The organism is Streptomyces sp. NPDC093600, assembly GCF_044764755.1.
Lineage (GTDB): Bacteria > Actinomycetota > Actinomycetes > Streptomycetales > Streptomycetaceae > Streptomyces.
Map to the genome: position 1 here is coordinate 401,400 of NZ_JBIWIU010000003.1, position 55,143 is coordinate 456,542.

Genomic DNA, 55,143 nt, shown 5'->3' on the forward strand with positions numbered 1-55,143 from the left:
GTCGGTAACGGTGCGGCGGTGGCGGACGCGGCGCCGAAGGTCAGCGCGCCGACCGCGGCGAGTCCGAGGGCGAGGGTGGTGGGTGTGCGGCTCATGGCTGTGCTCCTTGGGGATCGGAGAGTGGTGCGTGGGAGGGGGTGTCGTGCGGTGCGGACGAAGCGGATCGCCCGGTCGCGTCGGATTCCGTGGTCTCCTCGGCGGGAGTGCCGGGCCTGGGGGCGCCCGGCTGCCACGCGAACATGAGGCCGCCGCCGAGGATGCCCAGCAAGGTACCGACGAGGAATCCGCCGAGGTTGGACAGGACGAGCGCGAAGGCGGCGATGAGGGTGGTGACGATCCCGGCGAGGGTGCGGTAGTGCGGGGCGAACCAGACGGAGACGCCGAGCACGACCATCACGAGGCCCATCAGGACGGACGGGACACCCGCGACGCCCTGCGCCAGCATGACCTTCAGGGGGGCGAGCGGCAGGGCGCAGATCTCGGCCCCGGCGAGGGCGGTGACGAGCCCGCCCCAGAACGGCCGGCTGCGGCGCCACCGCCGGAACCGGGTCCGGTGGCGGGTCAGAAGCATTCCTTCTTGCCCTTGCTGACCTTCATGTTCAGACCGGAGAGCTTGAAGGTGCCGGCGTTGGTGGCCCACGCCGTCTGCCGCAGATCGGTGATCCTGATGGTGTCGGCCTGCTGGGAGAACAGGTCCTGCATGCCCTGTGCCCCTTCCGGACCCTTGTCCAGGGTGGAGGCGTCGCGGCCGATCTCGATGTTCGTGAACTCCGCGTTGCCCGAGAGCTGGGTGGCGTCGACGAAGAGGTTGGTCGCCTCTACCGGCGCCTTCTGCCCGGCGGTGAGGTTGAGCGAGATGTCGCCGATCACCGGCAGCGAGGTGACCACCGACTGGCAGAGGCTCTTGAGCTCGGCCTCCTTGATGGCGGTGACCGCCACCGGGATGAGTTCGTCACGGGCGTTGACGTCCACGCTGCCGTACTGGGCGAAGCCCTTGCCGGTCAGGCTGGTCGCGGAGACCTTGAACTGCTGGCCCGAGACGGCGAAGGAGGCGGCGAGCGCTCCTTGGGCGAGGGCGATGCCGAGGCCCGCGGTGAGAGCGATGCCCGGGACCGCCAGGACGGCGAAACGCCGCCATCTCACCTGCCCGGCGCCCGAGTCGCCGGAATTGTCTAAGCCATGTGAGCCACGTTGCATGACAGGACCCCCTTGAATGGGTGGGGTGGTGGGGAGTGTGATCCGGTCGGAGCCGGAGTGATCGGGCGCGATCGGTGCGATCTTGTGCCGTCCGGGTCGCGCGAGATCGTTACTCGCCGGTATGACCGTGGAGTTGAATGTAAGAGTGCCAATGGCGGTTGGCAAGGTTGCGCGGACTCTGCCTTTCGGCCAAGTCCTACTGCTCCGTACGCAGCAGCGCGGCGACCTCCGCCTCCACCCTCCGGGCCATCGCGCGCGCGAATTCAGCGGCCACGACCTCCGCCGCCACCGGGCGCAGCGCCGACGCGGCCTCCGCGATGTGATCCAACTGCGTGGCCGAATGTCGCTCCAGGCCCTCCGGGCCGATCACATGCCGCCGGAAGAGGGCGACGAACCGGTCCGCGAGCGCCGCCGCCTGCTGCTGGACGAAGTCCCCGGCCTCCAGGATCTCCCCGAGCGGCAACCCCTGCCGCACCAGCGTCAGCGTGGCCTCCAGCAGCCGGCGACTGGGGAAGGTGACGGTGTCCCCGTCGACCCGTACGTACTCCAGGGCGGCGGCCCGCCGGGTGTCCTGGGGCGTCGCCGCCGGACCGAACAGCTCACGCAGCTCCGCCAGACTCATCGTGACGGGCTCCTCCCGCGCCCAGTCACGACCCATCTCCCGCTCCAGGCCCAGGAGTTGACCGATCCCGCCGCCCTGCTCCCAGGCGGCCAGGAGCTCGGCGATGCCGTTCACCGTGTAGCCGCGGCCGAGCAGGTCGTCGATCAGGCGCAGCCGGGCGAGGTGCTGGTCGGAGTACCAGGCGATCCGGCCTTCCCGGCGGGGTGGAGGCAGCAGCCCCCGCTCCTGGTAGTAGCGAAGGTTGCGGACCTTCACACCGGCCGCCCGGGCCACTTCCTCCTGGCGGTACCGCATGCCACCCGCCGCGACCGTGTCACCCGCTGCCTCGCTGCTCACGGCTCCGAGCTTAGGGGGTGCCCCTGCCGGACCGTTCCGGTTGACGCCACCGGAATTCGAACGCGGAGCACCCTGTGCGGGCCGGCCCCTGTCGCGGGGCGCCCTGGGAAAGTTCGAAATCTCGTGCGTGTAGGGCGGTAAACGCGGGGCACATGATGCTGCGGAGGTAGATAACTATGGTTCCCCTGCTACTCGTTCTTCTGCTGGCCCTGCTCCTGTTCGGTGCCGGTTTCGCCGTGAAGGCACTGTGGTGGATAGCGGTGATCGTGCTGGTCGTATGGCTGATCGGCTTCGTCGCCCGCCCGAAGGGCAGTACCGGCCGCTGGTACCGCTGGTAGCGGCACCGCTCCGCGCGGAAAGTTCCGTGCGGCCCGTCACCACCGCGGTGACGGGCCGCACGGCATTTCCCGGCGGCGGAAAAGCGGCGACGGTTTTCGGTGAATCCTGAAACCGGGCAATTCCGGTGAAGAGATCCGGCCTGCGTCGAATTCCTTGACGCTTTACGAGACCGTGCCGAAGTCCGGTTTTGGTGAAGAGGGGTGACCGGGCGTCAGTTCTGCGATCATGAGTGCGAGGAGGGTCGTCGAGCCCTCCGCCGTATTCGGCCGACGCAGTCGGCCGGCAGAACCGAACAGGACTCGTCCTCCGTGACCTTCACCGCCCCATGGCGACGCCTGGCCGCCGCGCCCGCGCTCGCCGCCGCGCTGCTGGGTACCGTCCTCATCCCCACCGCGTCGGCCGCCCCTCCCACCCCCGCCGTCTACGGCGAGCTGGTGGTCAACGGCGCGTTCACCACCGGAATCGACTCGTGGTGGGCCAGCGCCGACGCATCCGCCCGCGCCACCCCCGAAGGGCAGCTGCGCACCACCGTCGCCGCCCGGAGCGGCAACGCCTGGGACACCATGGCCGGGCAGGGCGGGATCACCCTCCGCAAGGGGGCGACGTACACGCTCTCCTTCGACGCCATGGCCTCCCGCGCGACGCAGATCGCCACTTCCGTGCAGCTCGGGGACGCGCCCTACACCGGCACCCTCTCCCGGACCATCGGGGTCGGCACCGCCTTCCAGCACTTCAGCTGGACCTTCACCTCCGAACTGGACACGGCCGCCGGGCAGGTCACCTTCCTGCTCGGCAACCAGAGCGCGCTGACCGACATCACCCTCGACAACGTCTCGCTGACCACGTCCACCGCGCGCGAGGGCTTCTACACCGACCCGCACAACAACGCCTACACCTGGGCGGACGCCCACCCCGGCGACCCCCGTGCCGCCAGGATCAGGTCCTCCATCGGTGACCACGCCGCCGTGAAGTGGTTCGGCGGATGGGACGCGGACGGCGACCCCGCGACCGGTATCCGCGACGAGGTGAGCGCCTACGTCGGCGGGGCCGCCGCGAAGGGCCAGATCCCCGTCCTGGTCACGTACAACATCCCCGGCCGCGACTGCGGCGGCCCCTCCTCCGGCGGGGCGGGCAGCCCCGAGGCGTACAAGAAGTGGATCGCGGACGTCGCCCTCGGCCTCGCCGGGCGTCCGGCGATCGTCGTGCTGGAACCCGACGCGGTGCCGATGGCCGCGAACGAGGCGTGCATGAACGGCGGCCTCGAACAGCGCCTCGACGCCCTCTGGTTCGCGAACCAGCGTCTGCAGGAACAGGGCCCCTTCGTCCAGACGTATGTGGACGCGGGCAACTTCACCTGGACCCTCGGCCCCGAGGGCACCGGCGCTCAGGGGATCGGCCTGAAGAAGATGGCCGAGCTGCTCAACCGGGCCGGGGTCTCCATGGCCCGCGGCTTCTCCGTCAACGTCTCCAACTTCGACTCCACGAGCGTGTCGAACGACTACGGCCGCCGCCTCGCGGCACAGCTCCAGGCCGACTTCGGCGTCACCAGCGGCTGGGTCGTGGACACCTCCCGCAACGGCAACGGCGGCTACGTCACCCCCGGCGACCCCGCCAGCGGGCACGTCGGTTTCTGCAACCCGCCCCAGCGCAAGCTCGGCGTCCCGTCCCAGGCCGGTACGGGCGGCGCCGACTACCTGCTGTGGATCAAGCACCCGGGTGACTCGGACGGCGACTCGGCGGAGTGCCCGGCCGGTTCCCCCGCGGCCGGGGTCTTCTCCCCGGCCCTGGCCGACGCGTTGATCGACGGCAGCTGAACTCCCCGCCCGGGTGGCGTCAGCCGAGGCAGGCCCGCCAGGCCGTCGCCAGGCCGTCCAGCCACCCGGGCGGCAGCTCCGCCCCGTCCCAGGCCGCGCGCAGGGCGTCCGCCGCGGAATCGAGGCGTTCGAGCACGGCGATGCTGGTGGGGGAGTGGGCCAGCGAGTGGCGGCCGTGGACGGCGATACCGCTGCCCGGGCCGTACTCCGCGTACAGGCGGGTCAGACTCTCCCCGTGCGCCTCGGCGAACGCGTCCAGCCGGCCCGGATATCCCGCCCTCTCCCGCGCGCTCATCGTGCTGAGGACCGCTGTCAGGACCTCGTCCGCCATCTCGGGATCGAGGTCCGACGGCTGGGTGAAGGTGAGGTACAGCGCCGTCACCGCGACGTTCGTCCGCTCCACGTCCACCCGGCCGACCGGAGCGTGCGCGGCGCGGCCGTCGGGCGGCAGGCGGTGAGCGGGCACCGTCGGGCCGGTGGCCCGCCGCAGGGCCCGCTCGGCGAGGTGGCGGAGCTCGTCTCTGACGGCCTGCGCGCCGTCCTGCCGGCCGCTGTCGTAGAGCTCCCCCTTACCCGTGGGAGCCTCGCCCTCCGCTGCGCCGACCTCACCCTGCGCGTGCGCGAGGGCGCCCGCTTCGACGAGCGCGATCAGGACATCCGCCTCGGCCGCGGACACACCGGCGCGGCCGAGGAGCTCGTGGAGGGTCTTCTTGGCGTTGATGACGCTGGCGGAGTTCAGGCCGTTCTCCGGGTCGGACAGGTTCATGGTCACCAGCTTGCCGCGTTTTCCTCCCGCTGTGCGGGCCACACACGGATCACGTACTTACGGGCGCGGTTCGACGGGAGCCCGTTAGACGCCCCCGACGGGCGGGTAACGGAGCATACTGCGACGTATAGGACGCAGTCGGAAGTAAATGCAGCAGAGGAGCCGAGGATCGTGACGGACGTTTCGAGCCAGGGTCCCGCACCCGGCGACGACCGGAAGGTACTCACCAACCGGCAGGGCCACCCTGTCTACGACAACCAGAACCAGCGCACCGTCGGGTCCCGGGGGCCGGCGACGCTGGAGAACTACCAGTTCCTGGAGAAGATCAGCCACTTCGACCGGGAGCGCATCCCCGAGCGCGTCGTGCACGCCCGCGGGGTCACCGCCTACGGCTACTTCGAGGCGTACGGTTCCTGGGGCGACGAGCCGATCAGCCGCTACACCCGCGCCAAGCTCTTCCAGGAGCGCGGCAAGCGCACCGATCTCGCCGTCCGGTTCTCCACCGTGATCGGCGGCCGCGACTCCTCGGAGGCGGCGCGCGACCCGCGCGGATTCGCGGTGAAGTTCTACACCGAGGACGGCAACTGGGACCTCGTCGGGAACAACCTGGGCGTCTTCTTCATCCGGGACGCGATCAAGTTCCCCGACGTGATCCACTCCCTCAAACCGGACCCCGTCACCTTCGAGCAGCAACCGCGGCGGATCTTCGACTTCATGTCGCAGACCCCCGAGTCCATGCACATGCTGATGAACCTGTTCAGCCCGCGCGGCATCCCCGCCGACTACCGGCACATGCAGGGCTTCGGCGTGAACACGTACAAGTGGGTCAACGCCGAGGGCCGCACCGTCCTGGTCAAGTACCACTGGATGCCCAAGCAGGGTGTGCGCAGCATGACGGAGGAGGACGCCGCCAACGTCCAGGCGCAGGGCCTCGGCCACGCCACCAAGGACCTGTACGAGGCGGTGCGGCGCGGCGACTACCCGGAGTGGGAGCTGCTGGTCCAGATGATGGAGGACCACGACCACCCGGAGCTGGACTTCGACCCGCTGGACGACACCAAGACCTGGCCCGAGCAGGACTTCCCGCCCAAGCCGGTCGGCAAGATGGTGCTCAACCGGATGCCGGAGAACTTCTTCGCCGAGAACGAGCAGATCTCCTTCGGCACCGGCGTGCTCGTCGACGGCCTGGACTTCTCCGACGACAAGATGCTGGTCGGCCGGACCTTCTCGTACAGCGACACCCAGCGCTACCGGGTCGGCCCGAACTACCTCCAGCTGCCGGTCAACCACGCCAAGAACGCCGACGTGCGCACCAACCAGCGCGACGGGTTCATGACGTACCACGTGGACGGCGCGGGCGAGAACCCGGACGTGAACTACGAACCGTCGATCCGGGGCGGCCTGCGCGAGGGCCAGTACCCCACCCACGACGAACAGGGTCCGGAGATCCGCGGCAGGCTCACCCGTAAGCGGATCGAGCGGACGAACGACTACATGCAGGCCGGGCAGCGCTATCTGCTGATGGAGCAGTGGGAGCGGGACGACCTGGTGCACAACTTCGTCAACCTGCTGAAGCAGTGCGACCGGCCGGTGCAGGAGCGGATGGTGTGGCACTTCCTCCTGGTCGAGAACGACCTGGGTCTTCGCGTCGGCGAGGGCATCGGCATCACCCCGCAGGACGTGGCGCACCTGGAGCCGCTCGCGAGCCAGGACCTCACCGACGAGGACCGCAAGCGCCTGGCCAACCTCGGGGAGAACCCGCCCCGGGACGTCGAGGGGCTGACGATGACGCACTGCGTGCCCAATGAGCGGCACGTCGTCACCCGCTGAGACGTACGCCGCACGCACGGCACGCGTGACGGGGGCCCGCCGCCCGGCGGGCCCCCGTCCCTGCGTTCGGGCCTACCTGCCCGGTCGACCCCGCGCGGCACCGGCGTCGTGTGCCCCGGACGAGATCCGCGGCCGCTGCGGGGCATCGGGCGCCGGAGACGTGGAACACGAGCGGAAGGCAGCCACAGCCGACTCGAGGAGGCCACCGTGTCGCACACCCCGGATTCGCTCTACGCCCGCATCGGGGAGGAGGTGGCCGCCCGCGCGGACCGGCTCTGGGACGTCGGCCTCGCCCTGCACCGCGAACCGGAGACGGCCTACCAGGAGCACGGCGCGGCCGGTCTGCTGGCGGACGAACTCGAGCGGGAGGGGTTCCGGGTGGAGCGCGGCGTGGCCGGGATGCCGACCGCCTTCGTCGCCCGGACGGGCCGGGCGGCCACGGCCGGTGACGGACCCTGTGTGGCCCTGCTGATGGAGTACGACGCACTCCCGCTGCTCGGGCACGCCTGCGGCCACAATCTGATCGCGTCGGCAGGCCTCGGCGCGGCCACCGCCCTGCGCGCCGCGCTCGGCGAGGTCGACGGGACCCTGCTGGCCGTCGGCACTCCGGCGGAGGAGCGGGGAGGCGGCAAGGTCACGGAGGTGAAGGCGGGCCTGTTCGACGGGGTGGACGCGGCGCTGATGTTCCATCCCGGCGTCTACGACTGGTCATGGGCGCCGCTGACGGCCAGTGCCCAGGTCCGTGTCGGGTTCCACGGGCGCGCCGCGCACCCCACCGGCAGCCCCACGGAGGGGATCGACGCGCTGGGCGCGCTGATCCAGCTCTTCAACACGCTCGGTGTACTGGACCGGCGGCTGCCCGGCGGATCGCACATCCAGGGCATCGTGACGGACGGCGGCCGGGCCACGAACATCGTCCCCGAGTACGCGGAGGGCCTGTTCGGACTGCGCGGCGGGACCACCTCGGCCCTGGAGAGGCTGGTGGAGGAGTTGCGCTCCTGCGCGCAGGGCGTGGCGCTGGCCACCCGTACGCGGGTGGAGGTGACCGACGTGGGCGGCCGGTACGAGCACTTCCGCGACAACGACGTGCTGTCCGGGCTGTTCGCCCACCACATGGACCGGGCGGGCATCCGCCTCTCGGAACCCGAGCCGGGCGTGTACCTGGGGTCGTCCGACATCGGCAACGTCAGCACGCGGGTGCCCGCGATCCATCCCTTCGTCGCCATCATGGGGCCGGAGGGATCGGACCACACGCCCGCGTTCGCGGAGGCGGCGGCCGGGCCTCGCGGGCGGCGGGTGATGCTGGCCGCGGCGGAGGCGCTGGCCTGCACGGCGGCCGACGTCCTGCTGCGCGAAGACGTTCCGGAGCGGGCCTGGGACCGGTTCCGGCAGAAGGCCGCCGCGGGGCTGTGACGGGTCCGACAGCGGACGGCCCCCGGGCGTCGGCGGGCCGGGGGCGGCGGCCCGGGAGCCGCCCGGTGCCTGAGGTCAGTCCTCGACCGTCACGCGTACCGTCTTGACCTCGGTGTCGGCGGCATCCGGTACCACCATGCCCGCGTCGACGCCGCTCCGCAGATAGCGCAGCACCTCGGCGTTGAGCTTCTCGCCGGGCAGCGCGGCCGGGATGCCCGGCGGGTACGGCGTGAGCATCTCGGCGCTGACGCGGCCGACAGCCTGCTCCCACGGCACCTGCTCGACCCGCCCGAAGAAGGCGTCACGCGGCAGCATGACCTGTTCCAGGCGGAGGTCGGCCGGGTCGGGGACCTCCACCCGGGGCGCGGGCCGCAGGTCGCCGGCGTGGGCGGCGACATCGCGCAGCGCGGCGATCAGGGCGTTGGCGCTGCGGGTGTCGTCGGCGTGGGTGAGCTGGGCGCTGGTGCGGCGGTGGTCGGAGAGGTGCAGGTTGATCCGGTGGTGCTCGCGGATCCAGTCGGCGATCCGGTACCCGGTGGTCCCGAGGCCGGTGACGTCGACGATCACCTGGAGGGGGTCGAGGTCGGCGGAGCGGCCGGGCCCGCAGAAGTCGTCGCGACCGTGGACGTGCATGCCGTCGATCTCGGCGATCCGCGCGCGTACGTCCTTGGCCAGGGCGAGCGCGTCGTCGTAGAGGGCGTGGCCGTGCTGGACCATCTGGCGGCGCCACCCGTCGAGGGCCGCGTAGACGAGGACGGAAGGACTGGTGGTGCCCAGCAGGTCCTCACGGTTCTTCAGCACCTCGGGTTCGATCAGGTCGCCCTGGAGGTGGAAGACCGAGCCCTGCTCCAGCCCGGAGCCCATCTTGTGAACGGAGGTGACGCACACGTCCGCGCCCGCGTCCATCGCCCAGGTGGGCAGCTCCGGGTGGAACGGGAGGTGAGCGCCCCAGGCCTCGTCGACGATCAGGGGCACGCCGTGCTCATGGCATGTCCGGGCGATGGCGGGCAGGTCGGAGCAGGTGCCGTACGGCGTCGGCGTCGTGACCAGGGCGCCCCGCGCGTCGGGGTGCTCGGCGAAGGCGGCGCGGAAGGCGTCGGCGGACGGCGGGTGGGCGAGATGCCGCTCCGGGTCCCACTGGGGGTCCACCCAGATGGGTACGATCCCGGCGAGCACGAGGCCCGAGACCACCGACTTGTGGGCGTCGCGCCCCACGAGCAGCTTCTCGTGCGGTCCGGCCACGGACAGCATGGCCGCCTTGATCGACAGGGAGCTGCCACAGGTCGAGAAGAAGGTGTGCTCCGCTCCGACGGCGTCGGCCATCAGCTCCTGGGCCCTGGCGATGACGCCCCGGGAGGAGGTCCGGTCGTCCAGGCCGCTGGTGGCGAGCACGTCGGACTGGAACACGGCGTCACCGAGGATCGCGCGTACGCGAGGGTCGGCGCCGCGTCCCTGCTTGTGGCCGGGCGGGGTGAAAGGTGTCTGGTTCTCCACGTGGTACGCGGCCAGTGCGTCGAGTACGGGTGCCTGTGCATGGTCCATGGGACTCCGGATGCCCCCCGAAACGGGACAAAAACTCCGCCTGCCGGGGGGTGCGGCAATGGCGCCGTGGGGGCGCGTGGTGGGGGCGTGCGGTTCGGCGGAGGCATGCGCCGCGATCAACGGGGAACCCGCCGAAGCGGAGCGGGCCGCCTCGCACCGTGGACCGAGCGGCGGACAGACGCCCGCTCCCCGTCTTCGAGGAGTTGTGGTGACCGATTCATATGAGGTCGAGGAGGAGTACGAGGGCCCGGGCGGGCCGGGGGCGGGTGCGGCACGGCGGGGAGGTGCGGCATGTGCGGCCTGAGCGGTGAGATCCGCTTCGACGACCGGCGGCCCGACGTGGCAGCCGTGGAGCGCATGACCGACCGCCTCGCGGCCCGAGGGCCCGACGGCCGGGGCATCTGGTCGCAGGGCGCCGTGGCGCTCGGCCACCGGCGTCTGAAGATCATCGACCTGTCGGAGCGCGGCGCGCAGCCGATGACCGACACCGACGCCCGGCTGACGGGCGTGTTCAACGGCTGCGTGTACAACTACCAGGCGCTGCGGGACGAGCTGCGGGCCCTGGGGCACCGGTTCTTCTCCACCTCGGACACCGAGGTGGTCATGAAGGCGTACGCGGAGTGGGGCACCGACTGCGTCGACCACTTCAAGGGCATGTTCGCGTTCGTCATCGTCGAGAACGACACCGGCCGCGTGGTGCTGGCCCGCGACCGGCTCGGGATCAAGCCGCTGTACCTGGCCCACGGGCCGGGCCGGCTCCGGTTCGCCTCCACGCTGCCCGCCCTGCTCGCCGGTGGCGGCGTGGACACCTCGCTGGACCCCGTCGCGCTGCACCAGTACCTGAGCTGGCACGCCACGGTGGCCGCGCCCCGGACCGTGCTCAACGGCGTGCGCAAGCTGCCGCCCGCCACCGTGCGCGTGGTGGAGCCGGACGGCTCCCACCACGACCGGTGCTACTGGCAGCCGTCGTACACCCGCCGCGCCGAGCACGCGGGCATGGACGCGGCCGACTGGCGCGACGCGGTGCTGGACGCGCTGCGGACGGCGGTACGGCGCCGGATGGTCGCCGACGTGCCGGTCGGCGTGCTGCTCTCCGGCGGGCTCGACTCGTCCCTGATCGTGGGGCTGCTGGCCGAGGCGGGCCAGAAGGACCTGGCGACGTTCAGCGTCGGATTCGAGTCGGAGGCCGGCGAGGAGGGCGACGAGTTCGCGTACTCGGACCTCATCGCCCGGCGCTACGACACCGACCACCACCAGCTGATGGTGCCCTCGGACCGGGTGTCGACCGCACTCGACGGAGCGGTCCAGGCCATGAGCGAGCCGATGATCAGCCACGACGTGGTCGCCTTCCACCTGCTGTCCGAGCTGGTCTCCAAGGAGGTCAGCGTCGTGCAGAGCGGCCAGGGCGCCGACGAGGTGTTCGCCGGCTACCGCTGGTACCCGGACCTGGCCGCCGTCGAGCGCGAGCGGGAGCCGGAGACGTACGCCGAGGTGTACTTCGACCGGCCGCACTCCGACTTCGCGCGGATCCTCCAGCCGCACCTGCTCACCGGCCACGACGAGTCCGGCAGGTTCGTACGCGAACACATGGCCGCGCCCGGGGCGGAGACCGCGCTCGACGCGGCGCTGCGGCTCGACACGCACGTCATGCTCGTCGACGACCCGGTCAAGCGCGTGGACAACATGACGATGGACTGGGGCCTTGAGGCCCGGGTGCCCTTCCTCGACCACGAGCTGGTCGAGCTTGCCGCCGCCTGCCCGCCGGAGCTGAAGCTGGCGCAGGGCGGCAAGGGCGTACTGAAGGACGCGGGCCGCACGATCCTGCCCCGCGAGGTGGTCGACCGGCCCAAGGGCTACTTCCCGGTGCCGGCGATCCGCCACATGGCGGGGCCGGTCCTCGAACGGGTCCGCCAGGCCTTGGCCGCACCCGAGGCCCGGGCGCGGGGCGTCTTCCGCGACGAGTACCTCGCGGAGCTCCTGGCAGCCCCTGACCGTCACCGGACGAAGCGGGGAGCGAACGCCCTGTGGCACGTAGCGTTGCTGGAGATATGGCTGCAGACACACGGGATCAACTGACCGAAGCCCCTCGGGGGGCCATGCCGGGAGTCGTGCCGGAGCCGCCGCAAGGAGCGCCTTCGGCGGCGCCCGTGCAGGTGCCGCTCGCCGACTCGGCCGGTCCGTGGGACACCCCCCAGCCGCTGATCTCCCACGGCTGCTGGTACCCGTCCGGGGACCCCACGGGCGAGCACGTGGCATTCATCTGCGACCGTACGGGCGTCCCGCAGCTGTGGACCGGAGAGGTGAACGGCCCGGAGATCCACCTGCTCGACGCCGACCCCGATCCGGTCACGGAAGTGGCCTGGTCCCCGGACGGACGCTGGATCGCCTACACGGTGGCCCCCGGAGGCGGCGAGCACACCCGGGTGCTGTGCGTACGCCCGGACGGTACCGGCCGCCGCATCGTGGCGGGTGCGGACGCCGACAGCTCGGCGTACCTGGGCTGCTGGACGCGCGACGGCTCGGCCCTGGCCGTCACGGTGGCGGAGCCGCCGCCGGCCCGCCTGTGGCACGGCGAGGCGGGCGGCTCCGGAGGCTCCGTCGGCCCCGACGGGGCGGGGCGGAGCGAGCTGAGTGGGCCGGACGGGTGGGGAGAGATCGGTGGGACGGACGGGCTGAGCGGGTCGGACGGGCTGGGTGGGTCGGACGGGCTGGGTGGGGCGCCGGACCGGCTCAGCGCGTATCTGGTCGACCCCGACGGGGTCCGGTCGCCCGTACTCCTCGCCACCGAATCCGGGGCCGCGACCCTGCGCGTCTGCGACATCAGCGAGGACGAGCGGTTCGCGCTGGTCCGCAGAGGGCCGCGCGGCCGGCGGGAGGCGGTGGTCGTGCGCACCGCCGACCTCGGCACCGGCTCCGTCCTGCGGGTCGCCGACGGCGATCCGTGGATCGGCCGCTTCGGCCCGGACGGCCGCACGCTGTGGCTGCGGAGCGACCACGAACGGCAGTTCGCCGCCCTGCTCGCGGCCGCTCTGGACGAGGACGGCACGCGCCTCGGCCTCTCCGTCGTGGCCGAGCGGGAGGACAGCGACCTGGAGCTCCTCGCCTTCGCCGACCACGGCCGCACCGCCGCCCTCGCCTGGAACGTGCGGGGCGCCGTCGAACTGCAGACCCTCGGCCTCCCGACGGCCGGGCAGGTGCCCAGCGGGGCCGCGACCGGCACCACACCGCCCCGGAACGTACCGCTGCCGCACGAGGTGGTCACGCGGATCACACGCTCAGGGCCGGACGGGATGGTGCTGGCAGTCTCCGGTTCCCAGCGCCGCCCCGGAGTGTGGTGGGTGCCCCCGGACGCGCCCTCGGCCCGCACGCCGTGGTCGTCGCGGGACGAGGACGCCGTACCGCCGGGCAGGCCGCCCGTACGGCCGGTTCCGCTGCGGCCGGTCGCCCGCGACGGGCTTCCGCTGGGCGGCTGGTACTACCGGGCGCCGGGCCGCGCCACCGGCCGGCCGGCGCCGTGCGTGATCCACCTGCACGGTGGGCCGGAGGAGCAGGAACGGCCCGTGTTCGACCCGCTGTACCACGAGCTGCTGGGCAGGGGCCTCGACGTCTTCGCCCCCGACGTACGCGGCTCGTCCGGCTGGGGACGGTCGTTCGTGGACGCCGACCTCGGTACGGGGCGGTTCGCCGCGATCGAGGATGTCGCGGCCTGTGCGGCGCACGCGGTCCTGACCGGCCGCGCGGACCCCACCCGGCTCGCGGTGATGGGCCGTTCGTACGGCGGCTATCTGACCCTGGCCAGCCTCGTATGGCATCCGGAGCTGTTCCGCACGGGTATCGCGGTGTGCGGGATGTCCGACCTCACGACGTTCTTCGAGGGGACCGAGCCGTGGATCGCGGAGTCGGCGGCCCACAAGTACGGCCATCCGGTGCGCGACCGGGAGCTGCTCCGTGCGCTGTCGCCCATGAGCCGTATCGACGAGCTGCGCGTGCCGCTGCTCGCCGTCCACGGCGAGCACGACACCAACGTCCCGCCGGGCGAGTCCGAGCAGGTGGTGCGTGCCGCGCGGGAGCGGGGGCTGACGGCCGAGCTGCTGATGCTCCGGGACGAGGGCCACGACTTCCGGCGGGCGGACAACCGGCGGCTGTTCCGCCGTTCCGCCGCCGACTGGATGGAGCGCCATCTGAGCGGCTGAGCGGAGGGGGCGGCCTCGTGCACGGGTGTCGGTGTGCCGCCTCAGGCGCCGGCGCGGCGCGGAGAGGCCGCTTCGTTCGCGCGTCGACGGGACGGCGGTTGTCCGCTTCGTTCGCGCGTCGACGGACCGGCGGTTGTCCGATTCATCCCCTTGTCCCGGGGTACTGGCACGGCATGATCACCATTGGGGTCGAGGAAGAGTACATGCTGCTCGATCCGGACACCTTCCTGCCGGTACCGCTCGCGGAACAGGTACGGGAGGCGGCCGGTCTCGGGCCGATCGTCGAAGAGGCCGAGGTCCAGTCGGAGCTTCTGCAGGCGCAGGTGGAGGTGGCCACGCCCATCTGCACCGACCTGGAGGAGGTCGGCGGCCATCTGCTGCGCCTCCGGCACGCGGTCGGCGCGGCGGCGGAGAAGAACGGCTGCCGGCTCGCGGCCTGCGGGACGCCTCCCTATCGGCAGGAGGCGCCCGTCCCGGTGACACGCCAGGCCCGCTATCTGGCGATGCGTTCCCAGGCCCCGCAGCTCGTGGCGGAGCAGCTGGTCAACGGCATGCATGTGCACGCCGCGGTGCCGGACCGGGCGATGGGCGTCGCGGTCCTGAGCCGTATCCGGGTCTGGCTGCCCGTCCTGGTCGCCATGTCCGCGAACTCACCCCTCTGGGACGGCAACGACACCGGCTTCGCGAGCTGGCGCACGGTGATCTTCGGCCGCTGGCCGGTCAGCGGCCCGCCGCCCTCCTTCAGCTCGCTCGCCGACCACGAGAGCCGTGTCCGCTCGCTCCTGGACAGCGGCGTCATCACCGACACCGGTCAGCTGTACTGGCAGGCCCGCCTCTCCGACCGGTACCCCACGGTCGAGGTCCGCTGCCCGGACGTCCAGCTCCGGGCCGACACGGCGGTCATGCTCGCCGGGATCGTCCGGGCGCTGGTCGCGACGGCGATACGTGAGGAGAAGGCGGGAGCCCCGCTGCCGCACTGCCCGCCGGAACTGCTGCAGGCGTCGAACTGGCACGCCGCACGGCACGGGTTGAGCGGCCTGCTGGTGGACCCGGCAGGCCGGGCACGCCGCGCCGGTGACGTGCTGTGCATGCTGCTCGACCATGTCACGCCGGCCCTCGACGAGGCCGGCGACACCCGTGAGGTGACCTCGCTGGCCCACCGCCTGCTCCAGGAGGGCACCCCGGCGGACCGGCAGCGCCAGGCACTGGCCGAGGGCGGCATGGCGGCTCTCGTGGGGCTGATCACCGAGGAGACGGTCGCTCCCTGACGCTCCGTCCCCCGCCCTTGCCATGCCCGTTGCCGAGCAAATAACATACAGACATGTTTGTATGTGAGTGCTCATGACGGCGGCCGGTGACGCGAAGGCAACCCGCCGCACGCAGGCGGACAGGCGGGCTCGCACCAGGAACGCCCTGCTGGAGGCGGCGGCCCGGGGACTGTCCACGTACGGGTACGCCAATCTGGCGCTGGAGCGGGTGGCCGGCGACGCCGGCTACACGCGCGGCGCCCTCTACCACCAGTTCGCCGACAAGGAGGATCTGGCGCTCGCGGTCGTGCGCTGGGTCGAGGAGACCTGGCAGGCCGAAGTGGGCCGCCCGGCCGCCGCGGAGGCCGAGGCCGTCGAGGCGCTCCTGGCCATCGCGCGCGGCCACGCCGTCTACTGCCGGCGTGACATCGCCCAGGTCCTGCTGACGCTGCGGGTGGAGTTCGCCGGGCAGGACCATCCGGTCGGCCGGGCGATCGCCGAGATCGTCGACCGGCTCACCGCCGACTGCGCCGCACTGATCGCCGCCGCGCGCGCGAGCGGCGCGATCCCTCCCGGACCGCCGCCCGCCACGACGGCGGCCGTCTTCCTCGGCGTCGTCGAAGCGGTCGGCATCGAGCTGGCCGGACAGACCCCCTACGACATCCAGCTCACGGAACGGGCGGTGCGGGGCGTACTCGGCCTGCCGCCCGCCGCGCCCTCACCGGCGCGTCCCGACGAGGAAACCCACGCATGAAGCTCCCCGACACCGCACACACCTCGCGCCCGTGGCGCATCCACCAGATAGCCCCCGATTTCCGGCTCGAGGACGTGTGGGCGTTGCCGACACCGGGCGGCCCGGACGATCTCCCCCGCCTGGTGGCGAGCATGGTGGGGGACGGAGCGAACAGTTTTCCCGAGGGCGCCCCGCCCGTCGTGCGCTTCCTCTGGAACGCCAGGCAGAGGATCGGCGCCTTGCTCGGCCTCGACGGCGCCGACAGCGGCGTCGGCACCAGGGTGAGCTCGCTCAGGGACCGCCTGCCCACCGACCTGCGGGAGGGCCCCCGAGGCCCCGACTTCACGGACGTCCCCCTCACCTCCCTGTACCTGCTGCAGGACGAGTGGGCGGCGGAGATGGCCAACCGTACGGTCCACACGATCATGCACATCGGCTGGGTCCCGGACGGGTCCGGCGGCTACCACGGCCAGATGGCGGTCCTGATCAAGACCAACGGACGGTTGGGCGCGGCGTACATGGCGGCGATCAAGCCCTTCCGTCACTGGCTCGTGTATCCGGCGTTCCTCCGGAGCGTCCAGCGCGACTACGCGGCGAGCGCCGAATCGGTGTGAGGCCCCCCACGTCCTGATCAGTACACCTGGCCGCCGCCGAAGCTGTTCGTACGGACGCTCTCCCAGGGCCCTGTCCGGCGGTGGGTGATGTCGTGGGGCGGAGCGGGGCGTGAGCGGCGGCGGGTGGGTTGTTCGCCGCGGGTCTCCGAGACGAGGAGGTCCACGCCGGCCAGCAGGTCCTCCCGCGCGGCCGTCTCCCGCAGGCGATGGGCCGCGCTGCCCGCGCTCACCGTCTGCCGGGCGAGTTCCTGGACCAGGTCCCAGTCGCCGTACGCCTCCAGCATGGGACGCGTGTGTCGCAGCAGGGTCTGTACGACCTGGGCCGCGGGGGCCGGGCGGCGGGTCTCGGGGTCGATCAGCTCCGCCTCGAGCCCCGAGCGGGCGGCGCGCCAGGTCGCCGCACGCAACCATTCGTGCCTGCCGTCGCATCCCGTACGGCCGCCGGTCGCCGCCAACCGGGCGCAGGCCTCCGTCACCAGCGCGCGGAACAGTCCGGCGATCATCACCACCGTCTCGACGCGGGGGCAGGCGTCGCAGACGCGGAGCTCAAGGGTCTGCTGGTGGGCGGAGGGCCGTACGTCGTAATAGATCATTCCCGCGTCGCTGATCACCCCCGACCCGATGAGTCCCGCCACGGTGCCGTCATAGTCCTCGGCGCCCGCGAAACAACCGGCCGGACCGGCCGTGGGCCAGCGCTGCCACACCATCGTCCGCCAGCTCGCGTAACCCGTGTCGGCACCCAGCCAGAACGGGGAACTGGCCGACAGCGCCAGCAGGGGCGGCAGCCACGGCCCCACCGCGCACATGGCGCGTACGGCGGTCTCGTGGTCGGGGATGTCCACATGCACCTGCGCCCCGCATATCAGCTGCTCGTCGGCGACCCGGCGGTACTCGCGGGCCATCTTCTCGTACCGCGGCGCGGGTGTGATGCGGACGGACTCGACCCGGCCGAGCGGTGCGGCGCCGGCGGCCACGACGGCCAGGCCCTGACGCGACGCGGCCGCGTCGAGACGCTGTCGGGAGCGGCACAGGTCGGCGTGGAGCCCCCGCAGGGAGGTGTGGACCTCGCTATTGGTCTCGACCATCGACTGGGACAGCTCGTGCGTGTACGTCCCGCGGGGCAGCCCCGCGAGCAGCGCGTCGGCGCGGGGTACGAGTGATCCGCTTTCCACGTCGATCACATGGAACTCTTCCTCAACCCCCATGCGAACGGTCACGACCACTCTCCAGGGACGGGGTCGACCGTCGTCGGGTCGACTGTATGTGCGGCAGATGCCCCGAACTGGTGCTTTTAGGCCCCTTATCCTCACCCGTCCGTCGCGCCTCAGGGCCCAAGAAAGCCCGCGCTTGCAACTAACGCGCGTGTGCAAGTATTGTTGACGCTAGCAAAGCGCCTACGCAAACATTTTTGGAAGGTACTCCTCATGCCGCTCGCGCTTCTCGCCCTCGCGATGGGGGCCTTCGGAATCGGTACGACAGAATTCGTGATCATGGGCCTGCTGCCCGACGTCGCGGCCGGTTTCGGTGTCTCCATCCCCACCGCTGGCTTCCTCGTCACCGGCTACGCCCTCGGTGTCGTCGTGGGCGCGCCGCTGCTGACCGTGATCGGCACCAAGGTGACCCGCAAGCGGATGCTGATGATCCTCATGGGGTTGTTCGTACTCGGCAACGCGCTGTCCGCCGTCGCCCCCAGCTTCGGCGTCATGGTGGCCGGCCGGATCGTCGCCTCGCTCGCCCACGGTGCCTTCTTCGGAATCGGCTCCGTCGTGGCGGCCGAGCTGGTCGCCCCGGAGAAGAAGGCCGGCGCCATCGCCATGATGTTCACCGGCCTCACCGTCGCCAATGTCGTCGGCGTCCCCGGCGGCACCCTCATCGGCCATGCCATCGGCTGGCGCACCACGTTCGTCATCGTCGCCGCGCTCGGCGTCGTGGGTCTCCTCGGCATCGCCAGGCTCGTCCCCGACACGCCGAAGCCCGAAGGCGTCCGCGTACGGCACGAACTGGCCGCGTTCAAGAACGCCCAGGTGCTCCTCGCCATGGCGATGACCGTGCTCGGCTTCGGCGGGGTCTTCGCCGCCATCACCTACATCGCGCCCATGATGACCGAGGTCGCCGGCTACGCCGAGTCCTCCGTCACCTGGCTGCTCGTCCTGTTCGGCCTCGGCATGGTCGTGGGCAACCTCGTCGGCGGCAAGTACGCCGACCGCAGGCTGATGCCGATGCTCTTCATCTCCCTCGGCGCGCTCGCCGTCGTTCTCGCGCTCTTCACGCTGACGGCCCACGACAAGGTCCTGGCGGCGATCTCCATCGCGCTCGTCGGCGCCCTCGGCTTCGCCACCGTGCCGCCGCTGCAGAAGCGGGTCCTCGACCACGCGCACGGCGCGCCGACCCTCGCCTCCGCCGTCAACATCGGCGCCTTCAACCTCGGCAACGCGCTCGCCGCCTGGCTCGGTGGCCTGGTCATCGCGGCGGGCCTCGGCTACACCGCGCCCAACTGGGTCGGTGCCGCCCTGGCCGCGGCCGCGCTCCTGCTGGCCTTCGTCTCGGCCGGCCTGGAGCGCCGCGACCGGGTGGCGGGCCGGGGTGTGACGGGGCACGTCGTCGCCGGACAGGCCGGCGCGCGGGCTGCCGAGCCCTCGACGGCCGCCACCGACAGGCCGACCGCGTCCACCCTCCACTGACGGCGCACGACCACCCCATACGTACACGGCACATGGCAGGCGGCCCGGCGCCCGTACCTCTCCGGGCCATGGCACGGCGAGTCGTCGGCCGATTCCCGGCCTGTTCCCCTTCCGTACCGAAGAGTTCGAGAGGCTGTGGAAGAACCCCGGCACGGCGAGTGCTACGGGAACAGCGGCAGACTGGCTCGTACGAGACGGAAGGGACGGGCACCGGTCATGAAGATCGATCTCACCGACACCACCTCAAGCAAGATCAACAAGGCGATCCTGTCGGGCCGCCGGTCCATCGGGATGCCGGCCGTCGGAATGGTGCTCACGCTCGTCATCGTCACCGACGAGGAGAACGCCTACGACTCGCTCAAGGCCGCCAACGAAGCGTCGCACGAGCACCCCTCCCGCACGCTCGTGGTGATCAAGCGGCACGCCCGTTCGCCGCGTGAGAGGCACGAGGCCCGCCTGGACGCGGAGGTCCGCGTGGGCAGCGACGCGGGCGCCGGTGAGACCGTACTGCTGCGGCTGCACGGCGAACTCGGCGCGCGGGCCGACTCCGTCGTCCTGCCGCTGCTGCTGCCCGACGCGCCCGTCGTCGTCTGGTGGCCGGTGGACGCGCCCGAGGTGCCGTCCAAGGATCCGCTGGGTTCGCTCGCCCAGCGCCGGATCACCGACGCGTACGCCGTCGAGGATCCGCTGGCGGCGCTCGCGGCGCGCGCCGCGTCGTACGCACCCGGCGACACCGACCTGGCCTGGACCCGGCTCACCCCGTGGCGTTCGATGCTCGCCGCGGCGCTCGACCAGGCCCGTGCGACCGTGATCTCGGCCGCCGTGGAGAGCGAGGCCGACAATCCGAGCGCCGAGCTGCTGGCCCGCTGGTTCGCGGACCGGCTGCGGGTCCCGGTCGAACAGGTCGTCACCGAGGGGCCGGTGGTCACGGCCGTCCGGCTGGGCACGCCCGACGGGGAGATCCGCATCGACCGGCCCGAGGGGCCGGTGGCGAGGCTGGTGATTCCCGGTCAGCCCAGCCGCGTCCTGGCCCTGAAGGTACGGACGACCGCCGAGCTGATCGCGGAGGAGCTGCGCCGCCTCGACCCCGACGAGATCTACGCCTCGGCCCTCCGCGCCCAGATCACCCCGCCGCCGCCGGTCCAGCCCGTGACGGAGCCCTCGCCGGCGGCCTCCTGACAGGGCCTCCCTGTCGGCGACATGGTCTGCGCCTGTCTCACGTCGGCGCGGTGACCTCCGCCATCCGAGCGCGGCGGGTCACCGTACGCGGCACGAACACCATGCCGAGGAGCGGCACCAGGCCGAGCACGAGCCAAGGCACCGGACCCGGCCGCTCCAGAAGCGCTCCGGCCGGGGCCGCGCCCAGCAGCACGACCAGGCCGGAGAGGGACGAGAGCGCGCCCGTGAACAGCCCGAGCCGCTCGGGGTCGACGAGCTCGGGTACGCACGCGCGGGCCGCCGGGACGACCAGCATCTGGCCGAGGGTGAGGAGCACGGTGAAGGCGACGGCCGGCCACAGGCCGCCGAGCGTGAGCAGCGCGCCGGTCGCCGCGAACGCGACCGCGATCAGCGCCAGTCCGCAGCGGACCATGCCCGGCCAGCTCAGCCGCGCCGCCGCCCGGCGCTCCAGCGGCAGCTGGCCGACGACGACCAGGACGGAGGAGAGGGCGAACAGCCAGCCGAGCGCCTGCTGCGAGCCGGTGGCCCGGTCGAGCTCGGCCGGCAGCGCGAGATAGAGCTGGTTGTACGAAAGGAGATAGGCGGAGTACGCGAGGGCGAGGCCCAGGAAGCGGCGGTTGCGCAGCAGCGGCCGCCACTCCGTCGCGGTCCGCCGCGCTTCGGGCCGCGTGCCGGGCATGAGGCGCCAGTGACCGGCCAGGACGACGGCGAACACCACGGCCCCGGCCAGACAGGCGGCCCTGAAGTGGCCGCCCGAGGCGCCTCCGTCGCCCGAACCCGTCCCGTACAGCAGCAGCGCGCCGACGACCGGGCCGACGAGGGCGCCCGCCTGCCCGCCGGTGGAGAACAGGGCCAGCGTCCGGGTACGGGCCGGGCCCCCGCCGATCTCGACGCGGACGGCCTCGCGCGCGATCTCCGTCTCGACCGCCGGGGAGAAGAGGGCGGCGGCGAACCCGACCAGGACCACGGCACCGGCGACCGCCCAGGTGGAGGCGGCGAAGGCGAGCCAGACGAAGCCCGCGACGCGCAGCGCGCAGCCGGTGAGGACGATCGGCCGGGCGCCGTACCGGTCGGTCAGCGCGCCGCCGACGACGAACATGCCCTGCTGGCTGAAGGTGCGCAGGCCCAGGATCAGCCCGACCAGCCAGCCGCCGAGTCCCAGGGCGCCGCCCAGGTGGTCGGCGAGATAGGGCAGGACGGCGAAGAAGCCGACGTTGAAGGCGAACTGACTGAGGATCAGGAGCCGGGTCAGGGAGGTCACGCGACGAGCTTTCCGTTCCGCATGGTGAGGACACGGTCGCTCATGTGCCGCACGGCCGCCATGTCGTGGGAGATGAAGAGGCAGCCGAGGCCGAGCCGGTCCTGGAGGTCGAGGAGGAGGTTGAGAACGCCGGCCCGCAGGGACGGGTCGAGCGCCGAGACGGGTTCGTCGAGGACGAGGAGGTCGGGGTCGCTCGCCAGGGCGCGGGCGATCCCCGCCCGTTGGCACTGCCCGCCGGACAGCTCGTGCGGCAGCCGCTCGCCGTGGGAGTCGTCGAGTCCGACGCTGTCCAGGAGCTCGGCGACCCGGCCGGGCCCCGCCGTCCGCGACCAGCGCCCCTGGACGCGCAACGGCTCGGCGATCTGGTCGCGGATCCGCCGGCGCGGGCTCAGCGAGCCGTACGGGTCCTGGAAGACGGGCTGGAGGCGCGGCCGTACCGCACGCAGCTCCCGCCCGCCGAGCCCGGTCAGCTCCACGCCGTCGAAGCGGACGGAGCCGCTGTGCGGGCGCCGCAGCTGCAGCACGGCCGCGGCGGTGGACGACTTTCCGCAGCCGGACGGGCCGACGAGCCCGACCGTCTCACCGGCGCCCACCTGGAACGAGACTCCGTCGACGACGGTGGCCGGTCCGTACCGTACGACCAGGTCGCGGACGTCGAGCAGCGGGTTCATACGGTCTCCGGGACGGTGGGACGGCAGGCGGCCTCCCGACCGTACGACCAGGTCGCGGACGTCGGGCAGCGGGGGTTCACGGTCTCCGGGACGGTGGCGAGATGGCAGGCGACCTCGCGCCCGTCGACCGGGCGCGGCTCGGGTGCCCGGGTCCGGCAGTGGTCGACGGCGTGCGGGCAGCGGGGGGCGAAGGCGCAGCCCGTCGGCGGCTCGCCCGGCGCGGGCGGCCGGCCGGGCAGGGCGGGCAGCCGGGTCCTCGGCGTGCCGTCGACGGCCGGCAGGGAGGCGAGGAGTCCGGCGGTGTACGGCGCCAGAGGCCGGGTCAGGACCCGCTCCACCGGTCCGTACTCGGCCAGGAGCCCGGCGTAGACGACCGCCATCCGGCCGGCGTGGGCGCGTACGACCTCGATGTCATGGGTGACCAGGACGAGGGAGGCGCTGGTGGCCGAGCACCGCTCGCGGAGGAGCCCGAGCACCTTCTCCTGCGTCTCCGGATCGAGGGCGGTGGTGGGCTCGTCGGCGACGACCAGCTCGGGTTCGTTGACCAACGCCATCGCCAGCACCGCGCGTTGCCGCATGCCGCCGGAGAACTCGTGCGGATGGCAACGCGACTTGGCGGCCGGAATGCCGACCGCCTCCAGGGCGGCCTCGGCCCGCCGCCGCGCCTCCCTCCGGGAAAGACCCTGGACCGACCGCAGGGCGAGCGACAGCTGTTCGCCCACGGGGTGGACGGGGGAGAGGGCCGACAGCGAGTCCTGGGGTACGAGCGCGATCCGGCGGCCCCAGTCGGCGGGCGTGACCGGCGCGCCGTTCAGGAGCACCTCGCCCTCGACCGACGCCCCGCGCGGGACCATGCCGAGCAGGGCGCGGGCGGTCAGGGACTTCCCGGCCCCCGACTCACCGACCAGGGCCAGGACCTCGCCGGGGAGCACGTCGAAGGAGACGCCGCGCACCACGTCCACGCCGTCGAATCCGACGCGCAGCCCGCGCACCGAGAGCACAGGGTCAGACCGCACCGCGGACCGCCTTTCCTCGTACGGACAGGGATCGGGCAGGGCGGCGCGGCCGGACCGCGGCGAGGGTGACGGCGAGCGCGGCCAGCAGCGCCAGCGCGATCGCGGGCGCCAGGGCCGCCACCGGCGCCCGCTCGACGTAGTCGGCGGACTCGTCGAGCAGCAGACCCCACTCCGGGGACGGCGGCTGCGCGCCGAGCCCGAGGAAGCCGAGCGAGGCCAGCGCCAGCGCGATGCCGGGCAGGCGCAGCACGGCGTGCCGGCCGACCGGGCCGGCCACGGACGGCAGGACGTGACGGCTCACGATCCACAGCGGGCTCGCGCCCATCGCCCGCTGCGCCGCGAGGAACGCGGAGGCGCGCACCTCCTGGGTGAGGGCCGCCGCGTGGGCGGCGAGCGGAGGCCAGGAGACCACGGTGACGGCGAGCGCCGCGGCGCCGGTGCCGGGTCCCGTCGCGGCGGCCACCAGGATGCCGGCGACGACCGGGGGCACGGCGTTGGCGATGTCGGCGAGGCCTGAGGCGAGCCGCGGCAGGAAGCCGAGTCCGAGGGCGAGCAGATACCCGAGCAGACCGACGCCGGCCGCCGTGCCGATCGTCGACGCCGCACCGTGTCCGAGCCGGGCGAGGACGTCGCGGCCCAGCGCGTCGGTGCCCAGCGGGTGCGCGGGGGAGGGGGCGGCGAGACGGGCCGCGGTGTCGATCGCGTACGGCTCACGGAGCAGCCCCCAGCCGATCACGGCGAGCAGGACCGCGCCGAGGACGACCGGGACGGCGGCCGGGACCCGGACCGGGCGGGCGGGCGGCAGCGTGAGGCCCGCGTCGCGCAGCGCGGGTCCCAGCAGCCTGCGGCGTACGGCGGCGGCCAGCGCGCCCACGAGCAGTCCGAGCGCCAGCAGCGCGAGCACCGACCCCTGGAGAAGCGGAAGATCCTGCGACTTGGCCGCGCCCAGGGCCGTACGGCCGAGGCCGGGTACCGCGAAGACGGTCTCCACGGCGACCGCGCCGCCGGTCAGACCGACGGCCACCATGCCGAACTGCGGCACCAGCGGCGGCAGCGCGCGCCGCAGCGCGGCCGCGGCGATCCGCGCCCTGCCGACACCCGCGCCGCGCCACAGCTCCACCCAGCGCTCGTCGAGGACGGCGGGCAGAGCGTCGGCGACCAGCCGGCCGAGCAGCGCGCCCGCGGGGACGCCGAGGGCGAGCGCCGGAAGCACCAGATGCGCCGGGCCGGCCCAGCCGGAGGTCGGGAACCAGCCGAGCCACACGCCCGCCACGATCAACAGGCCGAGGGCGAGCAGGAATTCGGGGACGGCGGCGAGCGCCGCGGCCCACGCCCCCGTGGTGGCCCGCCCCCGGACGAGTACCGGCGCGGCCAGGACGGAACCCAGCAGCAACGCCACGGCGAGCGCCGCGCCCATCAGGGTCAGGGACACCTGGAGCCCGGCGGCGACCGAGGGGAACACGTCCGTGCCGGACACCCAGGAGACCCCGAGGTCCCCGTGGAGCAGACCGCCCGCCCAGCCGCCGAGGAGTCCGAGCGGACCGGCGTCCAGGCCGAGGTCCGCGCGGATCGCGGCCAGTGCCTCGGGTGTCGGCTCCTGCTCGGCGGAGCGCGCCCGCAGCAGACTCAGCGCGGGATCCTTCCCCGACAGCCACGGCAGCAGTCCGGTCACGGTCAGGACCGCGACCAGACCGGCGGCCCTCGCCAGTGCCGTCCTCACTCGACGGAGGTGTCGAGCGTGACGAGGGCGCGCTCCCGGGGGTCGTGCGCGGCGCCGCTCACCCGCGCCGCGTCGCCCTGGACGACGCGCTCGTGCAGCAGGGGCACGGCGGCGTCGGTGGCCAGGACGGCGGCCTCGGCCCGTACGACGGCCCGGCGCCGCGCGTCACCGGTCGCGGTCGCCGCGGCCGTGGCCAGGGCGCGGTCGACGGCGGGGTCGGAGAGCTGGGAGATGTTGAAGGAGCCGTCGCCCGCGAAGTCGCTGTACAGATAGGCGGCCGGGTCGCCGGAGTCGAGGACGGTGGCCCGGGACAGGATGAAGGCGTCGAACTTGCCGGCCAGGGCGTCGGCCTCGATGTTGGCGTACTCGCGTACGTCGAGCGTGACCTTGAACCCGGCGGCCTGCAGCTGCTGCTGGAGGACCTGGGCGACCTCGGGCAGCTCCGCCCGGTCGGTGAAGGTGCCGACGGTGATGCGGGCGTTCTCGGGGGCGGCGGCCCGCTGGCGCGGGACCGTGCCGCGCAGCTTCGCGGCCCAGGGCAGGGCGGGACCGAGGAGGCCGCCGGCGATGTCGGCCCGGCCCTCGTACACGCTCGTCACGATCTGCCGTGCGTCGATCGCCTCGCGCGCCGCCGCCCGCAGCCCGGGGTTCTTGAACGGGCCGGAGGAGGTGTTGAGATACAGGGTGTTGGTGCGCGGCATCGGCACCTCGGTGATGAGCTTGGGGTCGAGGAGCCGGGCCTGCGAGACCGGTACGGCCTCGACGATGTCGGCCTCGCCGCTGCGCAGCGCCGCGGCGCGCGCGGTGCCGTCGGGGACGAAGGTCACGTCGATGCCGGAGGCCTTGGCGCGGCCACCCCAGTAGCCGTCGTAGCGGTTCAGCGCCGCCGACGCGGTGCCCCGTACGGTGACGAGCTCGAAGGGTCCGGTGCCGGTGCCGACCGGGCTCACCGTCTTCCCCCGGTAGGCCTTGGCGGCCAGGATCGACAGCTGCGGTGAGCTGAGCCGCTGCGGTACGAGGGGGTCCGGGGCGGCCGTGGTGACGGTGACCGTGTGCGGGCCGGCGGCCCGGACGGTGAGGTCGACGCCGTCGAGGATGCGCGGCTTCGGCGCGGCGCCGACGGCCACGGTCAGGGACTTGACGACGGAGGCGGCGGTCAGGGCCGTGCCGTCGTGGAAGGTGACGCCCTCGCGGAGGGTGAACGTCCAGGTCCGGCCGGTCTGCTTCCACGCGGTGGCGAGGGCGGGGGTGGCGTTGCCGTCCTTGTCGAGGGAGACGAGGGTCTCGGCGGTGGACCAGCGGGAGAGCTTGAACGCGTCGTCGGAGAGGGGGGAGAGGCCCGAGCGCGGCGGCTGCATCATCGCCACGCGGACCCGTCCGTCGCCGGAGCCGCCGGACGCGGCCGATCCGGTCTGGCCGGCGAAGCATCCGCTGAGGAGGGCGGAGGCGGTGGTCAGCGCCAGGGCGGACAGCAGTCCGCGGCGGCGTATGGAGGAGGGCGAGGGCAGGGGCAAGGGAGGTCACCTGGGTGTGCGCAGGGTGGGTGGAGCACCGAACCCTAGCATTATGACAATCGTTTTCATCCCGTCGGTCTGGGGGTGGGCCCCAGGCGGCCCGGCCCGGGAAGTCGGGCCGGGAAGGCGGGGCCGGGAAAGCGGCCGGGAAGTCGGGCCGGGAAGGCGGGCCCGTCCCGGCGTGCGCGCGCGGCACGCAAGGCGGAGCATGAATCTGAAAGGGAGCGGTAATCGGGGGCGGTGACCCAGGAGGGTGCCATGTCCGTCCCGGTGAGCGACGACGCGCTCGTCGTGCTGCGGAACGTCGACAAGCACTTCGGCGCGCTCCATGTGCTCCAGTCCATCGACATGACGGTCGGACGCGGCGAGGTCGTCGTCGTCATCGGCCCCTCCGGCGGTGGGAAGTCGACGCTCTGCCGGGCCATCAACCGGCTGGAGACCATCGACTCCGGCGAGATCCTCATCGACGGCAAGCCCCTGCCCGAGGAGGGCCGGGAGCTCGCCGCCCTGCGCGCCGACGTCGGCATGGTGTTCCAGTCGTTCAACCTCTTCGCCCACAAGACCGTTCTCGAGAACGTCACCCTGGGGCAGATCAAGGTCCGCAAGAAGGACAGGAAGGAGGCCGAACGACGGGCCCGGCAACTCCTCGACCGGGTGGGCGTCGCCTCTCAGGCCGACAAGTATCCCGCCCAGCTCTCCGGCGGCCAGCAGCAGCGCGTGGCGATCGCGCGGGCACTGGCCATGGAACCGAAGGTGATGCTCTTCGACGAGCCCACCTCGGCCCTCGACCCCGAGATGATCAACGAGGTGCTGGAGGTCATGCAGCAGCTCGCCCGTGACGGAATGACCATGGTCGTCGTCACCCACGAGATGGGATTCGCCCGCTCCGCCGCCAACCGCGTCGTGTTCATGGCCGACGGCCGGATCGTGGAGGAGACGACGCCGGACCAGTTCTTCAGCAACCCGCGCAGCGACCGTGCCAGGGACTTCCTGTCGAAGATCCTGCACCACTGAGCCACGACCGACGCGCGCCCAGAGCCCCAGGGGTGAAGACATGAACCCGCGCAAGCTCACCAAGGCCGGTCTCGCCGCTGCCGCGGCGCTCGCCCTCTCCCTCACCGCGGCAGGCTGCGGCGACGGAGGGAACGGCGGAGCCGGCGCCGACCCCGAGAAGATCACCGTCGGCATCAAGTTCGACCAGCCCGGCATCGGGCTGAAGACCCCGGACGGTACCTACACCGGCTTCGACGTCGACGTGGCCACGTATGTCGCCCGGGAGCTCGGTCACGATCCCGGCGACATCGAATGGAAGGAGGCCAAGAGCGCCGACCGCGAGACGATGCTCCAGCGCGGCGACGTCGACTTCATCGCGGCCTCGTACTCGATCAACGACGAACGGGCCGAGAAGGTCGACTTCGCCGGACCGTACCTCCTGGCCCACCAGGACGTGCTGATCCGCGCGGACGACACCTCCATCACCAAGCCCTCGGACCTGAACAACAAGAAGCTCTGCTCGGTCACCGGCTCCACCTCCGCGCAGAACGTCAAGACCCGACTCGCCCCGCAGGCCCAACTCCAGGAGTACGGCGGTTACTCCGAGTGCCTGACCGGTCTGGAGAACGGCGTCGTCGACGCGCTCACCACCGACGACTCGATCCTCGCCGGCTACGCCGCACAGGACGAGTTCAAGGGCAAGTTCAAGCTCGCCGGCTTCAAGCTGAGCAACGAGAACTACGGCATCGGCGTACAGAAGGGCAGCGAACTGAAGGCACGGATCAACACGGCCCTGGAGAAGATGGTCGCCGACGGTTCCTGGGACGCGGCCGTGAAGAAGAACTTCGGACCGGCCGACTACAAGAACGAGCCCGCACCCAAGATCGGCGTCATCGTCAAGTGAGCAGGCCGACGTGTTCGACTTCCTCGAAGGTTACGACCTGCTGGGAGCCTTCTGGGTGACGGTGCAGCTCACCGTCTACTCCGCGATCGGCTCCCTGATCTGGGGGACGCTGCTGGCCGCCATGCGCGTCAGCCCCGTCCCCCTGATGCGGGGCTTCGGCGCCGCCTACGTCAACATCGTCCGCAACATCCCCCTCACGGTGATCATCGTCTTCACCTCGCTGGGCCTGTTCCAGACGCTCGGCGTCAGCCTGGGAGCCAAGGACTTCACCACCATCAACTTCCGGCTCGCCGTGCTCGGACTGATCGCCTACACCGCCGCCTTCGTCTGCGAGGCGCTCCGGTCGGGGATCAACACCGTGCCCGTCGGACAGGTGGAGGCGGCCCGCGCCATCGGGCTCAACTTCCCGCAGGTGCTGCGGCTCATCGTGATGCCCCAGGCCTTCCGCTCGGTGGTCGGTCCGCTCGCCAACGTGCTCATCGCCCTCACCAAGAACACCACCGTCGCCGCCGCCATCGGCGTCGCCGAAGCCGCCCTGCTGATGCGGGAGATGATCGAGAACGAGGCGCAGCTGATCCTCATCTCCGCGATCTTCGCCGTCGGCTTCATCTGCCTCACGCTTCCGACCGGCCTCTTCCTCGGCTGGCTGAGCAAGAAGGTGGCGGTGAAGCGATGAAGGAGCGGCCCACCGTCCTGTACGACGTCCCGGGACCCCGTGCCCGCCGGCGCGACATCCTCTACACCGCGCTCTTCCTGGTGGCCCTCGCCGCGCTGATCTGGTGGGTGGTGCGGAGCCTCGCCGACAAGAACCAGCTCGACTGGGCCAAGTGGGCACCCTTCTTCACGGACTCCCGCACCTGGACCACGTACATCTTCCCGGCCCTGGAGAACACCCTGATCGCCGCGGTGCTCGCCATGGCCATCGCCCTGCCCCTGGGCGCGCTGCTCGGCATCGGACGGCTCTCCGACCACCGGACGGTGCGCGCCGCGGCCGGTACGGTCGTGGAGTTCTTCCGCGCCATCCCGGTCCTGATCCTGATGCTCTTCGCCAACGCGGCCTACTCCGAGTTCACCGACATCAGCCCGGAGACGCGCCCGCTGTACGCGGTGGTCACCGGACTCGTCCTGTACAACGCCTCGGTCCTCGCCGAGGTCGTCCGGGCCGGCATCCTCGCCCTGCCCATCGGCCAGACCGACGCGGCCAAGGCGATCGGCATGCGCAAGGGCCAGACCATGCGGTACGTCCTGCTGCCGCAGTCGGTCACCGCCATGCTCCCGGCGCTCGTCAGCCAGCTCGTCGTCATCGTCAAGGACACCGCGCTGGGCGGCGCCATGCTCGGCTTCTCCGAGCTCCTCGCCTCCGTCCGGCCGATGAGCGCGAACTACGGCGCCAACACCATCGCCAGCTTCACGGTCGTCGCCGTCATCTTCGTCGCCCTCAACTTCGCGCTCACCACCTTCGCCGACCGGCTCGAACGCAGGCTGCGGCGCGCCAAGAAGTCGACGGGCGCGGTGGTCGGCGCCGACGCGGTGGACGAGCTGGCCAGGCCCGGCGAGCACATGGGACCGGCCCACGACACGAAGTGACCGCGGAGAGTACGCACCCCCGGGCCAAGTGCGGTCTCCCGTCGCGCGAGGGTGGCGTGCCGCGGAGCCGCGGACCGGACGTGCCGCGGGCCGGGCGCGCCGCATAGAGTCGACTCCGGCCCGGCTCCGCAGCACGGGCTCCCCTCGTACCGCCGACCCACCCCGAGGAGCATCCCCGTGACCGACCCGGCAGCCACCGCCGTGCAGCAGCAGATCGCCCGGGAACTGGAGGTTTCCGAGACGTTCGACCCGAGCGCCGAGATCGAGCGCCGGGTGGCCTTCCTCGCCGAGCGCCTCACCTCCACGGGGCTGCGCGCGCTCGTTCTCGGGATCAGCGGCGGCGTGGACTCCACGACCGCGGGCCGGCTCTGCCAGCTGGCCGTCGAGCGCGCCAGGGCCGCCGGCCACGACGCGACCTTCTACGCCATGCGACTGCCCTACGGCGTACAGGCCGACGAGAAGGACGCCCAGCTCGCCCTCGGCTTCATCGCAGCCGACCGGGTCCTGACCGTGGACGTCAAGCCCGCGAGCGACGCCGCTCTCGCGGCCTGCCTCGCCGGGGGAGTGGCCTTCCGGGACGCCCACCACCAGGACTTCGTGCAGGGCAACATCAAGGCCCGGCAGCGGATGATCGCGCAGTACGCCGTCGCCGGAGCCCATGACGGCCTCGTCGTCGGCACCGACCACGCCGCCGAGGCGGTCTCCGGGTTCTTCACCAAGTACGGCGACGGCGCCGCCGACGTCGTCCCGCTGACCGGCCTCACCAAGCGTCGCGTCCGGGCCGTCGCGGAGGCCCTCGGCGCCCCGGCCGAGCTGGTGTGGAAGACCCCGACCGCCGACCTGGAGACCCTGGACCCGGGCAAGCCCGACGAGGACGCCCTCGGGGTGACCTACGACGACATCGACGACTTCCTGGAGGGCAAGCCGGTGACGGAGTCCGCCTTCGCGTCGATCGTCCGCCGCTACGAGCTCACCGACCACAAGCGCCGGCTGCCCATCGCCCCCTGAGGGCGGCCCGCCCCCGGCGAGCGCGCGGTCGGTGACCTTGCTCGGAGACCTGCGTCTCGTGACGGGGTCGGGTGACGTGGTCGGGTGATGTGGCGCGACCATCCGGACGCCTCCGCGTGGCGGGGGCCGGGATGGCGCGCCGCGTGGTGTGCCCTGGAGGACGTCCACCGTCGCACGACCGGAAGGAAAGACCTCCATGCTCGGACAGTCGGCCGCGTTCAGCGGCTTCTCGGTGAACGATCTCGACGAGGCCCGCCGTTTCTACGCCGACACGCTCGGCCTCCCGGTCGAGGAGAGCGGCGAGGGGGACATGCGGATGCTCTCCCTCACCCTCGGCACCGGGGCCAAGGTGTTCGTCTACCCGAAGGACACGCACACCCCGGCGACCTTCACGATCCTCAACTTCCCCGTCGACGACATCGACGCGGCCGTGGAGGAACTCGGTCGGCGCGGGGTGACCCTGGAGCGCTACCCCGACTTCGACGCGGACGAGAAGGGCATCGTGCGGGACGAAGCCGCCGGTCTGGCCATCGCCTGGTTCACCGACCCCGCCGGGAACATCCTTTCGGTGCTCCAGGAGAGGTGACGACTGCTACCCTCATGCGCACCTAGTCAAATAGTTGCCTATGGGGGTTGGCTGATGCACCCGTTCCGCAAGGCCGTCGAGGCCGCCGACCACGCCGCCGTCGAAGCCATGCTCGCGGAGGACGTCGTCTTCACCAGCCCCGTGGCCTTCCGGCCGTACGAGGGCAAGGCGATCACCGCGTCGATCATCCGCGGGGTCTCCCGTGTCTTCACGGACTTCCGCTACGTCCGTGAGATCGCCGGGGCCGACGGCCGCGACCACGCGCTCGTCTTCACGGCGAAGGTCGGCGACAAGGAGATCAACGGCTGCGACTTCCTGCACATGGACGAGGACGGAAGGATCGACGACTTCGTCGTCATGGTCCGGCCGCTCTCGGCGGCCGCGGCCCTGGCCGAGGCGATGGGCGCGCAGTTCGACCGGATCGCGGCGGAGGCGGCGGGAGCGGCGGGACCGCCCCAGGCCGGGTGACGCCCCGGTCGGCCGACAGCCCCATGGCGCACCTCGCACCAGGGGGCTGTCGGCCGTGCGGTCGGGGACGCGGACCTCAGAGCGCCGAGCGCAGCGCCGGAAGGAGTTCCCGCTCCGCCCAGTCGAGGTAGGGCCGCTGGTGCTCGCCGCCGATCTGGACCAGGGCGATCTCGGTGAAGCCGGCGTCGGCGTACGGCCGGACCGCCTCGACGAAGGCGTCGACGTCCGAGCCGCAGGGGATCGACTCGGCCACGTCCTCGGGACGTACGAACTGCGTGGCCCCCGCGAAGCCCTCGGGGCCGGGCAGCTCGGCGTTCACCTTCCACCCGCCGCCGAACCAGCGGAACTGGTCGTGGGCCCGCTTCACCGCCGCGTCCCGGTCCGGGTCGTAGCAGACCGGCAGCTGGCCGACCCGCGGCTTGCCCGCCCCGCCGTGCCGGTCGAAGGCGTCGATGAGCTCGCTCTTCGGCTCCACGGCGATGACCAGGTCGGCGAGGCGCCCGGCGATCTCGCACGAGCGCTCCCCCGAGACGGCGACCCCGATCGGCGGCGGCTCGTCGGGCAGGTCCCACAGCCGCGCGTTCTCCACATCGAAGTGGGTGCCGTGATGGTTCACGTTGCCGCCCTCGAACAGGGAGCGGATGATGCCGACGGCCTCCTCCAGCATCTCCAGACGGACATGGGCGGCGGGCCAGCCCGCGCCCACCACATGCTCGTTGAGGTTCTCGCCCGATCCGAGCCCCAGCCGGAACCGCCCCTCGCTCAGCAGCTGCACGGTGGCGGCCTTCTGGGCGACGACCGCCGGGTGGTAGCGGACGGTCGGACAGGTCACGTACGTCATCAGCGGGATCCGCGAGGTGGCCTGCGCGGCGGCGCCGAGCACGCTCCACGCGTACGGGGCGTGCCCCTGCGACTCCAGCCACGGGAAGTAGTGGTCCGAGGTCACGGAGAAGTCGAAGCCCGCCTCCTCGGCCCGCACCACGTGCTCCACCAGGTCACGGGGGCCGGCCTGCTCGGTCATCATTGTGTATCCGATGTTCACCATGCCCCGCGCGTTGCCGGTGCCGAGGGCACGAAACATCGGGCAGGCGCGCGCGGTGGTTTCTCGGCGTACGGCAGGGGAAGGCGCCGGTCGAGGAGCACACCGTGCCCCGGCGAGGCGGAGCCCACGGGGCACGACGGAGCACCGACCCCCACCCGGTCAGGGAGTGTGGCGCGATGAGTGACACCGCTGTCGGCACCGGACAGGAGTACGACGCGGCTCCCTATCTGCCCGTGCGGGGCGGACTGGCGGCCTATCGCCGCGCCGCGGCCGAGTGCCGGGGCTGTCCGCTCTTCGCCGACGCCACCACGACCGTCTTCGGGCGCGGCGACCCCCATGCCCGCATGCTGCTCGTCGGGGAACAGCCCGGCGACCAGGAGGACCGCAAGGGCGAGGCCTTCGTGGGTCCCGCCGGGCGGCTGCTCGCCAAGGCGCTGCGGGAAGCGGGGATCGACGAGGAGGGCGTGTACCTCACCAACGCGGTCAAGCACTTCAAGTTCACCCAGTCCGGTCCCGGCAAGCGACGGATCCACAAGGCGCCGAGCCTGCGCGAGATGACCGCCTGCCGCCCCTGGCTGGAGGCGGAACTGCGGCTCGTCGACCCGAAGGTGGTGGTCGTGCTCGGTGCGACGGCCGGGAAGGCCGTCCTCGGGCGCTCCTTCCGCGTGGGCGCCGACCGTGGCGCGCTGCTTCCCCTGCCCGGCGTGGACGGCGGCCCCCAGGTGGTGGCGACGCTGCACCCCTCGGCCGTCCTGCGCGCCGACGACCGCGAGGCAGCGTACGCCGGGCTCGTCGCCGACCTGCGGGTGGCGGCCGGCGCGCTGTGAGGCCGGCCCGGCCCCCGCACGGGCGAGCCGCCCGCCGCCCGCGAACGGGTGAAAGACGAGCGGTCCCCGGGTGGTCCGCCGCCACACACGAGTGTTTCCCGGCGGACAGGGCACCTGGCCGACATGGCCCCCATGACACTCGACAGCACCGCCGCCCTGCTCCTCAAGGGCTACGCCTGGCTGCCCGACCGGCGCCGCCGCACCGGTGGGGCGCCCGTGCGCACCCGGCTCCTGGGGCGGCCCGCCATCGCCCTCCACGGCCCCGAGGCCGTCCGCTTCTTCTACGACGAGCAGCACGTCCGCCGCCACGACGCCCTGCCGGGGCCGGTCCTGGACACCCTCTTCGGACGCGGCGCCGTCCACACGCTCGACGGCGAGGACCACCGCGTGCGCAAAGCGCTGTTCATGACCGAGCTGACCGAGCCCGCGGCCGTCGCCGAGCTGGTCGACATGGTCCGGGCGGAGTGGCAGCGGGCCTTCGCCCCGCCACACGGCCGCGAGGTCGTCCTCTTCGACGAGGCCGCGCTCGTTCTGGCCCGCGCCGCGTGCGCCTGGACGGGGCTCCCGCTCACCGAGGAGCAGACCCGCCGCATGGCCCAGGACTGCGTCGCCATGGTCGACGGCTTCGCCACGCCGGGACCCCGCCATCTGAAGGCCCGGCGGGCCCGCGCCCGCCAGGAGGAGGCCCTGGCGGGCCTGGTCGAAGAAGCCAGGGCCGGTGCGACGCGCGCCCCGGCGACCCCGTTCGACGCGGTCGTGCGCCACCGCGACGCCGACGGCGCGCTCCTGGACGCGCGGACGGCGGCCGTCGAACTCCTCAACATCGTGCGGCCCACCGTCGCCATCGCCTGGTTCGTCACCTTCGCCGCCCACGCCATGGACCGCTGGCCCGAGCAGCGGCATCTGCTGCGCGAGGACGACGGTTCGTACGCGGAGCCGTACACCGAGACGTACGCCGAACCCTTCGCCCACGAGGTCCGGCGCTTCTACCCCTTCGCGCCGTTCGTCGGCGGCCTCGCCGCCACCGACCTGCGGTGGCGGGGCGAGCACGTTCCCGAGGACACCCTCGTGCTGCTCGACGTCTACGGCCAGAACCACGACCCGGAGCTGTGGCACGACCCGTACCGCTTCGACCCGGAGCGTTTCCTGCGCCCGACGCCGCACCGCGACGAGCTGATCCCGCAGGGCGGCGGCGACGCCAAGAGCGGCCACCGGTGCCCCGGCGAGGACATCACGGTCGCCGTCCTGGCCGCGCTGTCGACCGAACTGGCCCGGCTGGAGTGCTCCGTTCCGGAACAGGACCTCAGGATCCCCCTCCACCGCGTCCCCACCCGCCCCCGCAGCGGCTTCCGCCTCGTCCCCCACCCCGCCTGACGCACCTGCTCGACGCACCCTCCCGGGGCGCCCCGAACGGCCCGTCCCGCGTGCGCGTACGCGGGACGCGGCCTGGAATGGGGGAATGACCGCGCCCCCCGACGACTGCCTGGCGCGCAACGAGTGGATCTGCGGCGCCTATCTGTCCTCGCGGAGCGAGATCCTCACCGACGCCGTGCTCCAGCACCTCCAGCTCACGTCGGTCTCGGTCGCGCTCGGCCTGCTGCTCGCCGTGCCCCTGGCCGTCGCCGCCCGTCGCCGGCGCTGGGCCGCGGGGGCCGTGCTCGGGGTGACCACGATCCTGTACACCATCCCGTCCCTCGCGATGTTCTCGCTGCTCCTGCCCCTCTACGGCCTCTCGGCGTCCCTCGTCGTCGCCGGGCTCGTCCTCTACTCGCTCACCCTGCTCGTACGGAACATCCTCGCCGGGCTCCGCGCCGTGCCCGAGGACACCCGCCAGGCCGCGCGCGGGATGGGCTACGGACCCGTGCGCCTGCTGCTCGCCGTCGAGCTGCCGCTCGCGCTCCCCGCCGCCATGGCGGGGCTGCGCATCGCCACGGTCTCCACCGTCTCCCTCGTCACCATCGGCGCCATCGTCGGCAACGGCGGCCTCGGCAACCTCATCTACTCCGGGATGAACACCTACTTCAAGGCCCAGGTCCTCACCGCGTCCGTCCTCTGCGTGATCATCGCCGTCGCCGCCGACCTGCTCCTCCTCGGCCTGCAACGACTCCTCACCCCATGGACGGCGGCGACCCGCGGGCAGGGCACGTGAACACCCTCACCGCCACCTGGGACTGGTTCACCAGCGCCGCCAACTGGTCCGGTGAGAACGGGGTGTGGCACCGCCTCGGGGAACACCTCTTCCTGACGCTGGTCTGCCTCGCGCTCAGCTGCGCCCTCGCCCTCCCGGTCGCCCTCGTCCTCGGCCACCTCGGCAAGGGCGGCGCCCTCGCCGTCAACCTCGCCAACATCGGCCGCGCGGTGCCCACCTTCGCCGTCCTGGTCCTGCTGCTGCTCAGCCCCATCGGTACGTACGGGCAGTGGCCCACGATCATCGCGCTGGTGCTGTTCGCCGTACCTCCGCTGCTCACCAACGCGTACGTCGGGATACGGGGCGTCGACGCCGACGTGGTCCGGGCCGCCCGGGGGATGGGGATGACCGGGAGCCAGATGCTGCTCCGGGTCGAACTGCCGCTCGCGCTGCCCCTGGTGCTCACCGGCGTGCGCGTCGCCGCCGTGCAGCTCGTGGCCACCGCGACCGTCGCCGCCCTCGCGGGCGGCGGCGGGCTCGGCCGGATCATCACGGCCGGCTTCAACCTCGCCTCCACACCGCAGGTCGTCGCCGGGGCCGTACTCGTCGCGCTCTTCGCCCTCGTCGTGGAGGGCGTCTTCGAAGCGGCGCAGCGGTTCGCCCCCGCATGGGCCAAGGAGAGCGCCGGATGAGCCGGATGGGCCGGACGGGCCCGATGAGCGGGCGACGGGCTGCCGGGGTCCTCGCGGGCCTGCTCACGCTCGGCGGCTGCGCCACCGGACCGTCGCTGGAGGACCGGGGGGCGATCACGGCCCCACCCGGCGACAGCCGGCATCTCGTCATCGGCTCGGCCGGCTTCACCGAGAGCGATCTGCTCGCCCGGATGTACGCGCTCCTGCTCGAACAGGCGGGGTACGGCACCGAGATCCTCTCCGTCACCAACCGCGAGCTGTACGAACCGGCCCTGGAGAGCGGCCGGATCGACGTCGTACCGGAGTACGCGGCGACGTTCGCCGACTGGCTCAACGCCAAGGTCAACGGCCCCGAAGCGCCGGCCGTCGGCTCACCCGACCTCACCGCCACGATGAGGGGGCTCCGCCGGCTCGCCACCCCGCGCGGCCTGACCGTCCTCGACCCCGGGCGGGCCGTCGACCAGAACGCCTTCGCCGTCTCCTCGGCGTACGCCGCCGAACACCGGCTGAAAACCCTCAGCGACCTGGGAGCGGCGAGGCTGCCGGTACGCCTCGCGGCGGGCGACGAGTGTGTCCGGCGGCCCTACTGCGCGCCCGGTCTGGAGAAGACGTACGGCATCCACATCACGACCGTCGACCCCAAGGGCGTCGGCACCACACAGGCCAAACAGGCGGTCCAGAACGGTCAGGACCAGATGGTCCTGACGACGACCACCGACGCCACCCTCGACGACTTCGGTCTCGTCCTGCTCGCCGACGACAAGCGGCTGCAGAACGCCGACCACATCGTCCCGGTCGTCAACCGCGCCCATGCGGGCGCCGAGGGCGTCACCCGAGCCCTCGGCCGCCTCAACACGGTCCTCACCACCGCCGACCTCGCCCACCTGAACGAGCAGGTCGACAGCTGGCGCCGTCTCCCGGAGGACGTCGCGAGGAACTACCTCCGGGAGAAGAAGCTCCTCCCGAACACCCCCTGAACGCGTCGGACCCGGTGCCACCGCTCCCTGTCATCCGGCGCGCAGGCGGCCCGGCAGCCAGCGCAGTTGGGCCGCCTCCTGGAAGGCGCCGCCGCCCTCGTGGTCGTTGAAGTCGTACACCTCGATGTGCTTGTCGTCGTGGGCGTACGCGTGGAACGCCGCGAAGACCGTCGACGGGGGGCACGTCAGATCCTCCAGCGCCGTCGAGAAGAGCGCCGGGGCCGTGGCGCGGGCGGCGAAGTGGACCCCGTCGAAATAGGCGAGCGTGCGCCCGACGCGCTCCGTGCGGCCGCGGTGCGTCTTGAGGTAGTCACCGATCTCGCGGTAGGGCGCGCGGTCGGTGATCGTCGTCGCGCGGGGGAAGTCGCACAGGAACGGCACGTCCGGTGCGACGGCCACCAGGTCGCGTACCAGGCCGGCGACGGCCAGGGTGATGCCGCCGCCCTGGCTCCCCCCGGTCACCGCCGTGCGGGACGCGTCCACCAGCGGGTGGGAGCGGGCGGTCTCAACGGCGCGGACGGCGTCGGTGAACACCCGCCGGTAGTAGTACGTGTACGGGTCCTCCACGCCTCGTGTCATGAAGCCGGGGAACGAGGGCGCGCTGCCCACCGGGTCCGGGGTGTCGCCGTTCGCCCAGCCGCTTCCCTGGCCCCGGGTGTCCATCACGAAGTGCGCGAACCCCGCCGAGGCCCAGAGCAGATGGGTGTGGGGCAGCCCGCGGCCACCCCCGTACCCGATGAACTCCACCACCACCGGCAGGGGTTCGGACGCGTGCGCGGGGAGGACGAACCAGCCCTTGACCGGATGCCCGCCGAATCCGGCGAACGTCACGTCGTACACCCGCACCGTCGCGAGCCCCGTCTCGACCGGCTCGAAGCGCGCTTCGAGTTCGTGGCCCCGCGCCTCGTCGAGCGTCCCGGTCCAGAAGGCGTCGAAGTCCTCGGGCTCCTCGGAAGCGCTGCGGTACGCGTGGAGTTGGTCGAGGGACAGATCGAACCGGGACATGCCACCGCCTTGTTCGCGAGGGGCCGTGTCCAGCCCCTTGACCGGTCGCTCCGGTCATCGACTCCACGGTACGTGTCCCCAGGCGGAGTTCATAGGTGTGAACGAAAGTGGGGTGCCGGACTCACGCGTCCGCGACCGAGTCGAACTCGACCTCGTCGCGGCCCACCCCCTGCGCGTCGGCGTCCACCGAGCGGCGCAGCGCCTCATGGAGTTTCGCCGGCGTCAGGACGCCGAGGAAGCGCGTACCGTCGAGGACGGCCACCCAGCCGGCGTCGTGCTGGAGCATCTCGCTGAACGCCTGCTTCAGCGGCGCCCCGACCGGTACCCACGCCTCCATCCGGCGTGCCAGATCGCCGACCGTGTCCTTCTCGCCCGCCCGGGCCAGGGCGTCGGCCGCCACCCAGCCGTGCAGGTCCCCCTCGCCGCCGAGGACCACCGCCCAGCGCGCCCTGCCCGGGCGCAGCCGGGCCGACGCGGCGGAGGCCGACTCCTCCAGGCGGGCCACCGGCGGCTGTTCCAGGTCCTCCGGTTCGATCGCGGTCACGGCGAGCCGCTTGAGGCCGCGGTCCGCGCCGACGAACTCGGCGACGTACGGCGTGGCGGGCGAGCCGAGGACGGCCGCGGGCGTGTCGAACTGCTCGATGCGCCCCTGGCCGTAGACCGCGATCCGGTCGCCCATCCGGACGGCCTCCTCGATGTCGTGGGTGACCAGCAGGACCGTCTTGCGCACGGTGGCCTGCAGGTTCAGGAACTCGTTCTGCAGCCGTTCGCGCACCACCGGGTCGACCGCTCCGAACGGTTCGTCCATCAGCAGCACCGGCGGGTCGGCGGCCAGCGCCCTCGCCACGCCGACGCGCTGGCGCTGCCCGCCGGAGAGCTGGGCGGGGTAGCGGCGGCCGTGGGTCTTCGGGTCCAGGCCGACGAGATCGAGGAGCTCGGCCGCCCGCTCGCGGGCCCTGGCCTTCTTCCAGCCGATGAGCGCCGGGACGGTCGCGGTGTTGTCGAGGACCGTGCGGTGCGGAAAGAGTCCGACCTGCTGGATGACGTACCCGATCTTCCTGCGGAGCCGGACCGGGTCGAGGGTGGCGACGTCCTCGCCGTTCACCAGGATGCGGCCCGACGTCGGCTCGATGAGCCGGTTCACCATCATCATCGTGGTCGTCTTGCCGCAGCCGGACGGGCCGACGAGGGTGACCAGTTCGCCCTCGGCCACGTCGAAGGAGAGGCCGTCGACGGCCGTGGTGCCGTCCGCGTACACCTTGCTGACCTGCTCGAACCGGATCATGGACCCACGCTAGGAGCCGCGCGCCCGCCCCGCACGGGGGCCGGGACCGTCCGAGGACCTCCGGCGGGCCGTCACCAGCCCGCTGAACACCGTCTCTTGTCATGACCCTTGCGGGCCTCTCCGTCCGGCTGCTATCTCTTCGTTAGGAAACTTTCCTTCCAATCCATCGTTCCGTGGAGACCCCCATGACATCGGCACGATCGACACGTCTCGGCATGCGCTCCCTGGCCGCCACCGGCACCGGCGTGGCCGCCCTCCTCCTCGGCCTCGCCGCCGCACCGCCCGCCGCGGTCGCCACCCCCTCCGCCCCCGCCGCCGCGGAGGCGAAGGCCGCCGCCGCGCCTCCCGCGGGCACCCCGGCCGCGGTCAACGGACAGCTCAAGGTCTGCGGTACCAAGCTCTGCAACCGGTACGGCAACCCCATCCAGCTGCGCGGCATGTCCAGCCACGGCACCCAGTGGTACGCCCGGTGCCTGACCGGCGGCTCCCTCGACGCCCTCGCCAAGGACTGGAAGGCCGATGTCCTGCGGGTCTCCACCTACGTCCAGGAGGGGGGATACGAGACCGACCCGCGCAAGTACACCGACCTCGCCCACTCGCTCATCGAGCAGGCCACCGCGCGCGGGATGTACGTGATCGTCGACTGGCACATGCTCGACCCCGGCGACCCGCACCACAACCTCGCCCGCGCCAAGACCTTCTTCACCGAGATCGCCCAGCGCCACGGCTCGAAGACCAACCTGCTCTACGAGATCGCCAACGAGCCCAGCGGCGTCTCCTGGTCCCGGATCAAGAGCTACGCCGAGCAGCTCATCCCGGTCATCCGCGCCAAGGACGCCGAGACCCCGATCCTGGTCGGCACGCGCGCGTGGTCGTCGCTCGGCGTCTCCGAGGGCGCCGACGAGTCGGAGATCGTCGCCAACCCCGTGCGGGCCTCCAACATCATGTACACCTTCCACTTCTACGCGTACTCGCACCGGGACGCGTACCTGAACACGCTCTCCCGCGCCGCCGGCAAGCTGCCCGTCTTCGTCACCGAGTTCGGCACCCAGAACTACGCCGGTGAGGGCGCCAACGACTTCGCCATGTCCCAGCGCTTCCTCGACCTCATGGCCGCCAAGAAGATCAGCTGGGTCAACTGGAACTTCTCCGACGACCACCGCAGCGGCGCCGTCTTCAAGTCCGGCACGTGCTCGGCCAACGGACCGTGGGCGGGTACCGGCTCGCTCAAGCCCGCCGGGGTCTGGATCCGCGACCGGATCAGGACGGCCGACAACTTCCCGACCTCCTGACCGCACGTCCCCACCGCACCGCCGCATCCTGCTTCGGTAGGCCCCCGCCCTGTGGTCCACTGTCCGGGCGGGGGCGTATCGAACAGGAGCAGCGTTGACCAGTTACCGCCAGCCGGGCCTCGTCCTCACCGACCATCGCTTCACCGTCCCGCTCGACCACGCCAGGCCCGAAGGCGAGCAGATCGAGGTGTACGGCCGTGAGGCCGTCGCGAGCGACAAGGCCGGAGCGGACCTGCCATGGCTCGTGTACCTGGAGGGTGGGCCCGGTTTCGGGGCCCGCCGATTCATCGGCCCGCGGGCCTGGCTCGGCCGGGCCGTCCAGGAGTTCCGCGTCCTCCTCCTCGACCAGCGCGGCACCGGCAACTCCACCCCCGCCAACCGCCAGACGCTTCCCCTGCGCGGAACACCGAGCCGGCAGGCCGACTACCTCACCCACTTCCGGGCCGACTCCATCGTCAAGGACTGCGAGCTGATCCGGCAGCGGCTCACCGGCGGCGCCCGCTGGACCGTCCTCGGCCAGAGCTTCGGCGGCTTCTGCGCCACCCACTACCTCTCCACCGCCCCCGAAGGGCTGAACACGGTCCTCGTCACCGGCGGCCTGCCCTCCCTGCACGCCACCGCCGACGACGTCTACCGCGCCGCCTTCCCCCGTATGCGGCGCAAGACCGAGGCCCACTACGCCCGCTACCCGCAGGACGTCGAACGCGCCCGCCGGATCGCCGCCCACCTCATGGAGGGCCCGGTCGCCCTCCCGAACGGCGGACTGCTCACCCCGCGCGCCTTCCAGTCCCTCGGCAGCCTCCTCGGCAGCGGCGAGGGCACCCACCAGCTCCACCACCTCCTGGAGGACGCCTTCGTCCCGACGCCGACCGGACCCGCCCTGTCCGACGCCTTCCTGGAGAACGCCCAGGCGCTCCTCTCGTACGCCGGACACCCGCTGTACGCCCTGCTCCACGAAGCGTGCTACGCCCAGGGGCAGGCCCCCACCGCCTGGGCCGCCGAACGCGTCCGCGCCGAGTTCCCCGCCTTCGATCCCGAGAAGACCCTGGCCGGCGACGACCCGCTCCTGTTCACCGGCGAGGCCGTCCACCCCTGGCACTTCGAGACCGACCCGGCCCTGCGCCCGCTGTGCGAGACCGCCCACCTCCTCGCGGAACGCGCCGACTGGACGCCGCTGTACGACCCCGCGCGGCTGGCCGCCAACGAGGTCCCCGTCGCCGCCGTCGTCTACCACGACGACCTGTTCGTGGACACCGCGCACTCCCTGGAGACCGCCCGCGCCGTCCGGGGCCTGCGGACCTGGGTGACCGACGAGTTCGAGCACGACGGCGTACGGGCGGGCGGACCGCGCGTCCTGGACCGGCTGCTCGCTCTCGCGCGGGGCGAGATCTGACCGTCCGGGGACAGGGATCGGCCGCGCGCAAAAGTCCAAGCGGTGCGCACCGAATGCTCATGGTGCGCCCGTGGCCAGGGGGATAGAACTCGGTCCGGACCACCCGCCAGGAGAGGACCCGGACATGACCACCCACGTCATCGCGGAGATCGCCAGCCAGCCCGACTGCTGGCGGCGCGCGGCCGAGACGGCCGCCGGGCACGCGGCCGTGCTGCCGCGCCGCGGGGAGCGGATCGCCGTCGTCGGCTGCGGCACGTCCTACTTCATCGCCCGCGCCTACGCCGCCCTGCGCGAATCGCTCGGCGAGGGCGAGACCGACGCCTTCCCTGCCTCCGACGAGACCCCGCTCGGCCGCGGCTACGACCGGATCCTCGCCCTCACCCGCTCCGGTACGACGACGGAGGTGGCGACCCTGCTGGCCCGGGCCGCCGGCCGCACCCCCACGCTCGTCCTGACCGGCGTCCCCGACAGCCGGGCCGCGCACCACGCCGACCGCGTGATCGGTCTCGGCTTCGCCGACGAACGCTCCGTCGTCCAGACCCGGTTCGCCACCACGGCCCTCCAACTGCTGCGCGCCGGCCTCGGCGTCGACCTGGGACCCTCGATCGCCGACGCCGAACTCGCCCTCTACGAACCGCTGCCGGCAGCCTGGGAGCGGCGCGGCCAGTTCACCTTCCTCGGCACGGGGTGGACGGTCGGGCTCGCCGACGAGGCGGCGCTCAAGCTCCGCGAGGTCGCCCGCGCCTGGACGGAGTCGTACGCCGCCATGGAGTACCGGCACGGGCCGATCAGCATCAGCGACCGCGCCAGCCTGGTGTGGTGCCTCGGCCCGGCCCCGGCCGGACTGCGCGACGAAGTGGAGACCACGGGCGCGCTGTTCGCGGCCGACGCGATCGACCCGGTGGCGGCCCTGGTCCGCGCCCAACGGCTCGCGGTCACCCTCGCGGCCCGCCGCGGCCTCAACCCGGACCGGCCCCGGCACGTGTCCCGCTCGGTGATCCTCTCCGGACCGGTCCCCGTGTGAGCCCGTATCCTGCGCGCATGATCGACACGAACAGCTCGCCGCTGGAGGAGATGCCGGGCGACTGGCAGCGCGCCCTCGCGGTCGTCGCGCACCCCGACGACCTCGAGTACGGCTGCGCCGCCGCCGTCGCCGGCTGGACGGACGCCGGCAAGGAGGTCGCCTATGTGCTCGCCACGCGGGGCGAGGCCGGGATCGACTCCCTGGACCCCGCCGCCTGCGGTCCGTTGCGCGAACAGGAGCAGAGGGACAGCGCGGCCGTCGTCGGCGTGTCCGCGGTGGAGTTCATGAACCACCCGGACGGGATGATCGAGTACGGTCTCGGCCTGCGCCGGGACATCGCGGCGGCGATCCGCCGCCACCGCCCGGAGCTGGTCGTCACCCTCAACCACCGGGACACGTGGGGCCCGGCGGTCGGCGGCGCCTGGAACACCCCCGACCATGTCGCGGTCGGGCGCGCCACCCTGGACGCAGCGGGCGACGCGGGCAACCGCTGGATCTTCCCCGAGCTGGTCGAGCAGGGCCTGGAGCCGTGGGACGGGGTCCGCTGGGTCGCGGTCGCCGGCTCGACCACCCCGACCCACGCCGTCGACGCCACCCCCGGCTTCGAGCGCTCCGTCCGCTCCCTCCTCGCCCACCGCGCCTACATCGAGGCCCTCACGGACGAGGACCCCGAGGACTACGTCCGCACCTTCCTGGCCGCCAACAACGACCGCTTCGCCTCCCGCTTCGGCGGCCGCCCGGCGGTCGCCTTCGAGGTGTTCCCCCGCTGAGCCGCGCGGCCGGGGCGTTGTCAGTGCCGTGATCTAGCGTCGCCACCATGACCACCCTGCTTCTCCACGGCGGCGAGTCCGCCCCCACCACGCCCGTCTCCCGCGCCGGGGGCCTGCCGCTCGTCCCGGCCGGCTTCGTCTGGCCGCTGTGCGTCGAGTGCGAGGGCGCGATGCAGTTCATCGCTCATCTGGACCGGGGCAAGGACGTCGTGTCCGTCTTCATGTGCCAGAACGACCCGGGGCTGTGCCAGGAATGGGAGCCTTCGGCCGGAGGGAACCGGGCCTTCGTCTTTCCCGCGGAGGGACTCTCCCCGGCCGCCCTGCCGGCCGAGGGCGAGACGCTGCTCGGCCGGACCGTCGTCCTGGCAGCGCGGCCTTTCGGCTCCGTGAGGTACGGGGAGGAGGAGGCATGGGGACCGGTGGACGGCAGATCGGTCCTGGGACAGCTGGGCGGTGAGCCGTACTGGCTCCAGAACGAGGAAACCCCCGACTGCGCGGGATGCGCGCAGCCGATGGGTTTCGTCGCCCAACTCGACGAGGTGGCCAACTTCGGGGGCGGCTACGCCTATGTCTTCACCTGCGATCCCTGCCGGGAGGCCGCCTTCCTCTGGCAGTGCTGAGACGGCCCCCGCGGTGCGGGAGCCGTCTCAGGCGGGTCTACATCTGCTGGGCCGGCTTGATGACGGCGAACGGGGCGCCGAAGGGGTCGGCCAGCCAGGCGATGCGGCCCACGTCCGGGACGTCCGCCGCGGGCATGAGGACCGAGCCGCCGTTGCCCTGGGTCCGGGCGACGATCTCGTCGGTGTCCGCGACGCCGAAGTAGGGGATCCAGCGCGCCTCCCCGCCGTCCAGGAGTTCGGCGATCCCGCCGAACGAGGCGTCGTCCTGGTCGCCCTCGGCGGTGGACACCACCCGGTAGGTCATGCCGGGTGCCTCCATCTCCTGGGACCGCCAGCCGAACAGCTTTCCGTAGAAGTCCAGTGCGGCCCTCGGGTCGGCGACATGGAGCTCGGTCCAGCACAGGGTGTTGTCGTCGGAGGTCTTCTCCAGACCCTTGACCGTGGCCGGCTGCCACACGGCGAACTCGGCGCCGCCCGGGTCCGTCAGCTGGGCCATCCGGCCGACGTCCATGACGTCGAAGGGCTCGGTGGGCACGGTGCCGCCGTTCTGCTCGGCGGCCCGCGCCGTGCCATCCACGTCGGGCGACTGGAAGTACACCGTCCAGGCGGAGTCCGCCCCCTCCTCGGTGAGCGGTCCTAGGGCCGCGACCGTCTTGCCGTCCAGCTTGAAGAAGCCGTAGCCGCCGGCGTCCGGTCCGGCCGACTCGAAGTCCCAGCCGAAGACGCCGGTGTAGAACGCGGCGGCGGCCGACGTGTCGGGGCTGCCCAGGTCGAGCCAGTTGGGGGAGCCCTTGGTGAAGTCCGTACCGAGCATGTGGTCTTTCCCGTCTTTCCGCTTCCGGAGGCTGTCCGGCCACCATCTGTCCGGCCACCATCGCCGATCCTCGCCGGGGCGCCCCGGCCCCGCAGCCGCAGCGCCCCGGTTTCATCCGCACGGCGCAGCGTGCGAAGGGGAGGGGCGACACCAGCCGGCCCGTCAGCTCGGGGACGCCGCCCTCCGGTCCAGATCGCTCATGATCAGCTCCGCGTTGATCGCCACGCCCGCCCGGTACCCCCCGCTCGCCGCGTTGATCACCTGCTCCTGCGCCCCGACGGCGTTCCCCGCCGCCCACACGCCGGGCACGCTCGTCCTCCCCGTCTCGTCCACCGCCACGAACGGGCCGAGGGGAGTGTCCCGCGTGACGGCGCCGAGCGCCGTCAGCAGTTCGTCCCGGGGCGCCGTGCGGCCGCCGACGAAGACCACGGACCGCTCGAAGACCCTCCCGTCCGCCATCCGCACGCCCGTCAGCCGGTCCTCCTCCACGACCAGACCGGCCACCTCGCCCGCCACCACCGTGATGCCGGCCGCCGCGACCCGCGCCTGGTCCGTCTCGGACAGGGGTGCGGCGGTGTGCTGGAAGAGCGTCACGTCGTCGGACCACTGCGAGACCATCAGGGCCTGGTGCGCGCCCATGACCGGGTGGGCGATCACCCCGAAAGGCTGGTCGCGCACCTCCCAGCCGTGGCAGTACGGGCAGTGCAGCACCTCCCGGCCCCACCGTTCGGCGACCCCGTCGATCTCCGGAAGCTCGTCCACCAGACCGGTGGTGACGACCAGCCGCCGCGTCCGTACCGTGCGCGCGCCGTCGACCGTCACCTCGAAGCCGTCCGCGCCGTCCGGAACCGCGCCCGTCACCGTTCCGGCCGTCCACTCCACGCCGTACGCGGCGATCTCCCGCCGTCCCGCCTCCAGGAACTCCGCCGGGCTCATCCCGTCCCGGGAGAGGTAGCCCTGCATATGGGCGGCCGGGGCGTTGCGCGGTTCCCCCGCGTCCACCACCAGCGTCCTGCGCCGGGACCGGCCCAGGATCAGGGCGGCGCTGAGACCCGCCGCACCACCGCCGACCACCACCACGTCGTACTGCCGAAGCCGCTCGTGTTCGCTCATGCCCCGACCTTCGCGCCGCCACCCCGGGCTTGACAAACTATCTTGCTGTTTCTGCAATGAACCCATGACTGAGGACGAACGCATCGACGCGGTGCTGAACGACGTCGGCCCGCGACTGCGCCGCATCCGGCGCGAGCGCGGGGCCACCCTGGGCGATCTCTCCGCCTCCACCGGCATCTCCGTGAGCACGCTCTCCCGGCTGGAGTCGGGCCAGCGCAAGCCAAGCCTGGAGCTGCTGCTCCCCATCGCCCGCGCCCACCAGGTGCCGCTCGACGAGCTGGTCGGCGCGCCGCCCGTCGGCGACCCGCGTGTCCGGGCCAAGCCGATCGTGCGGCACGGCCGCACGATGTACCCGCTCACCCGCCAGCCCGGCGGGCTGCAGGCGTACAAGGTCGTGCAGGAGAAGTCCGCCGAGGCGCCGGACCCCCGCGTCCACGAGGGGTACGAGTGGCTCTATGTGCTCTCCGGGAAGCTGCGCCTCGTGCTCGGCGAGCACGACGTCGTACTGGCGGCGGGGGAGGCGGCCGAGTTCGACACGCGCGTCCCGCACTGGTTCGGGCAGGCCGGCGACGGGCCCGTGGAGTTCCTGAGCCTGTTCGGGCCGCAGGGCGAGCGGATGCATGTGCGCGCTCGACCGAAGAAGAAGTCCTGAGACCGAGGTTCCGCCAGCTGCAAGCGACCGCTTAGTATGCCAACCGACCGCGCAGTACGGACGACGGCTGGTGGAGGATCTCCATGCAGGCATGGCGAGTGCACGAAAACGGCGAGCCGGGCGAGGTGATGCAGCGCGACGAGGTCGACGTGCCCACGCCCGGCGAGGGGCAGCTCCTCCTCAAGGTGCGCGCCGCGAACATCAACTTCCCCGACGCCCTGCTCTGCCGGGGGCAGTACCAGGTCCGGCCGCCGCTGCCGTTCACCCCCGGCGTGGAGGTCTGCGGCGAGACCGAGGACGGGCGCCGGGTGATCGCCACCCCCTCCCTCCCGTACGGCGGCCTCGCCGAGTACGCCGTGGCGGACGCCGCGGCCGTGCTCCCGGCCCCCGACGCCCTGGACGACGCCGAGGCCGCGGCCCTCCACATCGGCTACCAGACCGGCTGGTTCGGACTGCACCGGCGCGCCGCCCTGAAGGAGGGCGAAACCCTCCTCGTGCACGCCGCCGCCGGCGGGGTCGGCAGCGCCGCCGTGCAGCTCGGCAAGGCGGCCGGCGCCACCGTCATCGGCGTGGTCGGCGGAGCCGAGAAGGCCGACGTGGCCCGCCGGCTGGGCTGTGACGTCGTCGTCGACCGCCGCGCCGAGGACGTCGTCGCCGCCGTGAAGGAGGCCACCGGCGGCCGGGGCGCCGACGTGATCTACGACCCCGTCGGCGGCGAGGCCTACGCGCAGTCCGCCAAGGTCGTCGCCTTCGAGGGCCGGATCGTGGTCGTCGGCTTCGCGAGCGGTGCCATCCCCTCGCCGGCCCTGAACCACGCCCTGGTGAAGAACTACTCGATCCTCGGCCTGCACTGGGGCCTGTACAACCTCAAGGACCCGGCCGCGATCCTGCGCTGCCACGAGACGCTCACCGGCTACGCCGCCAAGGGGCTGATCAAGCCGCTCGTCACGGAGCGGGTCCCGTTCGCCGGGGCGGCGGACGCCGTGCAGCGCGTCGCCGAGGGCGTCACCACCGGCCGACTGGTCGTTCTCCCGGAAGGAGCCGGCGCATGACGGACGCCGCCGAACTGCTCGACCGCACCAAGCGGTTGCTCGCCGAGCACCCGCCCGCCACCACCGAGCGCACCGACTTCCTGCGCGCCCGCTTCGACGCCGGACTCGCCTGGGTCCACTACCCCGTCGGCCTCGGCGGACTCGACGCGCCCCGCTCGCTCCAGGCCGTCGTCGACGCCGAACTGGCCGCAGCCGGAGCCCCCGACAACGACCCCCGCCGCATCGGCATCGGCCTCGGCATGGCCGCGCCGACCCTCCTCGCCTACGGCTCGGACGGGGTCAAGCGGCGCTTTCTCCGGCCGCTCTGGGTGGGCGAGGAGGTCTGGTGCCAGCTCTTCAGCGAGCCCGGGGCCGGCTCCGACCTCGCCGCGCTCGGCACCCGGGCGGTTCGGGACGGCGACGAGTGGGTGGTCGACGGCCAGAAGGTCTGGACGTCCAGCGCGCACGTCGCCCGCTGGGCCATCCTCATCGCCCGCACCGACCCCGACCTGCCCAAGCACCGCGGCATCACCTACTTCATCTGCGACATGACGCACCCCGGTGTGGAGGTCCGGCCCCTGCGCCAGATCACCGGTGAGGCCGAGTTCAACGAGGTCTTCCTCACCGGCGTCCGCATCCCCGACACCCACCGCCTGGGCGAGATCGGCGACGGCTGGCGGGTCGCCCAGACGACCCTGATGAACGAACGCGTCTCGATCGGCGGCGCCCGCATCCCCCGCGAGGGCGGCATGATCGGCCCCGTCACCAGGACCTGGCGCGAGCGCCCCGAACTGCGCACCCACGACCTGCACCGGCGCCTGCTCGACCTCTGGGTCGACGCCGAGGTGGCCAGGCTCACCGGCGAGCGGCTGCGCCAGCAGCTCGCCGCCGGACAGCCCGGACCCGAGGGCAGCGCGATGAAGCTCGGCTTCGCCCGGCTCAACCAGGCCATCAGCGGCCTGGAGGTCGAACTCCTCGGCGAGGAAGGGCTGCTGTACGAGGACTGGACGATGCGCCGCCCCGAACTGGTCGACTTCACCGGGCGCGACGCCGGCTACCGCTATCTGCGCTCCAAGGGCAACTCCATCGAGGGCGGTACGACCGAGGTCCTCCTCAACATCGTCGCCGAACGTGTCCTCGGCCTGCCCGCCGAGCCCCGCAACGACAAGGACGTCGCCTGGAAGGACCTCGCCCGATGACGGATCTGCTCTACTCCGAGACCGAGGACGACCTGCGCGCGGCGGTCCGCTCCCTGCTCACCGACCGGGCAGACGCCCAGACGCTGCTCGGCCTGATCGAGGGCGGCAGCCCCTACGTCCCCGGGCTGTGGAAGTCCCTCGCGGGCGAGATCGGCGCCGCGGGACTCCTCGTACCCGAGAAGCTCGGCGGGCAGGGCGCGAGCCACCGCGAGGCGGCCGTGGTCCTGGAGGAGCTCGGCCGCGCGGTGACCCCGGCGCCGTACCTCACCAGCGCGGTGGTGGCCACCGAGACCCTGCTCGCGCTGGACATCGAGGAGGGCCCCGTCGCCGAGCTGCTCGGCGACCTCGCGGCCGGCCGTACGGTGGCGGTGCTCGCCCTGCCGCTCCCGACGGGTCCCGCCGGCCCCGCGCCCACCGCCCGTACGGTCGCCGGGGTCGCCGACGCCGTCCTCGCCGACGTGTTCCTGGTGCTCCGCGCGGACGGCCTGCGCGCCGTGCCGGCCGCCGAGGCCACCGTCGAGCCGCAGACACCGCTCGACCTCACCCGGCCCCTGGCGAAGGTCACCACGGCCGAGACGGCCGGCACGCTCCTCGCCGGCGCCGACGCCGCCCGCGCGGCGATCGAGCGCGGCCTCCTCGCCGGCGCCGGGCTGCTGGCGTCGGAGCAGCTCGGGCTCGCCGCCTGGTGCCTGGAGGAGACCGTCCGCCACACCCGCGAGCGCCACCAGTTCAACCGGCCCGTCGGCTCCTTCCAGGCGCTCAAGCACCGGATGGCACAGCTCTGGCTGGAGATCGTGAACGCCCGCGCGGCGGCCCGCGCCGCCGCCGACGCCCTGGCCACCGGCAGCCCCGACGCGCCGCTGACGGTCGCCGTCGCCCAGGCGTACTGCTCGAAGGTGGCCGTCCATGCGGCCGAGGAGTGCGTGCAGCTGCACGGCGGCATCGGCATGACCTGGGAGCACCCCGCGCATCTCGCGCTCAAGCGGGCCAAGGCCGACCAGATCGCGCTCGGCTCGGCGGGGCACCACCAGGACGCGATCGCGGCCCTGGCCGGCCTGCCGGCACCGGCGTGAGGCCGGAGAGGCGCGCCTTCCCGCCACCGTAAGGGGCCCATGTGCCCGCACCCCTTTACATACTGTTTAATTGCGAGACGTTCGCAACAACGGTCGATCTTCAAGAGGGGTGTGGGCACCATGACCGCCCGATCCATACGCGGCGCCGCCGCCGTCACGCTGGCCGGAGCCCTGGCCCTCACCGCGGCGGCCTGCTCGAACCCCGGCGGCTCCGCCGCGGGCTCCGGCGGCCCCAAGGATTCCGCGGTCGTCGGCATCGCCTACGAGCCCGACACCCTCAGCCCGCTCCTCGGCTACGGCAAGGACGGCAACTCCAAGATCTTCGACGGGCTCCTCGCCTTCGACGCGTCCATGAAGCTGCGGCCCGCCCTCGCCGCGGAGCTGCCCCGGGTGAGCGCCGACGGACTCACGTACACGTACAAGCTGCGCCCGGGCGTGAAGTTCAGCGACGGACAGCCGTTCTCGGCCAAGGACGTCGTCTTCACGTACCGGACGATCCTCGACCCGAAGACCAACAACCCCTCCAGGACCGAACTCGACGCCCTCAAGGACGTCAAGGCCGTCGGCGAGGACACCGTCGTCTTCACCCTGAAGTACCCCTACGCCCCCTTCGCCGAGCGGACCGTCCTCGCCATCGCCCCCGAACACGTCGCGGCGAAGCAGGACGTCAACTCCGGCCCCTTCACCACCAAGCCGATCGGCACCGGACCGTACGTCCTCACCGACTGGTCCAAGGGCGAGAAGCTCAGCTTCAAGGCCAACCCCGGCTACTGGGGCGGCGCCCCGCAGGTGAAGAAGTTCACCATGGCGATCATCAAGGACGACGACGTCCGCGCCACCCGGCTGCGCGCCGGAGACCTCGACGGCGCCATCCTGCCGCCGAACCTCGCCGCCGGGTTCAAGAACGACAAGGCGAAGAAGACCTACGCCGCCACCACGTACGACTACCGCACCGTCACCCTCCCGACCCACCACAAGGTCACCGGTGACATCGCGGTCCGCCGCGCCCTCGACATCGCCGTCGACCGCCAGGCCATGGTCGACCAGATCCTCGAAGGCGCCGGAAAGCCCGCCTACGGGCCCGTCCCCACCGACAGCGAGTGGTTCGCCAAGGGCACCGAGCGCCGCCACGACCTCGCCGGAGCCCAGAAGATCCTGGACGAGGCCGGCTGGAAGCCGGGCCCCGACGGCATCCGCGTCAAGAACGGAGTACGGGCCGAGTTCCCGCTCTGGTACCTCTCCGGCGACAAGCTCCGCCAGGACCACGCCCTCGCCTACGCCTCCGACGCCAAGAAGGCCGGCATCGGCATCAAGACCCAGGGCGGCACCTGGGAGGTCATCGAGCCGCGCATGAAGACCGACGCCGTCCTCGCCGGTGGCGGCTCGCCCGGCGACCCCGACTTCGACCAGTACCTGCTCCTGAAGTCCACCCTCGGCGGCGACGGCTTCAACAACATGGCCTGGTACGACAACAAGACCGTCGACCGGGCACTGGAGGACGGCCGCCGCACCGACGACCCCGCCAAGCGCCGGGCCGCGTACGACACGGTCCAGCGCGAACTGGTGAAGAACCCCGGATACACCTTCCTCACCCACATCGACCACCTGTACGTCGTCGACGACCGCTGGGACGGCCTGACCACCCAGACCGAGCCGCACGACCACGGCCTCGCCGCCGGCCCCTGGTGGAACGTCGAGGCCTGGAAGCCGAAGGACACCGCGAAGTGAGCCGTCGCCTCCCCTGGGGGGCCATGGCCAGGATGACGGGACGGCGGGCCCTGTTCGCCGTCCCCGTCCTCCTCGCCGTCACCTTCGCGGTCTTCGCCGTCGCCGCGGCCTCCCCCTTCGACCCCGTCAAGGCCTACGCCGGCACCGCCGGACTCACCGCCTCGCAGGAGAACCTCGACCAGCTGCGCGCCAACCTGGGCGTCGACCAGCCGCTCGTCACCCGGTGGTGGGGCTGGCTCACCTCCGCCCTGCGCGGCGACCTCGGCGACTCCAGCGTCATGCGACAGCCCGTCGCCGACGTCATCGCCGAGCGGATCGGCTGGTCCACGCTCCTGGCCGTCACCGCCTTCCTCGTCGCCATCCTCCTCGGCACCGTCCTCGGCGTGCTCGCCGGCCGCCGCCGCGGCGGCTGGCTCGACCGGACCGTCAGCTCCGCCGCGTACACCCTGGAAGCCGCCCCCGCGTTCTGGCTCGGCCTGCTCGCCATCTGGTTCTTCGCGCTGAGGCTCGGCGCGCTGCCGGCCGGCGGACTCACCGACACCGCCAGCGACACCGTCACCTTCGACCAGGTCGCCGGCCACCTCGTCCTGCCCGCGCTCGTCCTCGGCGTCTCGCAGCTGCCCTGGTTCTTCCTGTACGTCAGGCAGGGCGTCGGCGACGCCCTGGAGGAGGACCCCGTGCGGGGGGCACGCGCGCGCGGCCTGCGGGAGCGCACCGTCCTGCTCGGTCACGCGCTGCGCTCCGGGATGCTGCCCATGCTCACCCTCGTCGGCTCCCGCGTCCCCGAACTCATCACCGGAGCCCTGCTCGTGGAGACCGTCTTCAGCTGGCCCGGCATCGCCGCGGCCACCGTCCAGGCCGCCACCTCCGTCGACTTCCCGCTGCTCGCCGCCCTCACCGTGCTCGCCACGGCCGCGGTGCTCCTCGGCAACCTCCTCTCCGACCTGATGTACGGGCTCGCCGACCCGAGAGTGGGCTTCGATGGCTGACCCCCGCACCCGGCGCGTCCGCTTCTGGTCCTCCGCCGTGATCGTCGGCGCGGTCGTCCTCGCCGTCCTCGTCGTCCCCCCGATCGCCCAGCTCGACGAACAGGCCGTCGACCTGTCCCTGAAGCTCCTCCCACCGTCCTGGGAGCACCCCTTCGGCACCGACGACGTCGGCCGCGACCTGCTGCTGCGCAGCGTCTACGGGCTGCGGATCTCGCTCCTCGTGGGCCTCGTCGCCGCGCTCGTCGCCACCGTCATCGGCACCGCGGTCGGCGCCGCCGCCGGTGCGCTCGGCGGCTGGCCCGACCGGGTCGTCATGCGGATCGTCGACGCCTTCTCCTCCGTACCGCATCTGCTCCTCGGCATCTTCATCGTGGCGATGTTCCGGCCGGGCGTCTGGCCGGTCATCGTCTCCGTCGCCCTCACCCACTGGCTGTCGACCGCCCGGATCGTCCGCTCCGAGGTGCTCTCGCTGCGCTCGCGCCCCTACATCGACGCCGCGATCTCCGGCGGAGCCTCGCGATGGCGGGTCACCGCGCGCCATCTGCTGCCCGCCGTCCTCCCGCAGGCCGGCCTCGCCGCCGTGCTGATGGTGCCGCACGCCATGTGGCACGAGTCCGCCCTCTCCTTCCTCGGACTCGGGCTCCCCAGCCACCAGGCCAGCCTCGGCAACCTGGTGCAGAGCGCCCGCTCCTCGCTGCTCGCCGGCGACTGGTGGCCGACGCTCTTCCCCGGCCTCTTCCTGATCGTGCCGACGCTCGCCGTCGCGGGGCTCGCCGGGGTGTGGCGGGACCGGCTCAATCCGCGCCGCCGATCGGAGCTGATGCTGTGAACTCCCGAGTCGCACGCGCCCTTGAGGCGGTCACCGCCGAACGCGCCGACGACGCCGTCCTGAGCGTCCGGGGCCTGTCCGTGCGCTTCCGGATGCGCGGTGGACGCCACGTCGCCGCCGTCACCGACGCCGACTTCGACCTGGCGGCGGGGGAGTGCCTCGCCCTGGTCGGCGAGAGCGGCTGCGGCAAGTCCGTCCTCGCCGCCGCCCTCCTCGGCCTCCTGCCGGGCAACGCCGAGGCGTCCGGCACGGCCCTCCTCGACGGCGTCGACCTGCTCACGGCCGACGAGCGGACCCTGGCCCGTACGGTACGGGGACGGCGCGTCGGTCTCGTACCGCAGAGCCCGGCCGCCCACCTGACCCCGGTCCGCACGGTGCGCGCCCAACTGGAGGAGACCGTACGGGAGCTGACCGGCGCGGCGCGGC

The 55,143-nt window shown here is 72.5% G+C and carries 53 protein-coding genes (2 of these 53 running past the window's edge); 36 read left to right on the forward strand and 17 right to left on the reverse strand.

From position 1 onward, the window contains the following. From ACIRB4_RS11750 to ACIRB4_RS11765, 4 genes are all read right to left on the reverse strand, one after another. A protein-coding gene (locus ACIRB4_RS11750) for a hypothetical protein (RefSeq protein WP_403290059.1) crosses the window boundary here: on the reverse strand, nt 1–95 show its 5' portion. The gene continues 562 nt to the left of window position 1, outside the view; the window shows 95 of its 657 coding nt (coding positions 1–95); its start codon is at nt 93–95; its stop codon lies beyond the left edge, outside the window. Further along, nucleotides 92–571, reverse strand: coding sequence for a DUF6114 domain-containing protein (locus ACIRB4_RS11755; RefSeq protein WP_403290060.1), 480 nt, complete (start codon nt 569–571; stop codon nt 92–94). Before ACIRB4_RS11755 ends, ACIRB4_RS11750 begins: the two co-directional genes overlap by 4 nt. Next, the gene (locus tag ACIRB4_RS11760) at nt 562–1,197 is read right to left on the reverse strand and encodes a DUF6230 family protein (RefSeq protein WP_403290061.1); all 636 of its coding nucleotides are present in this window, start codon (nt 1,195–1,197) and stop codon (nt 562–564) included. The genes ACIRB4_RS11755 and ACIRB4_RS11760 overlap by 10 nt, the downstream gene beginning before the upstream one ends. Before the next feature lie 196 nt (nt 1,198–1,393). Further along, nucleotides 1,394–2,155: a MerR family transcriptional regulator gene (locus ACIRB4_RS11765; RefSeq protein WP_403290062.1), complete on the reverse strand. Its 762-nt coding sequence runs from the start codon at nt 2,153–2,155 to the stop codon at nt 1,394–1,396. A 176-nt stretch (nt 2,156–2,331) separates the two neighbouring features. Here ACIRB4_RS11765 and ACIRB4_RS11770 point away from each other — a divergent pair, with 176 nt between their 5' ends. Further along, a complete protein-coding gene (locus ACIRB4_RS11770; RefSeq protein WP_403290063.1) occupies nt 2,332–2,493 on the forward strand; it encodes a hydrophobic protein in 162 nt (53 codons plus the stop codon). A 309-nt stretch (nt 2,494–2,802) separates the two neighbouring features. Next, complete coding sequence (locus tag ACIRB4_RS11775) at nt 2,803–4,308, forward strand: glycoside hydrolase family 6 protein (protein ID WP_403290064.1); 1,506 nt, start codon at nt 2,803–2,805, stop codon at nt 4,306–4,308. A 19-nt stretch (nt 4,309–4,327) separates the two neighbouring features. Here the strand turns inward: ACIRB4_RS11775 and ACIRB4_RS11780 are convergent, their stop codons facing one another. Then, nucleotides 4,328–5,074 carry a hypothetical protein gene (locus ACIRB4_RS11780; RefSeq protein ID WP_403290065.1) on the reverse strand — a complete coding sequence of 249 codons (747 nt, stop codon included), beginning with the start codon at nt 5,072–5,074 and terminating at the stop codon, nt 4,328–4,330. Between the two features lie 171 nt (nt 5,075–5,245). On the opposite strand from ACIRB4_RS11780, the gene ACIRB4_RS11785 reads away from it, so the two are divergent. Both ACIRB4_RS11785 and ACIRB4_RS11790 read left to right on the forward strand, forming a co-directional pair. Continuing rightward, nucleotides 5,246–6,904 (forward strand): catalase, encoded by a 1,659-nt coding sequence (locus ACIRB4_RS11785; RefSeq protein ID WP_403290066.1) that lies wholly within the window; start codon nt 5,246–5,248, stop codon nt 6,902–6,904. 207 nt (nt 6,905–7,111) lie between these two features. Continuing rightward, a complete protein-coding gene (locus ACIRB4_RS11790) occupies nt 7,112–8,317 on the forward strand; it encodes an amidohydrolase (RefSeq protein WP_403290067.1) in 1,206 nt (401 codons plus the stop codon). 75 nt (nt 8,318–8,392) lie between these two features. Here ACIRB4_RS11790 and ACIRB4_RS11795 read toward each other — a convergent pair whose 3' ends face one another. Next, nucleotides 8,393–9,859: an aminotransferase class I/II-fold pyridoxal phosphate-dependent enzyme gene (locus ACIRB4_RS11795; protein ID WP_403290068.1), complete on the reverse strand. Its 1,467-nt coding sequence runs from the start codon at nt 9,857–9,859 to the stop codon at nt 8,393–8,395. Nucleotides 9,860–10,150: 291 nt separating this feature from the next. On the opposite strand from ACIRB4_RS11795, the gene ACIRB4_RS11800 reads away from it, so the two are divergent. The 5 genes from ACIRB4_RS11800 to ACIRB4_RS11820 all read left to right on the forward strand — a co-directional run bounded on the left by ACIRB4_RS11800 (nt 10,151) and on the right by ACIRB4_RS11820 (nt 16,646). Beyond that, a complete protein-coding gene (locus ACIRB4_RS11800) occupies nt 10,151–11,935 on the forward strand; it encodes an N-acetylglutaminylglutamine amidotransferase (protein ID WP_403290069.1) in 1,785 nt (594 codons plus the stop codon). Next, nucleotides 11,908–14,052, forward strand: coding sequence for a S9 family peptidase (locus ACIRB4_RS11805; protein WP_403290070.1), 2,145 nt, complete (start codon nt 11,908–11,910; stop codon nt 14,050–14,052). The genes ACIRB4_RS11800 and ACIRB4_RS11805 overlap by 28 nt, the downstream gene beginning before the upstream one ends. 173 nt (nt 14,053–14,225) lie before the next feature. After that, on the forward strand, nt 14,226–15,320 hold the full coding sequence (locus ACIRB4_RS11810; protein ID WP_403290071.1) for a glutamate--cysteine ligase: 1,095 nt from the start codon (nt 14,226–14,228) through the stop codon (nt 15,318–15,320). Nucleotides 15,321–15,393: 73 nt separating this feature from the next. Beyond that, nucleotides 15,394–16,053, forward strand: a complete 660-nt coding sequence (locus ACIRB4_RS11815; RefSeq protein WP_403290072.1) for a TetR family transcriptional regulator — start codon at nt 15,394–15,396, stop codon at nt 16,051–16,053. After that, nucleotides 16,050–16,646, forward strand: coding sequence for a DUF2867 domain-containing protein (locus ACIRB4_RS11820; RefSeq protein ID WP_403290073.1), 597 nt, complete (start codon nt 16,050–16,052; stop codon nt 16,644–16,646). Before ACIRB4_RS11815 ends, ACIRB4_RS11820 begins: the two co-directional genes overlap by 4 nt. Before the next feature lie 17 nt (nt 16,647–16,663). Here ACIRB4_RS11820 and ACIRB4_RS11825 read toward each other — a convergent pair whose 3' ends face one another. Beyond that, nucleotides 16,664–17,863 (reverse strand): glutamate--cysteine ligase, encoded by a 1,200-nt coding sequence (locus ACIRB4_RS11825; protein WP_403290074.1) that lies wholly within the window; start codon nt 17,861–17,863, stop codon nt 16,664–16,666. 207 nt (nt 17,864–18,070) lie between these two features. Between ACIRB4_RS11825 and ACIRB4_RS11830 the strand changes: the two genes are divergently transcribed. Continuing rightward, nucleotides 18,071–19,327 carry an MFS transporter gene (locus ACIRB4_RS11830; RefSeq protein ID WP_403290075.1) on the forward strand — a complete coding sequence of 419 codons (1,257 nt, stop codon included), beginning with the start codon at nt 18,071–18,073 and terminating at the stop codon, nt 19,325–19,327. Nucleotides 19,328–19,543: 216 nt separating this feature from the next. After that, nucleotides 19,544–20,506 carry a glucose-6-phosphate dehydrogenase assembly protein OpcA gene (gene opcA, locus ACIRB4_RS11835; protein ID WP_403290076.1) on the forward strand — a complete coding sequence of 321 codons (963 nt, stop codon included), beginning with the start codon at nt 19,544–19,546 and terminating at the stop codon, nt 20,504–20,506. Between the two features lie 37 nt (nt 20,507–20,543). Here the strand turns inward: opcA and ACIRB4_RS11840 are convergent, their stop codons facing one another. Genes ACIRB4_RS11840 through ACIRB4_RS11860 form a run of 5 tightly spaced genes read right to left on the reverse strand, consistent with a single transcriptional unit; the run spans nt 20,544 to nt 26,682 of the window. After that, nucleotides 20,544–21,767 carry an MFS transporter gene (locus ACIRB4_RS11840; protein ID WP_403290077.1) on the reverse strand — a complete coding sequence of 408 codons (1,224 nt, stop codon included), beginning with the start codon at nt 21,765–21,767 and terminating at the stop codon, nt 20,544–20,546. Beyond that, the gene (locus ACIRB4_RS11845; protein ID WP_403290079.1) at nt 21,764–22,438 is read right to left on the reverse strand and encodes an ATP-binding cassette domain-containing protein; all 675 of its coding nucleotides are present in this window, start codon (nt 22,436–22,438) and stop codon (nt 21,764–21,766) included. Before ACIRB4_RS11845 ends, ACIRB4_RS11840 begins: the two co-directional genes overlap by 4 nt. Then, the gene (locus tag ACIRB4_RS11850) at nt 22,435–23,454 is read right to left on the reverse strand and encodes an ABC transporter ATP-binding protein (RefSeq protein ID WP_403290080.1); all 1,020 of its coding nucleotides are present in this window, start codon (nt 23,452–23,454) and stop codon (nt 22,435–22,437) included. The genes ACIRB4_RS11845 and ACIRB4_RS11850 overlap by 4 nt, the downstream gene beginning before the upstream one ends. After that, nucleotides 23,444–25,174, reverse strand: coding sequence for an ABC transporter permease subunit (locus ACIRB4_RS11855; RefSeq protein WP_403290081.1), 1,731 nt, complete (start codon nt 25,172–25,174; stop codon nt 23,444–23,446). The genes ACIRB4_RS11850 and ACIRB4_RS11855 overlap by 11 nt, the downstream gene beginning before the upstream one ends. Next, complete coding sequence (locus ACIRB4_RS11860; RefSeq protein WP_403290458.1) at nt 25,171–26,682, reverse strand: ABC transporter substrate-binding protein; 1,512 nt, start codon at nt 26,680–26,682, stop codon at nt 25,171–25,173. Before ACIRB4_RS11860 ends, ACIRB4_RS11855 begins: the two co-directional genes overlap by 4 nt. A gap of 264 nt (nt 26,683–26,946) precedes the next feature. Here ACIRB4_RS11860 and ACIRB4_RS11865 point away from each other — a divergent pair, with 264 nt between their 5' ends. The 7 genes from ACIRB4_RS11865 (at nt 26,947) to ACIRB4_RS11895 (ending at nt 32,234) form a co-directional block, all read left to right on the forward strand. Then, nucleotides 26,947–27,702 carry an amino acid ABC transporter ATP-binding protein gene (locus tag ACIRB4_RS11865; protein WP_403290082.1) on the forward strand — a complete coding sequence of 252 codons (756 nt, stop codon included), beginning with the start codon at nt 26,947–26,949 and terminating at the stop codon, nt 27,700–27,702. Between the two features lie 40 nt (nt 27,703–27,742). Continuing rightward, nucleotides 27,743–28,585, forward strand: a complete 843-nt coding sequence (locus ACIRB4_RS11870) for a glutamate ABC transporter substrate-binding protein (RefSeq protein WP_403290083.1) — start codon at nt 27,743–27,745, stop codon at nt 28,583–28,585. 10 nt (nt 28,586–28,595) lie between these two features. Further along, nucleotides 28,596–29,261: an amino acid ABC transporter permease gene (locus tag ACIRB4_RS11875; protein WP_403290084.1), complete on the forward strand. Its 666-nt coding sequence runs from the start codon at nt 28,596–28,598 to the stop codon at nt 29,259–29,261. Beyond that, a complete protein-coding gene (locus ACIRB4_RS11880) occupies nt 29,258–30,172 on the forward strand; it encodes an amino acid ABC transporter permease (RefSeq protein ID WP_403290085.1) in 915 nt (304 codons plus the stop codon). The genes ACIRB4_RS11875 and ACIRB4_RS11880 overlap by 4 nt, the downstream gene beginning before the upstream one ends. 177 nt (nt 30,173–30,349) lie before the next feature. Continuing rightward, nucleotides 30,350–31,180 (forward strand): ammonia-dependent NAD(+) synthetase, encoded by an 831-nt coding sequence (gene nadE, locus ACIRB4_RS11885; protein WP_403290086.1) that lies wholly within the window; start codon nt 30,350–30,352, stop codon nt 31,178–31,180. A gap of 196 nt (nt 31,181–31,376) precedes the next feature. Continuing rightward, nucleotides 31,377–31,766 carry a VOC family protein gene (locus ACIRB4_RS11890; RefSeq protein ID WP_403290088.1) on the forward strand — a complete coding sequence of 130 codons (390 nt, stop codon included), beginning with the start codon at nt 31,377–31,379 and terminating at the stop codon, nt 31,764–31,766. Between the two features lie 54 nt (nt 31,767–31,820). Beyond that, nucleotides 31,821–32,234, forward strand: coding sequence for a nuclear transport factor 2 family protein (locus ACIRB4_RS11895; RefSeq protein ID WP_403290090.1), 414 nt, complete (start codon nt 31,821–31,823; stop codon nt 32,232–32,234). Between the two features lie 76 nt (nt 32,235–32,310). On the opposite strand, the gene ACIRB4_RS11900 is transcribed toward ACIRB4_RS11895, so the two are convergent. Further along, a complete protein-coding gene (locus tag ACIRB4_RS11900) occupies nt 32,311–33,279 on the reverse strand; it encodes an LLM class F420-dependent oxidoreductase (protein ID WP_403290092.1) in 969 nt (322 codons plus the stop codon). Nucleotides 33,280–33,452: 173 nt separating this feature from the next. Between ACIRB4_RS11900 and ACIRB4_RS11905 the strand changes: the two genes are divergently transcribed. The 5 genes from ACIRB4_RS11905 to ACIRB4_RS11925 all read left to right on the forward strand — a co-directional run bounded on the left by ACIRB4_RS11905 (nt 33,453) and on the right by ACIRB4_RS11925 (nt 37,900). Then, the gene (locus ACIRB4_RS11905; protein WP_403290094.1) at nt 33,453–34,103 is read left to right on the forward strand and encodes a UdgX family uracil-DNA binding protein; all 651 of its coding nucleotides are present in this window, start codon (nt 33,453–33,455) and stop codon (nt 34,101–34,103) included. A gap of 123 nt (nt 34,104–34,226) precedes the next feature. Beyond that, nucleotides 34,227–35,477, forward strand: coding sequence for a cytochrome P450 (locus ACIRB4_RS11910; protein ID WP_403290095.1), 1,251 nt, complete (start codon nt 34,227–34,229; stop codon nt 35,475–35,477). 85 nt (nt 35,478–35,562) lie between these two features. After that, nucleotides 35,563–36,252: an ABC transporter permease gene (locus tag ACIRB4_RS11915; protein ID WP_403290097.1), complete on the forward strand. Its 690-nt coding sequence runs from the start codon at nt 35,563–35,565 to the stop codon at nt 36,250–36,252. Beyond that, nucleotides 36,249–36,923, forward strand: coding sequence for an ABC transporter permease (locus ACIRB4_RS11920; RefSeq protein WP_403290099.1), 675 nt, complete (start codon nt 36,249–36,251; stop codon nt 36,921–36,923). The genes ACIRB4_RS11915 and ACIRB4_RS11920 overlap by 4 nt, the downstream gene beginning before the upstream one ends. Before the next feature lie 23 nt (nt 36,924–36,946). Further along, entirely contained in the window at nt 36,947–37,900 is a 954-nt protein-coding gene (locus ACIRB4_RS11925; protein WP_403290461.1) for an ABC transporter substrate-binding protein, read from the forward strand. 30 nt (nt 37,901–37,930) lie between these two features. On the opposite strand, the gene ACIRB4_RS11930 is transcribed toward ACIRB4_RS11925, so the two are convergent. Together ACIRB4_RS11930 and ACIRB4_RS11935 are read right to left on the reverse strand one after the other, a co-directional pair. Beyond that, nucleotides 37,931–38,905 (reverse strand): acetylxylan esterase, encoded by a 975-nt coding sequence (locus ACIRB4_RS11930; RefSeq protein WP_403290101.1) that lies wholly within the window; start codon nt 38,903–38,905, stop codon nt 37,931–37,933. 121 nt (nt 38,906–39,026) lie between these two features. Beyond that, nucleotides 39,027–40,190 (reverse strand): betaine/proline/choline family ABC transporter ATP-binding protein, encoded by a 1,164-nt coding sequence (locus ACIRB4_RS11935; RefSeq protein ID WP_403290103.1) that lies wholly within the window; start codon nt 40,188–40,190, stop codon nt 39,027–39,029. Between the two features lie 185 nt (nt 40,191–40,375). Between ACIRB4_RS11935 and ACIRB4_RS11940 the strand changes: the two genes are divergently transcribed. The 5 genes from ACIRB4_RS11940 (at nt 40,376) to ACIRB4_RS11960 (ending at nt 45,289) form a co-directional block, all read left to right on the forward strand. Then, the gene (locus ACIRB4_RS11940) at nt 40,376–41,482 is read left to right on the forward strand and encodes a glycoside hydrolase family 5 protein (protein ID WP_403290105.1); all 1,107 of its coding nucleotides are present in this window, start codon (nt 40,376–40,378) and stop codon (nt 41,480–41,482) included. 94 nt (nt 41,483–41,576) lie between these two features. Beyond that, nucleotides 41,577–42,875 (forward strand): alpha/beta fold hydrolase, encoded by a 1,299-nt coding sequence (locus ACIRB4_RS11945; RefSeq protein ID WP_403290107.1) that lies wholly within the window; start codon nt 41,577–41,579, stop codon nt 42,873–42,875. Nucleotides 42,876–42,999: 124 nt separating this feature from the next. Further along, nucleotides 43,000–43,899 carry an SIS domain-containing protein gene (locus ACIRB4_RS11950; RefSeq protein WP_403290109.1) on the forward strand — a complete coding sequence of 300 codons (900 nt, stop codon included), beginning with the start codon at nt 43,000–43,002 and terminating at the stop codon, nt 43,897–43,899. A 17-nt stretch (nt 43,900–43,916) separates the two neighbouring features. After that, nucleotides 43,917–44,669 (forward strand): PIG-L deacetylase family protein, encoded by a 753-nt coding sequence (locus ACIRB4_RS11955; RefSeq protein ID WP_403290111.1) that lies wholly within the window; start codon nt 43,917–43,919, stop codon nt 44,667–44,669. A gap of 47 nt (nt 44,670–44,716) precedes the next feature. Next, the gene (locus ACIRB4_RS11960) at nt 44,717–45,289 is read left to right on the forward strand and encodes a hypothetical protein (protein ID WP_403290113.1); all 573 of its coding nucleotides are present in this window, start codon (nt 44,717–44,719) and stop codon (nt 45,287–45,289) included. Between the two features lie 37 nt (nt 45,290–45,326). On the opposite strand, the gene ACIRB4_RS11965 is transcribed toward ACIRB4_RS11960, so the two are convergent. Both ACIRB4_RS11965 and ACIRB4_RS11970 read right to left on the reverse strand, forming a co-directional pair. After that, nucleotides 45,327–46,103 (reverse strand): VOC family protein, encoded by a 777-nt coding sequence (locus ACIRB4_RS11965; protein ID WP_403290114.1) that lies wholly within the window; start codon nt 46,101–46,103, stop codon nt 45,327–45,329. A 162-nt stretch (nt 46,104–46,265) separates the two neighbouring features. Then, on the reverse strand, nt 46,266–47,216 hold the full coding sequence (locus ACIRB4_RS11970) for an NAD(P)/FAD-dependent oxidoreductase (RefSeq protein WP_403290115.1): 951 nt from the start codon (nt 47,214–47,216) through the stop codon (nt 46,266–46,268). 64 nt (nt 47,217–47,280) lie between these two features. Here ACIRB4_RS11970 and ACIRB4_RS11975 point away from each other — a divergent pair, with 64 nt between their 5' ends. The 8 genes from ACIRB4_RS11975 to ACIRB4_RS12010 form a co-directional block, all read left to right on the forward strand. Then, nucleotides 47,281–47,868 (forward strand): helix-turn-helix domain-containing protein, encoded by a 588-nt coding sequence (locus tag ACIRB4_RS11975; protein ID WP_403290117.1) that lies wholly within the window; start codon nt 47,281–47,283, stop codon nt 47,866–47,868. Nucleotides 47,869–47,951: 83 nt separating this feature from the next. Next, nucleotides 47,952–48,920: an NADPH:quinone oxidoreductase family protein gene (locus ACIRB4_RS11980; RefSeq protein WP_403290119.1), complete on the forward strand. Its 969-nt coding sequence runs from the start codon at nt 47,952–47,954 to the stop codon at nt 48,918–48,920. Next, complete coding sequence (locus tag ACIRB4_RS11985; RefSeq protein ID WP_403290121.1) at nt 48,917–50,098, forward strand: acyl-CoA dehydrogenase family protein; 1,182 nt, start codon at nt 48,917–48,919, stop codon at nt 50,096–50,098. The genes ACIRB4_RS11980 and ACIRB4_RS11985 overlap by 4 nt, the downstream gene beginning before the upstream one ends. Next, nucleotides 50,095–51,171, forward strand: a complete 1,077-nt coding sequence (locus tag ACIRB4_RS11990) for an acyl-CoA dehydrogenase family protein (RefSeq protein WP_403290123.1) — start codon at nt 50,095–50,097, stop codon at nt 51,169–51,171. The genes ACIRB4_RS11985 and ACIRB4_RS11990 overlap by 4 nt, the downstream gene beginning before the upstream one ends. 120 nt (nt 51,172–51,291) lie before the next feature. Then, nucleotides 51,292–52,899, forward strand: a complete 1,608-nt coding sequence (locus ACIRB4_RS11995; protein ID WP_403290125.1) for an ABC transporter substrate-binding protein — start codon at nt 51,292–51,294, stop codon at nt 52,897–52,899. A 23-nt stretch (nt 52,900–52,922) separates the two neighbouring features. After that, a complete protein-coding gene (locus ACIRB4_RS12000; RefSeq protein WP_403290127.1) occupies nt 52,923–53,888 on the forward strand; it encodes an ABC transporter permease in 966 nt (321 codons plus the stop codon). Then, entirely contained in the window at nt 53,881–54,717 is an 837-nt protein-coding gene (locus ACIRB4_RS12005) for an ABC transporter permease (protein ID WP_403290129.1), read from the forward strand. The genes ACIRB4_RS12000 and ACIRB4_RS12005 overlap by 8 nt, the downstream gene beginning before the upstream one ends. 92 nt (nt 54,718–54,809) lie before the next feature. Next, nucleotides 54,810–55,143, forward strand: the 5' portion of a protein-coding gene (locus tag ACIRB4_RS12010; protein ID WP_403290464.1) for an ABC transporter ATP-binding protein. It continues 569 nt past the right edge of the window; the window shows 334 of its 903 coding nt (coding positions 1–334); the start codon lies at nt 54,810–54,812; its stop codon lies off the right edge, out of view.

What these genes read in the sequence shown, in the direction of transcription:
- ACIRB4_RS11755 (WP_403290060.1), bottom strand. Translation starts at nt 571, where the DNA reads ATGCTTCTGACCCGCCACCGGACCCGGTTCCGGCGGTGGCGCCGCAGC.
- ACIRB4_RS11760 (WP_403290061.1), bottom strand. Translation starts at nt 1,197, where the DNA reads ATGCAACGTGGCTCACATGGCTTAGACAATTCCGGCGACTCGGGCGCC.
- ACIRB4_RS11770 (WP_403290063.1), top strand. Translation starts at nt 2,332, where the DNA reads ATGGTTCCCCTGCTACTCGTTCTTCTGCTGGCCCTGCTCCTGTTCGGT.
- ACIRB4_RS11780 (WP_403290065.1), bottom strand. Translation starts at nt 5,074, where the DNA reads ATGAACCTGTCCGACCCGGAGAACGGCCTGAACTCCGCCAGCGTCATC.
- ACIRB4_RS11795 (WP_403290068.1), bottom strand. Translation starts at nt 9,859, where the DNA reads ATGGACCATGCACAGGCACCCGTACTCGACGCACTGGCCGCGTACCAC.
- ACIRB4_RS11800 (WP_403290069.1), top strand. Translation starts at nt 10,151, where the DNA reads ATGTGCGGCCTGAGCGGTGAGATCCGCTTCGACGACCGGCGGCCCGAC.
- ACIRB4_RS11805 (WP_403290070.1), top strand. Translation starts at nt 11,908, where the DNA reads ATGGCTGCAGACACACGGGATCAACTGACCGAAGCCCCTCGGGGGGCC.
- ACIRB4_RS11810 (WP_403290071.1), top strand. Translation starts at nt 14,226, where the DNA reads ATGATCACCATTGGGGTCGAGGAAGAGTACATGCTGCTCGATCCGGAC.
- ACIRB4_RS11815 (WP_403290072.1), top strand. Translation starts at nt 15,394, where the DNA reads ATGACGGCGGCCGGTGACGCGAAGGCAACCCGCCGCACGCAGGCGGAC.
- ACIRB4_RS11820 (WP_403290073.1), top strand. Translation starts at nt 16,050, where the DNA reads ATGAAGCTCCCCGACACCGCACACACCTCGCGCCCGTGGCGCATCCAC.
- ACIRB4_RS11830 (WP_403290075.1), top strand. Translation starts at nt 18,071, where the DNA reads ATGCCGCTCGCGCTTCTCGCCCTCGCGATGGGGGCCTTCGGAATCGGT.
- opcA (WP_403290076.1), top strand. Translation starts at nt 19,544, where the DNA reads ATGAAGATCGATCTCACCGACACCACCTCAAGCAAGATCAACAAGGCG.
- ACIRB4_RS11845 (WP_403290079.1), bottom strand. Translation starts at nt 22,438, where the DNA reads ATGAACCCGCTGCTCGACGTCCGCGACCTGGTCGTACGGTACGGACCG.
- ACIRB4_RS11865 (WP_403290082.1), top strand. Translation starts at nt 26,947, where the DNA reads ATGTCCGTCCCGGTGAGCGACGACGCGCTCGTCGTGCTGCGGAACGTC.
- ACIRB4_RS11870 (WP_403290083.1), top strand. Translation starts at nt 27,743, where the DNA reads ATGAACCCGCGCAAGCTCACCAAGGCCGGTCTCGCCGCTGCCGCGGCG.
- ACIRB4_RS11880 (WP_403290085.1), top strand. Translation starts at nt 29,258, where the DNA reads ATGAAGGAGCGGCCCACCGTCCTGTACGACGTCCCGGGACCCCGTGCC.
- ACIRB4_RS11890 (WP_403290088.1), top strand. Translation starts at nt 31,377, where the DNA reads ATGCTCGGACAGTCGGCCGCGTTCAGCGGCTTCTCGGTGAACGATCTC.
- ACIRB4_RS11895 (WP_403290090.1), top strand. Translation starts at nt 31,821, where the DNA reads ATGCACCCGTTCCGCAAGGCCGTCGAGGCCGCCGACCACGCCGCCGTC.
- ACIRB4_RS11900 (WP_403290092.1), bottom strand. Translation starts at nt 33,279, where the DNA reads ATGGTGAACATCGGATACACAATGATGACCGAGCAGGCCGGCCCCCGT.
- ACIRB4_RS11905 (WP_403290094.1), top strand. Translation starts at nt 33,453, where the DNA reads ATGAGTGACACCGCTGTCGGCACCGGACAGGAGTACGACGCGGCTCCC.
- ACIRB4_RS11910 (WP_403290095.1), top strand. Translation starts at nt 34,227, where the DNA reads ATGGCCCCCATGACACTCGACAGCACCGCCGCCCTGCTCCTCAAGGGC.
- ACIRB4_RS11915 (WP_403290097.1), top strand. Translation starts at nt 35,563, where the DNA reads ATGACCGCGCCCCCCGACGACTGCCTGGCGCGCAACGAGTGGATCTGC.
- ACIRB4_RS11925 (WP_403290461.1), top strand. Translation starts at nt 36,947, where the DNA reads ATGAGCGGGCGACGGGCTGCCGGGGTCCTCGCGGGCCTGCTCACGCTC.
- ACIRB4_RS11930 (WP_403290101.1), bottom strand. Translation starts at nt 38,905, where the DNA reads ATGTCCCGGTTCGATCTGTCCCTCGACCAACTCCACGCGTACCGCAGC.
- ACIRB4_RS11935 (WP_403290103.1), bottom strand. Translation starts at nt 40,190, where the DNA reads ATGATCCGGTTCGAGCAGGTCAGCAAGGTGTACGCGGACGGCACCACG.
- ACIRB4_RS11940 (WP_403290105.1), top strand. Translation starts at nt 40,376, where the DNA reads ATGACATCGGCACGATCGACACGTCTCGGCATGCGCTCCCTGGCCGCC.
- ACIRB4_RS11950 (WP_403290109.1), top strand. Translation starts at nt 43,000, where the DNA reads ATGACCACCCACGTCATCGCGGAGATCGCCAGCCAGCCCGACTGCTGG.
- ACIRB4_RS11955 (WP_403290111.1), top strand. Translation starts at nt 43,917, where the DNA reads ATGATCGACACGAACAGCTCGCCGCTGGAGGAGATGCCGGGCGACTGG.
- ACIRB4_RS11960 (WP_403290113.1), top strand. Translation starts at nt 44,717, where the DNA reads ATGACCACCCTGCTTCTCCACGGCGGCGAGTCCGCCCCCACCACGCCC.
- ACIRB4_RS11965 (WP_403290114.1), bottom strand. Translation starts at nt 46,103, where the DNA reads ATGCTCGGTACGGACTTCACCAAGGGCTCCCCCAACTGGCTCGACCTG.
- ACIRB4_RS11970 (WP_403290115.1), bottom strand. Translation starts at nt 47,216, where the DNA reads ATGAGCGAACACGAGCGGCTTCGGCAGTACGACGTGGTGGTGGTCGGC.
- ACIRB4_RS11975 (WP_403290117.1), top strand. Translation starts at nt 47,281, where the DNA reads ATGACTGAGGACGAACGCATCGACGCGGTGCTGAACGACGTCGGCCCG.
- ACIRB4_RS11980 (WP_403290119.1), top strand. Translation starts at nt 47,952, where the DNA reads ATGCAGGCATGGCGAGTGCACGAAAACGGCGAGCCGGGCGAGGTGATG.
- ACIRB4_RS11985 (WP_403290121.1), top strand. Translation starts at nt 48,917, where the DNA reads ATGACGGACGCCGCCGAACTGCTCGACCGCACCAAGCGGTTGCTCGCC.
- ACIRB4_RS11990 (WP_403290123.1), top strand. Translation starts at nt 50,095, where the DNA reads ATGACGGATCTGCTCTACTCCGAGACCGAGGACGACCTGCGCGCGGCG.
- ACIRB4_RS11995 (WP_403290125.1), top strand. Translation starts at nt 51,292, where the DNA reads ATGACCGCCCGATCCATACGCGGCGCCGCCGCCGTCACGCTGGCCGGA.
- ACIRB4_RS12000 (WP_403290127.1), top strand. Translation starts at nt 52,923, where the DNA reads ATGGCCAGGATGACGGGACGGCGGGCCCTGTTCGCCGTCCCCGTCCTC.
- ACIRB4_RS12005 (WP_403290129.1), top strand. Translation starts at nt 53,881, where the DNA reads ATGGCTGACCCCCGCACCCGGCGCGTCCGCTTCTGGTCCTCCGCCGTG.